Genomic DNA, 57671 nt, shown 5'->3' on the forward strand with positions numbered 1-57671 from the left:
TTTATACATAAAAATGCCCGCAACAAGGCAGGCTAATTTCACTTCTTAATCCAATCCGCAATAAAATCAGCAATCTGAAAGGGTGAATTGATATCCAGAACTGGAATCTGCACATCAGGAAGCTGCACGTCACTAGCAATGGCAATCACTTGGTTATCGACAACAAGCTCAGCTATGCTGTGCTTTAGCCCATCCCTGTAAAGCAGAATTTTTGGAATCGCTTCATGCTTAAATCCCTCAACTAATATCAAATCCAATGAAGTTGGATCCATTCGACTGGCTAGCCAGTGCAGATCCAGCTCTTCTTGCGCAGGAGTTTCGGTCATTAATGCCCATCTATTATTATTGGCGACGATTGTTTGTGCGGCACCGGCTTTTCGCAATTCATAACTGTCTTTTCCGGGTGTATCGATATCGACATCATGATGGGTATGTTTGATCAGACCTGGGCGAATCCCTCGTTCATTAAGCTGGGGAATCAATTGCTTAAGAAGTGTTGTTTTGCCTGTACCGCTCCAGGCGGCAAAAGCGAGTAGAGGCACCATTATTTGTTTTCCCATTGTGCGAGATCTTCTGGTGAATTAATGTTGACGAAATTTTGCTTCTGATTCGGAAATAATACGGCGTGTCCGCCCACCTCTCGCAGAAAAACCATGACTCGCCGTTCACCTGACGCCAGATAGATTTCCAGCGGAGCAGTGAGTTTCTTGTGCAGGAGGGCAATAGTGGGATGATCTCGCTCACCATCGTTTACCCAAAGGGCAGAAGCATCCCCTTTTTGCTCCCAAAGCCTGGAGGCTAAATCTTCGGGTATATTGGGTGTATCGCATGGGCAAAACAAAAACCACTCACTGTGTAACTGCTTAATTAGTGACAACATTCCAGCAAGCGGTCCAGGGTAATCGGGCAATGTATCGCTGAGAACGGTTAACCCAACAGACTGATATTTTGCTCTATTTCTGTTGGCGCTAATCACCACGTCGTTGACCTGCGGTGCCAGCTTTCTGATGACGTGTTCAAACAGCGGTAGTCCATTTAATTCGATGAGCCCTTTATCCTGGCCGCCCATTCGAGTTGATCGCCCACCGGCCAAAACCACACCAGTAACTTCCGTTAAACACCTCACCAATATCGCCTCTTTTAATGTGGGTTTGAGCCTGCTAACGTGTACCCCTCGCATGTGAAAGGAGCACAATAATGAAATGCAAACGTCTTAACGAACTGCTCGAGCTACTTCAGCCCGCATGGCAGAAAGAGCCTGATCTCAATTTGATTCAATTTTTACAGAAACTCAGTAAAGAGTCAGGTTATACCGGTGAATTAACCGATCTGACCGATGACGTGCTTATTTATCATCTGAAAATGCGTGACTCCGCGAAAGATGCTGTTATTCCTGGCATTCAGAAAGACTACGAAGAAGATTTTAAGACCGCATTATTGCGCGCTCGTGGCGTAATTAAAGAGTAAAAGCTTGTAAGCCAGTCCACTTTAACGGCTACGAAATGTTATCCTCAACTATTCGCATTTACAGTCGGTTGCGTGGATGACAGACAGCGCTTTCAATTTTCAGACACTACATCCGGATACCATCATGGATGCCCTTTTTGACCAGGGTATACGGGTGGATTCCGGCTTGACTGCATTAAATAGTTTTGAGAACCGCGTCTATCAGTTTCAGGACGAGGATCGAAAACGTTATGTGGTGAAATTTTATCGTCCTCATCGCTGGTCTCCTGAACAAATACAAGAAGAACATCAGTTTGCCCTTGAGTTGCTGGCTGATGAAGTTCCTGTCGCCGCACCATTGAAGTTTAACGGCAATACATTGCTGCGCCATCAAGGCTTTGTGTACGCGGTGTTTCCAAGTTTAGGCGGAAGACAGTACGAAACAGATAGCCTGGATCAAATGGAATGGGTGGGACGCTATCTTGGCCGCATCCATCAAACGGGGCGCCGCAAGCAATTTTCTGCTCGTCCTGATATGGGCTTGAGTGAATATTTATTTGAGCCGCGTGAACTGTTTGAGCACACGCATCTCATTCCATCTGCTCTGAAACAGCGCTTCTTAAAAGCAACAGATGCACTTATAGAAGAAGTGAAACTTCACTGGCATGCTGATTTTGAGTCACTACGACTGCATGGAGACTGCCACCCGGGGAATATTCTCTGGCGCGATGGTCCTTTGTTCGTCGATCTCGATGATGCCCGTAATGGCCCCGCAATTCAGGATATCTGGATGCTGCTCAATGGCGATAAAGCCGAGCAGAGAATGCAGTTGGAAATGATTGTTGAGGCATATGAAGAGTTTGCCCCATTTAATTCAGACGAAATTACGCTCATAGAACCTTTACGAGCCATGCGTATGGTCTATTATCTCGCGTGGATAATTCGACGCTGGGATGATCCCGCATTCCCCAGAAATTTTCCGTGGATTACCGACGAAGATTACTGGCGGAGACAAATTGCGACTTTTACAGAGCAGGTCCGGGTTCTGCGTGAACCACCATTAACATTAACGCCAATGTATTAATCAGTATTTATTCAGGAGAGATTTGATGATGAAAAAGATTTGGCTGGCGCTGGCGGGGATGATCCTGGCATTCAGCGTTTCTGCAGCGCAGTATAAAGATGGCAAAGAGTTCGTTACTTTGGAAAAACCCGTCGCTGGAGAGCCGCAGGTTCTGGAGTTCTTCTCTTTCTATTGCCCGCACTGCTATCAGTTTGAAGAAGTTCTTCATGTTTCTGATACCGTGAAGAAAAAACTGCCGGAAGGCACCAAAATGACTAAATACCATGTCGAGTTCCTTGGCCCATTGGGCAAAGACCTGACTCAGGCGTGGGCGGTAGCAATGGCGCTGGGTGTGGAAGATAAAATCACTGCTCCTATGTTTGAAGCTGTGCAAAAAACACAGACTGTTCAAAACGTTGCAGATATCCGCCAGGTATTCATTGATGCAGGCGTTAAAGCTGAAGAGTATGACGCAGCATGGAATAGCTTTGTGGTGAAATCATTGGTTGCCCAACAAGAGAAAGCTGCGGCAGATCTGCAATTGCAGGGTGTTCCAGCTATTTTCGTGAACGGTAAATATCAATTGAACCCGCAAGGAATGGACACCAGCAACATGGACGTATTCGTCCAGCAATATGCTGATGTGGCCAAATTCCTGGTCGAGAAAAAATAATAAAAAAGCCGGTCGATTGACCGGCTTTCTTTTATCGTTTAATGCTAATCAGCAGCGCGTCTTTGTCATGCCATAACGCATTCAGCCATTGCTGGAAACGCCGTTTAAAACCCTTATCATTTATGTAATCGCCATGCAGGTCCTCTGGAATCGGCACCAGCGACACTCTCACCACGATCCGAGTCATCTTGCCACTTAACATGTCATAGAACGGGCTTTGTACATTCTCCGGGTAACACGAGTTTGATGATGCCAGCGATAATAATGGGAACCGAACATGCGATTGTCACCACAATGGTGCATATAGGGCTTTTGATATCATTGCTCTATAACATAATTATTTTTTATATCCACATTTACGGATCACCCATGGAAGGCCGTGTAACTTGAGTGGTTAATTCATAAGGCAATGATAAACAATAGTATTTATGAGAGTGAGTGTTTCCTGTAAAAGAAATAATCAAATACTTAAAGAATTATGCACAAACTTATCCACAATATTGATCTTGAGGCCGATCTCGAAGATCAACAAAACTTTTCACCTAATCTGCCTCAAAAGTTCATGTTTTCAGCCAGGCTATGGCATCCTTTAGCTATAAACTAAAACCAGTCACGGAACGGAACATTATGGTTCAGATCGCGCAAAACCCACTTATCCTCGTTGATGGCTCATCCTACCTTTATCGTGCTTATCATGCCTTTCCACCGCTGACCAATAGCAAAGGTGAACCAACAGGGGCAATGTACGGTGTGCTGAACATGCTGCGCAGTCTGTTGTTGCAGTATCAACCGACCCACGCAGCAGTGGTTTTTGATGCTAAAGGCAAAACCTTCCGTGACGAATTGTTCGAGCATTACAAATCTCATCGCCCGCCAATGCCCGACGATCTGCGTGCGCAAATAGAACCTCTCCATGCGATGGTTAAAGCCATGGGCTTGCCTCTCCTGGCGGTTTCAGGCGTGGAAGCGGACGATGTGATTGGTACACTGGCGCTTGAAGCTGAGCGTGTTGGTCGCCCGGTGTTGATTAGTACCGGCGATAAAGATATGGCGCAGTTGGTTACACCGGGCGTTACGCTTATCAATACCATGACCAATACCATTCTTGGCCCGGATGAAGTCCGCACTAAATATGGCGTGCCGCCAGAACTCATCATCGACTTCCTGGCATTGATGGGCGACTCGTCAGATAACATCCCTGGAGTGCCTGGCGTTGGCGAGAAAACAGCACAGGCGCTGCTACAAGGCTTAGGTGGACTGGATACGCTGTATGCCAACCCAGAGAAAATCGCCGAATTAACCTTCCGTGGTGCAAAAACCATGGCGGCGAAGCTTGAACAGAGCAAAGATCTTGCTTACCTCTCCTATAAACTGGCGACCATTAAAACGGACGTTGAGCTTGAACTCGGTTGCGAGCAATTAGAAGTGCAGCAACCTGCAGACGAAGAGCTTCTTGAGCTGTTCAAACAATATGAATTCAAACGCTGGATTACCGACGTAGAAGCTGGCAAATGGTTGCAGGCCAAGGGCGCGAAGAGTGCTACTCAGCCTAAAAAAACCATTGAGATTGAAACCGAAGCTGAACCAGAAGAGCCAGCAATTGCCCTTTCTCACGAAAACTACGTCACTATTCTTGAAGAAAGCGTGCTTGAAGAATGGATTACTCGCCTGAAGAAAGCACCTGTCATCGCCTTTGACACGGAAACTGACAGTCTGGACAACATCAGCGCGAATCTGGTCGGTCTTTCATTTGCTACGGAGCCGGGCGTTGCGTGCTATATACCGGTTGCGCATGACTATTTAGATGCCCCTGTGCAAATTCCTCGCGAACGCGCACTCGAGATGTTGAAGCCGCTACTTGAAGATGAAAGCATTCTTAAGGTTGGGCAAAACCTCAAGTTTGACCGTGGCATCATGCAAAACTACGATATCGAACTTCGCGGAATTGCGTTCGATACCATGCTTGAGTCCTATATTCTTGATAGCGTCGCAGGCCGCCATGATATGGACAGCCTTTCCGCACGCTGGTTGAAGCACACAACCATCACTTTTGAAGAGATTGCTGGTAAAGGTAAAAAGCAGCTGACCTTCAACCAGATAGATCTCGAGCAGGCTGGGCGTTACGCCGCAGAAGATGCAGACGTGACCTTGCAGTTGCACCTGAAAATGTGGCCTCAGCTTGAAAAGCGTGAAGGGCCATTAAGTATCTTCAAAAATATTGAGATGCCGCTGGTGCCTGTGCTTTCACGCATTGAACGTAATGGCGTGAAGATCGATCCGGCTGTGTTGCATACGCATTCTGAGCAACTGACAAAACGCCTCGCTGAGCTGGAAATCACCGCTCACGAAATCGCGGGTGAGCCGTTTAACCTCTCTTCTCCAAAGCAGCTGCAAACCATTCTGTTTGAAAAGCAGGGAATTAAGCCGCTGAAGAAAACCCCAGGCGGCGCACCGTCCACATCTGAAGAAGTGCTGGAAGAGCTGGCTCTGGATTATCCATTGCCTAAAGTTATTCTTGAGCATCGTGGTCTGGCAAAACTGAAATCGACTTATACCGATAAGCTGCCGCTGATGATTAACCCGAAAACGGGGCGCGTACACACTTCTTATCATCAGGCTGTTGCGGCAACCGGGCGCTTATCTTCAACCGAACCAAACCTGCAAAATATTCCAGTGCGTAATGAAGAAGGTCGTCGTATTCGTCAGGCCTTTATTGCGCCGAAAGATTACCTGATTGTTTCTGCTGACTACTCGCAAATTGAGCTGCGCATCATGGCGCATTTATCTCGCGATAAAGGGCTGCTGACGGCGTTTGCTGAAGGCAAAGATATTCACCGCGCGACGGCTGCGGAAGTATTCGGTATTCCGTTGGATAATGTTTCTGGCGAGCAACGCCGCAGCGCGAAAGCGATCAACTTCGGTTTGATTTACGGCATGAGTGCGTTTGGTTTGTCACGCCAGCTCAATATTCCGCGAAAAGAGTCGCAGAAATACATGGACCTCTACTTCGAGCGCTACCCGGGTGTTCTGGAATATATGGAGCGTACTCGCAAGCAGGCAAAAGAGCAGGGATATGTCGAAACGCTGGATGGCCGCCGTCTTTATTTACCTGATATCAATTCCAGCAATGCGGCTCGTCGCGCAGGTGCTGAACGTGCGGCTATCAACGCCCCAATGCAGGGAACGGCAGCCGATATTATCAAGCGTGCCATGATTGCTGTCGATGCCTGGCTTGAATCAGAAAAACCGCGTGTGAAAATGATCATGCAAGTACACGATGAACTGGTGTTTGAAGTGCATCAAGATGATCTGGAAGCCGTATCGAAGAAAATTCACGAGCTGATGGAAGGCAGCATGAAACTTGATGTGCCGTTGCTGGTGGAAGTTGGAAGCGGTGTAAACTGGGATGAAGCTCACTAATTAAAGTGATTTATGTAACTAAGCAACATAACTCATAGCTTTTTGTGATGACGCTTCAATATCGGTGTGTAAAGGGTGAAAAAAAACTACAAAAAATACTTTTTCAACCGATTAAAAAGGAGTAGAGTTATTTGCGTAGGGTACAGAGGTAAGATGTTCTATCTTTCAGACCTTTTACTTCACGTAATCGGATTTGGCTGAATATTTTAGCCGCCCCAGTCAGTAATGACTGGGGCGTTTTTTATTGGGCGCGAGTCAGGAAATGCACGGGTTTCCCCCATACATTATTTATTCCCCAGTCGTTTCGTCGTCTTCTTCAACGCTGTCTTCTTCGATTGCTGGTGGGATATCGTTATACCAACCATCAAGCTTATGACGTAACACATCCACGCCGATTTTTTTCAGTGAGGAAAACGCCTCAACCTGAATATCACCGTTAAACTCTACAACCGCTTCGCGCACCATGTTCAGTTGTGCTTTACGCGCACCAGAAGCCAGTTTGTCGGCTTTAGTTAGCAGCAGCATCACGGGAATGCCGCTGGCAACAGCCCAGTGAATCATTTGCTGATCGAGGTCTTTCAGCGGATGACGAATATCCATCAGCACCACTAAACCTTTCAGGCTGTTACGCTTTTGCAGATACTCGCCAAGTGCGCGCTGCCATTTCAGTTTTACTTCTTCAGGTACTTCGGCGTAGCCATAGCCCGGTAAATCCACCACACGTAAGCCTTCAGCAACTTCAAACAAGTTGATGAGCTGCGTACGGCCAGGTGTTTTACTGGTACGAGCCAGTGCTTTCTGATTTGTCAGCGTATTTAACGCGCTGGATTTCCCTGCGTTTGAGCGGCCTGCGAAAGCAACCTCAATACCGGTATCAGAAGGTAAATGGCGAATATCCGGTGCGCTAAGCACGAAGTGGGTCAGTTGGTAGTTCCAGTTTTTCAAAACGGTTGTCTCCCTCAGGATGAGCATTGTGGGGGATTATACCTGAACATGAGCAAAACGCCGTGTTTCTCGGCGCGGCTGACAGGCTTACAGAAATCCGCCCGAGGCTTGTAAGACATTGACCATTCATACTGGCAGATAACGCAGTGTTGTGAGATGCAGACATAATTAAAAGTGTTTATATAACATATGGTTATTATGTAAGTGCTGAGTGATGGCAATGACTTAACTCAAATGCTCATCTTGTAGAATCAATAGGTAAGCGTAAAGTAAGCGGCACAGGCAAAGGAGAGCCGGAAAGGATAGCAACTCAGGATGAGGGTTCAGGAGCGTCATGATGACGAAGAACCAGGGAAATGCCAGGAGGCAACGTCAGGAGACGTTTTAAAAGGACAAGGAACTACACGGAAGTTGTTTGCAATGGAAAGACAGGGCGTCGAGTGCAAACAGGGATTGTGTGACCTATGAAGGGTCCAGAGACAAGAAAAAGGCGACAGGTTAACCTGCCGCCTTTTTTCTTTGCTTGCTTTCTGCTAGATTCCGCCGCAATTCTATACTGAATAAAAATGGCTCAAGATAACCTATTATGAAGCAACAAAACTCAGCAGTACCTGGTTCCAAACCTTCAAAAGCACGTCGTAAAACGCGTGAAGAGTTAGATCGTGAAGCGCGTGACCGTAAACGCGATAAAAAGCACAGTGGACACGCTGCGGGGAGTCGCGCAACTGGCGGCACTCAGGCTAAAAGTGGAACAGGTAGCTCTCAGGCTAAAGATCCGCGTATCGGCAGTAAAAAACCCGTTGCTCTGGGCGTAACTGAAGTCCAGGTCAAGAAACCAAAACAGCACAAACCTAAAGTTGAGAAACCTATGCTTACACCACAGGCTGAACTGGATTTGCTGGAAAATGATGAGCGCCTGGATGCGCTGTTAGAGCGTCTTGAGGAAGGTGAAACTCTCAATGCAGAAGAGCAGGCTTGGGTTAACGCTAAGCTTGATCGTATTGATGCACTGATGGAAGAACTCGGCATCTCTTATGAAGATGACGAAGATGAAGAAGAGAAGGGCGATGATTTGATGCGCCTGCTTAAAGGCACTGACTAACGGTTTACCTCAATGGGATTACCTGTTCTTTGCGTGGTTATTCCGCTGGTGTGTTATCTGCTGTGGTTATTCGTTAAACTACGGCGGCTGTCGCGATTACAAAAGTCGTTGCGCCGTCAACGAATGCGGCATCACCGGAGGGAGTGAGAATGTCTGAGCAGTTAATCGATTGGGATTTGGCCCTGATCCAGAAATATAATTATTCAGGGCCGCGTTATACTTCTTATCCCACAGCGCTGGAGTTTTCAGAAGACTTCGGCGAGGCGGCGTTTCTTGAAGCGGTTGCTCGTTACCCTGAGCGTCCGCTGTCGTTGTATGTCCATATCCCGTTCTGCCACAAGCTTTGCTATTTCTGCGGCTGCAATAAAATTGTTACCCGCCAGACTCACAAAGCCGATCAGTATTTAGATGCGCTGGAACAAGAGATTGCCCACCGTGCGCCGCTCTTTAAGGGCCGTCACGTCAGTCAATTGCATTGGGGCGGCGGTACACCGACTTACCTCAGTAAAGCGCAGATAAGCCGTCTGATGGGGCTTCTGCGTGGTCATTTCAATTTCAACGAAGACGCCGAATTATCTATTGAAATCGACCCGCGTGAAATCGAACTCGATGTCCTCGACCATCTGCGTCAGGAAGGCTTTACTCGCCTGAGCATGGGGGTGCAGGATTTCAACAAAGAAGTGCAGCGCCTGGTTAACCGCGAGCAAGACGAAGAGTTCATCTTTGCGTTGATTCAGCGTGCGCGAGAACTCGGTTTCACCTCGACGAATATCGACCTCATTTACGGTCTGCCAAAGCAGACACCAGAAAGCTTTGCTTTTACGCTTAAACGCGTCGCAGAACTCAGTCCCCACCGCCTGAGCGTTTTTAACTACGCCCATTTGCCGACTTTATTTGCCGCACAGCGCAAAATTAAAGATGCTGATTTGCCCAGCGCTCAGCAAAAACTCGACATTCTGCAAGAAACCATTAGCTCACTGACCAATGCCGGATACCAGTTTATTGGCATGGACCACTTTGCGCGGCCAGATGACGAACTGGCGATTGCGCAGCGCGAAGGCAAACTGCACCGTAATTTCCAGGGCTACACCACGCAGGGCGATACCGACTTGCTGGGGATGGGCGTTTCTGCAATCAGTATGATTGGCGACTGTTACGCTCAAAACCAGAAAGAGCTGAAGACTTATTATCAGCAGGTTGATAATCAAGGCGATGCGCTGTGGCGCGGCCTGGCACTCACCCGTGATGACTGCATTCGTCGTGACGTTATCAAAGCGCTTATCTGCAACTTCCAGCTTAAATTTGCCGAAATAGAGCAGCTTTGTGATCTGAGTTTTGCCGAGTATTTCGCAGAGGATTTAAAACTGTTGGCACCGTTGGCGAAAGATGGGCTGGTGGATATCGACAGCAAACAAATTCAGGTAACGGCAAAAGGTAGACTGCTAATCCGTAATATCTGCATGTGTTTTGATAGTTACTTGCGTCAGAAGGCGCGAATGCAACAATTCTCGCGTGTCATCTAAAACTAAAGGCGGCTTGAAAGCCGCCTTTTTGTTACTCCATCCCCAACTCTTTGAGCTTACGGGTCAGGGTATTTCGCCCCCAGCCGAGTAATCTCGCGGCTTCCTGCTTGTGGCCTTGCGTATGACGCAGCGCCGTTGTTAGCAAGGTGCGCTCCATTTCTGGCTGTGCCTCAGAAAGTAAATTCTGATGACCGGAACGTAATGCCCGGTCGGCCCATTGAGCCAGAAGTGTTGCCCAGTTGTCCGATTGCGAATGCGTCGGGCTATCGGGAATGGTGGTTTCGAACAATTCTGCCGGTAAATCCTGAATCAACACTTCCTGGCCTGCCGCCATCACTGTTAACCAGCGGCAGGTGTTTTCCAGTTGGCGCACGTTACCCGGCCAGGCCAGGCGCGTTAAAGCATTTTCAGTTTCAGGATGCAACAACTTGGCTTCTACGCCTAGTTCCTGAGCCGCTACTTGTAAGAAATGGCGGGCCAGGCGCGGAATATCCTCGCGGCGTTCACGCAACGGTGGCAGATGCACACGAATCACATTCAGACGGTGGAATAAATCCTCGCGGAATTTCCCTTCCTGCACGCGCAACTCAAGGTTCTGGTGAGTGGCGGCAATAATACGGACGTCGACTTTCACCGGCGCATACCCGCCAACGCGATAAAACTGCCCATCGGCTAATACACGCAGCAAGCGAGTTTGCACATCCATCGGCATATCACCGATTTCATCAAGGAAAAGCGTGCCACCATCAGACTGCTCAAAACGCCCCTGGCGAATTTGATTGGCACCGGTGAATGCGCCTTTCTCGTGGCCAAACAGCTCAGACTCAATCAAATCCTTTGGAATTGCGGCCATGTTCAGCGCAATAAAAGGAGATTTCACCCGTGGACTGTGGCGGTGTAAGGCGTGAGCCACCAACTCTTTACCGGTACCCGATTCACCGTTAATCAGCACGCTTATTGATGACCGGGACAAACGGCCAATAATGCGAAACACATCCTGCATAGCCGGTGCTTCACCGATAATATCGGTGGTCGGTCCATTCACCTGTACATTGCGCGGCTGCTGTTGTTCCAGATAATGGCTGATGGCGCGTTCAACCAGTGCGACCGCTTCGTCAATATCAAAAGGTTTTGGCAGGTAATCAAAAGCGCCTTGTTGGTAGGCACTCACGGCGGCTTCAAGATCTGAGTGAGCCGTCATTATGATGACCGGTAGCATCGGGTGTCGTTGTTTAATTTGCTTAAGCAGCGCCAGGCCGTCCATGCCGGGCATGCGAATGTCAGATAACAAAACGTCCGGGGTCTTGGTTGCAAGAGCATTAAGGACTTCACTGCCGCTCTCAAAGGTGGTGCAGCTTAAACCCGCTCCGGTCAGAGCACGTTCCAGCACCCAACGGATGGAGCTATCGTCATCAACGATCCAAACTATGCCTCGTTGCATAAAGACCTCTACTTACGAATAGGCAGATAAACCGAAAACTCGGTATGACCTGGCCAACTGTTAAATTCGATTTTTCCCGAATGCTGATCTATCAAGTTGCGTGCTATGGAAAGACCTAAACCTGTCCCTCCCTCACGTCCGCTCACCATTGGGTAGAATAGTGTGTCCTGCAGATGGGCCGGAATGCCCGGACCGTTGTCTTCAATATCAATACGCGCCGCCAGACGGTAGCGCGTGCCATGCAGCGTAAGCTGGAATGCAGTACGTGTGCGTAACACTATCTCACCGCCGTCGCTGCCAAGCGCCTGAAGGGCATTGCGAACAATATTTAATAAAATCTGTTCAATTTGGTCGGGATCGTGGGCCAGTTCCGGCAAACTTGGGTCGTAATCTCTGACCAGCGTTACGTTTGCTGGTAATTCCATCGACACCAGTTTCATCACACGCTCGGTCACTTTGTGGATGCTTTCAGTGACGTGCATTCCCGGCTGCTGTGGGCCTAATAGTCTATCTACCAGATTCCGTAAGCGATCAGCTTGCTCAATAATCACCTTGGTGTATTCAGTCAGTGATGGGTCTGGTAAGGCTCTGGCCAGCAGTTGGGCTGCTCCACGTAATCCACCAAGTGGATTTTTAATCTCATGTGCCAGCCCACGAACTAAATCTCGGGCGGCTATTTGTTGCGCCTGCTGCAACTGTTCCTGACTCAAGCGACGTTGGTTATCCATCGGCGCCATTTCCATCAGGATGTACCCTTCCGGTAAACGTTGTGCAGTCAGGGAAAGAATGTGGGAGCGGCTATCAATAACCAGCGTGACTTCGTTATCGGTGAACCCCTGGCCTGAGGTCAGGCTTTCCTGCATCAAGCCAACGTTGAGCGAAAAGTAACTCAACAGTTCTGGTAATGGAGTGCCGTACAGCTTGCGCGAACTTTGCGCCAAAAGTTGCTGTGCCGCTGGGTTGGCGTAATGCACAGCCAGCTCGTCATCCACCAGTAAAATACTGTTGATTAAAGAATTCAGGATCTGCCCAGCATCGGGCAGTGTGCCGGTTGCCATACAGCAGTCTCCGATAATGTGCACTGTAATGGTGCATTATAGTTTCCCGTCGGCAAAAGATATTGCGGCAACAGGTTATTTGTGGAGAAAAAAGCCCATCAACGATGGGCTAAAAGTTCTGGGTATTTACAACGTGATTAAACGCTGTAGTACAGTTCGAACTCGACTGGGTGTGGAGTCATGCGCACACGGTCGTTTTCTTCCATACGCAGAGCGATATAAGCGTCGATAGCTTCATCAGTGAACACGCCGCCCGCAGTCAGGAACTCGCGGTCTTCGTTCAGGCAGTTCAGTGCTTCTTCCAGAGAGCCAGCAACTTGTGGGATCTCTTTCGCTTCTTCTGGCGGCAGGTCGTACAGGTTTTTGTCCATTGCTTCGCCCGGATGGATTTTGTTCTTGATACCATCAAGACCAGCCATCAGCAGTGCCGCGAAGCACAGGTACGGGTTAGCTGCTGGGTCCGGGAAGCGCACTTCGATACGACGTGCTTTCGGAGACGCAACTACTGGGATACGGATTGAAGCAGAACGGTTAGCGGCAGAGTAAGCCAGCATGACTGGAGCTTCATAACCCGGGACCAAACGCTTGTAGGAGTTGGTGGTTGGGTTAGCCAGGGCGTTGATGGCTTTAGCGTGTTTGATAACACCACCGATGTAGTACAGCGCTTGCTCAGACAGGCCTGCATATTTGTCACCAGCGAACAGGTTTACACCGTTCTTAGCCAGGGACATGTGGCAGTGCATACCAGAACCGTTATCGCCAAACATTGGTTTTGGCATAAAGGTCGCAGTTTTACCGTATGCATGAGCAACGTTATGAACCACATATTTGTAAATCTGAATTTCATCTGCTTTTTTAGTCATGGTGTTGAAGCGGGTAGCCACTTCGTTCTGACCAGCAGTTGCCACTTCGTGGTGGTGAGCTTCAACAACCAGGCCCATTTGCTCCATAGTCAGACACATTGCAGAACGCAGGTCTTGAGCGGAGTCAACTGGTGGAACTGGGAAGTAACCGCCTTTAACTGCAGGACGGTGGCCTTTGTTGCCGCCTTCGTATTTGGTGCCGCTGTTCCATGCGCCTTCGATATCATCGATAGCAACGTGAGAACCGGAAATAGAGCTACCGAAACGAACGTCGTCGAACAGGAAGAACTCTGGTTCTGGCCCGAACAGTACGGTATCGGCGATGCCAGTAGAACGCAGGTAGTCTTCAGCACGCTTAGAAATGGAGCGTGGGTCGCGGTCATAACCCTGCATGGTGCCAGGCTCGAGAATGTCGCAACGAATGATCAGCGTAGAATCAGCGAAGAATGGGTCAATGACAGCGGTAGACGCATCTGGCATCAGAACCATGTCGGACTCGTTGATGCCTTTCCAGCCACCAATTGAAGAACCATCAAACATTTTGCCTTCTTCGAAGAAGTCAGCAGTAACCTGATGAGCAGGGATAGTGACGTGCTGTTCTTTACCTTTGGTGTCAGTGAAGCGCAAATCTACAAACTTCACTTCGTGTTCATTCAGCATCGTCAAAACGTGTTCAGCGGACATACTTAACTCTCCCGGATTTGGTCATTGAATTGGCTTGTTGCCCTGAAATGATTAAAGCGAAATCTGTGCCAACTTTTAAATTACCCCAAAAAGGCGCTATCATGCGCACTATAGTGCAAAAGGGCTGCACCACGATGGATAGTTTGCACCAATGTAGTGCTTCAGTCTGAGATTTGAGCACCATATTGGTGCAATTTTCGTTGTAGCTCCCTTTTTTGCTCCGTGAAAGCGATCACAAACCCTTACTTTTTACATTGTTTGTAAAAGTTCTTTGTGATCCTGTTATGTCCTTCGATTAATACGTGTACAATAACGCGCTATTTCTAATGCCTGAGGCAAAGTTGTGATCGAAAATCTGCGTAATATCGCCATCATCGCGCACGTTGACCATGGTAAAACTACCCTGGTTGATAAGCTGCTGCAGCAATCTGGTACTTTCAGTAACGAACGTGCTGAAGCCACCGAACGCGTGATGGACTCCAACGATTTGGAGAAAGAGCGTGGGATTACCATCCTCGCTAAAAACACCGCTATCAAATGGAATGACTACCGTATCAACATCGTTGATACCCCTGGGCACGCCGACTTCGGTGGTGAAGTTGAACGTGTAATGTCCATGGTAGACTCCGTTCTGCTGGTCGTTGACGCAATGGATGGCCCAATGCCGCAGACGCGCTTCGTAACCAAAAAGGCATTTGCCCACGGTTTGAAGCCAATTGTTGTAATTAACAAAGTTGACCGTCCTGGCGCGCGTCCTGACTGGGTTGTTGATCAGGTCTTCGACCTGTTCGTAAACCTCGACGCAACCGACGAGCAACTCGATTTCCCAATCATCTATGCATCAGCATTGATGGGTATCGCGGGTAACGATCACGGTGATATGGCGGAAGACATGACCCCGCTGTACCAGGCGATTGTTGACCACGTTAAAGCGCCATCCGTTGACTCTGATGGTCCGTTCCAGATGCAAATCTCCCAGCTCGACTACAACAACTATGTTGGTGTTATCGGCATCGGTCGTATCAAACGCGGTAAAGTGAAGCCTAACCAGCAAATCACTATCATCGACAGCGAAGGTAAAACTCGTAACGGTAAAGTCGGTAAAGTACTGACTCACCTCGGTCTGGAGCGTATTGAATCCACCGAAGCCGAAGCAGGCGACATCATCGCGATTACCGGTCTGGGCGAGCTGAACATCTCCGACACCCTTTGCGATACGCAAAATGTTGAAGCGCTGCCAGCACTGTCTGTTGATGAACCAACTGTTACCATGTTCTTCAACGTCAACACCTCTCCGTTCTGTGGCAAAGAAGGTAAATTCGTTACCTCTCGTCAGATCCTTGACCGCCTGAACAAAGAGCTGGTGCACAACGTTGCACTGCGTGTTGAAGAAACCGAAGATGCGGATGCATTCCGTGTATCCGGTCGTGGCGAACTGCACCTGTCTGTACTTATCGAAAACATGCGTCGTGAAGGCTTCGAACTGGCTGTGTCCCGTCCGAAAGTAATCAACCGTCTGATCGATGGTCGTATGCAAGAGCCGTTCGAAAACGTGACTCTGGATATCGAAGAACAGCACCAGGGTTCTGTAATGCAGGCGATGGGCGAGCGTAAGGGCGATGTCAAAGACATGATCCCTGACGGCAAAGGCCGTATCCGTCTGGATTACCTGATCCCAGCACGTGGCCTGATCGGCTTCCGTACTGAGTTCATGACCATGACTTCTGGTACTGGTCTGCTGTACTCCACATTCAGCCACTACGACGACGTGAAACCAGGCGAAATCGGCCAGCGCCAGAACGGCGTGCTGATCTCTAACGGCCAGGGTAAAGCAGTAGCGTTTGCGCTGTTCAGCCTGCAGGACCGCGGTAAGCTGTTCCTGGGTCACGGTGCAGAAGTTTATGAAGGCCAGATCATCGGTATTCACAGTCGTTCTAACGACCTGACTGTAAACTGCCTGACCGGTAAGAAACTGACCAACATGCGTGCGTCCGGTACTGACGAAGCAACTACTTTGGTTCCTGCACAGAAGATGTCCCTGGAGCAAGCTCTGGAATTCATCGATGATGACGAACTGGTAGAAGTTACTCCGACTTCCGTACGTATTCGTAAGCGTCACCTGACTGAAAACGACCGCAAACGTGCGGGTCGTGGTAGCAAAGAAGCGTAAGTTTCTTTCCTGCAAAGCATTGAAGCCCTGCCTGTCTAGGCGGGGCTTTTTTTTGCTCTGATTTATACCTTTCTAAAACGAATATCGTACTCCTGAACGAATACGATATTGGTATCCATTTTAAGCGCACCGGTTAATCGTTGTTTTTTATAAAGTTGCGGAAGCTTCTTTGGTATTTTCAACTGACAGTTGTGGAGTGGAAGCCTCCTGCTTGCGTTCGTTTAATTCGGCGATTATTTGCATAAACCGCTGTTCATTTAATTTATAAAACAGCCCCATGGTCATCGCTGCGGTAATCGCCAGGCTGCATGGCCAGATAAATATCAATTGGCGCAGGCCATTTAACGTGGTTTCACTCTGCGCGATGTTGGGAATATACCCGATTTGCGTCAGCATAATGCCGGGTAAAAAGCCCGCCAGTGCTGCCGAAATTTTGCGTGAAAACGTGTAGCCGGTATAAACCGAGCCTTCGGCGCGAATGCCGGTTTTCCACTCACCGTAATCCACAGTATCCGGCACCAATGCCCAGTTCAGGCTGTTGACAAACGCGGTGCCAAAGAACGCCATGCAGGAAAACAGCACGAACGATAACGAACTGTCTCCCCAGGCATAATTCAGCAAATCTCCCGCCGCCCATAACAACAATCCGCCCAGATAAACCTGCTTTTTCCCGAAACGTTTCACCGCCGCTGGCACCATCAGCACGCCAATCAGGATGCAGCCCATACTGAAAAAACCCATCCAGGAAAGCAGATGGATATCGTTCAGTACGTACTGAGTGTAATAAACCTGAATTGCCAGCTTGATGTTAAAAGCTGCCAGCGTGCAAAGATTGGCGATGCATAACACCAGCAACGGCGGGTTGCGAAAGATTGCGAGAAACGACTTAGCGATGGCCGGCTTATGGCTTTCCGGCACCACTTCCACATAACGCTCTTTGACGCCGCTGTGGCACCACCACATGCAAAATAACCCGCAGGTCGCGAAGAGTGTTGCCGCAACTAAATAACCCAGCGATGGGCGCTCAACAAACAGCGCCTGAATCGGTATAAATCCCACAGTACAAAGCAGCAACCCAAGTGTGGCACCACCTTGCCGCCACGCCGCCAGTTGTGCGCGCTCATGCGGATTTTTAGTTATCGCCGGAACCATCGCGCCGTAAGAGCAATTCATCAGGCTGTAAAACAGGCCGAACAACATAAACAGTACTGTCGAAAACGCCGTTTTCATCGTCAGGGTTAAACCGGTATCCACAAATTGCGCTGTTGCTACCAGCGCCACCGGCATTGCCGCATAAAAAATGAAAGGGCGAAACTTCCCTTTAGGGCCGATATTCCGGCGTGAATCAATCAACACGCCGGTTAGGATATCGGTAAAGGCGGTGAAGAATTTGGCGACCAGAAAGATAACGCCGCCGTAAAATGCCGGAAGACCAAGCACATCCGTATAAAACTTCAACAGATACAGCGTACCGATACACAGCATCAGGTTTGAGCCAAAATCCCCCATGCCGTACGCGAACTTTTCTCGCAAACTGAGTTTTAGCGTTAATACATTCATGGCCGACCCTTATTAATGTGCAGCAGCCCGTTTGCGGCTTTCAATCTCACCCACAATCCGCACGTACATTTTTTCATTCAGATTGTAGAAGCCGCCCATCGCGATAATCGTCACCACCGCCAGCGCGCTCGGCCAGATGAATATTAACTGCCGTAGCCCTTCAACGGTTCCGGCTGATTGCACTACGTTTGGCACATAGCCGATTTGCGTCAGCATCAAACCAGGGAAGAAGCCCGCCAATGCTTGCGAAACCTTACGGAAGAAGGTGAAACCGGTATAGACCGTGCCTTCAGAGCGCACGCCTGTTCGCCATTCACCGTATTCCACGGTGTCGGAAACCAGCGCCCAGTTCAGGCTGTTGACGAACGCAGAGCCGAAGAACGCCAGGCACGAGAACATCACGAAGCTGACCGAACTATCGCCCATCGTGTAGTTGAGCAAATCGCCCACTACCCAAATCAGCAGCCCGGCGATATAGACCTTTTTCTTGCCGAAGCGGCGCACGGCAGAAGGCATCAGAAACACGCCGAAGAAAATACAGCCCATGCTGAAAAAGCCCATGTATGAAAGCAGCAGTGGATCATTGAGCACGTATTGCGTGTAATAAACCTGAATCGCCAGTTTGACGTTAAATGCGCCGAGTGTGCATAAATTGGCGATGCAAAGAATAAACAGCGGGCGGTTGCCGGCGATAGCTTTGAATGATTGCAACAAACCCGGCTTGTGCCCAGGTGCAGGCTGCTGGGTTTCGACATATCGCTCTCTCACGCCGGAATAACACCACCACATAAAGAACAAGCCGAAGGCGCTAAACAACGCCGCTGCCACGATATAGCCCAGTTGCGGATTGTTATCGACCATGTTCATCACCGGCACAAAACCGACGGTGCACAGCAGCAGGCCGAGCGTGGCACCGCCTTGTCGCCACGCCGCCAGCGATGCACGTTCATTCGGGTTTTTAGTCATCGCCGGAACCATCGCGCCGTAAGAACAGTTCATCATGCTGAAGAACAAGCCATACAACATGAACAGCACCGTCGCCATTACGGTTTTGCCGGTGATGCTGAAATCCGTGCCGACAAAGTTAGCTATCGCCAGTAACGTGACGGGAAATGCCGCGTACAGCACGAACGGGCGGAATTTCCCTTTTGGCCCAATCTTGCGCCGTGAATCGAGCATGATGCCTGTGCCCATATCGGTAAACGCGGTAAAAAACTTGGCAATCAGGAAAATCACGCCGCCGTAAGTGCCGGGCAGACCTAAAACGTCGGTATAGAACTTCAGCAGGTAAAGTGTGCCGATATCCAGCAAGATATTTGAACCCAGGTCGCCCATTCCATAGGCGATTTTTTCCCGTAACGGAAGCAATAAAGTGGCCGGATCGCTGCCCCGGCTGTCGGTCTGATGACTCATTTTTATTCTCCTTGTGGCGGCGAGATTTGAACTCGCCGCCACGGCTATCAGATATGACGCAACGAGGTAAACAGCTCAGCCCATTCGCTGGTGGCCCGGTAAAACACTGGAGGTTGGCCGATTGGCGCAGCAACGGTAATTTCACCGCCACCGGTGTACGGTTCGCCCGTCCATAGGTTGACCCAGTTATCCTGTGGCAAATACAGCGTCCATTCGCTACTACCAGGCTGATGAACCGGTGCGACCAGCAAATCGCGGCCAAACAGATACTGATATTTCAGGATGTAGGTTTGCGGGTCGTCTTCGTAATGGAGGAATAACGGGCGCATCACGGGTAAGCCGCTTTGAGAATTAAGCGCTACGGCGTGTTTGATATACGGCTTAAGCGTCGTGAATACCGTCGTCATGCGGGCAAATTGCGCGATGATGTCGCTATCGTTGTCGAATTGCACATTATCGCCCGGACGGTTACCTTCATGTGTGCGCATCATCGGCGTGAAGGCGCTAAATTCGCACCAGCGCATCAGCAACTCTTTACTGCGCTTCATATCGAACAGCGTGGTGTAACCTCCGATATCGCTATGATGCAGACCGTGTCCGGTCATAGCCAACGACAACGCCGCCGGGATCACTGACGCCAGACCATCGTCCAGGCTCCAGTCCACGTTCTGATCACCAGCCCACATCATCGTCGAGTATTTCTGGCTGCCGGTATAACCCGCACGCATAAAGAACAGCACCTCGCCCAGCTTGCCGGTTTCTTCAAGCGCTTCGTAATTACACTTCGCCCACAGCGCAGGCCACGCGTTATGCATGACTTCAGCGCTAACGCCGTTATGCAGCACGGTATCGGTTGGTAAATATTCGCCAAAATCTGCCATCCAACCGCCAAAACCAAGCTCGATCAGGTTGCGTTTGATGAGTTCTTTGTACCAGTCGTAGGCTTCGGGATTGGTTAAGTCGATAACGCCCGCGTAAAACTCGCCGAACTCGACGTGGTAATCCTTTCCGTCATGAGTTTTGGTCAGATAGCCGAGCTTCGATGCTTCTTCGCACTGGTCGCGATCGCTTGCCACATAAGGGTTGATGTAGGTAAGAAAACGCACGCCTTCGGCCTGCCATTGTTTGATGCGCGTATTCAGCTCAGGGTACAAATCGCCGTTCCAGCGCCAGTTCCACATCACGCGTTTGCCAAACGACGTCATGCGAATACCCGACCAGTCCTGCGCCCAGATACCGTTAACTTTGACGCCGCCTTTGCGCATTACATCGAGTTTTTGCTGGCAAACCTCGTTGCCACCTTGCACGCCGAGCGTCACACCGTCATAAATCCAGTCCGGCATTTCTGGCTGGCGGCCTAATAAACCGGTGAGTTTTTCCAGCAACTGAATGTAGTTGTCGGCACATTCAAAGCGCAGCACCGCCTGGTCTTGCCAAATTGCCAGTTCATGGAAGTCTGGCGCGCTGAAATCGAAATTCATGTAGCAGCTGTTTTCAACGTGGCAGTAATACTTCTGTGTGCTGACGAACGTCGGCTGTGGGAAAAACGTCCAGTAATAATCGCCGCCTGCGTTTTCTTTGCAGTCGGCCTGCCAGGTCACATAAGTCTGTTTATTGCGCCCGACACCTTGCTCGCTGGTCCACAACGGGAACGGCTTGCCACGCAAATCGAAGTAAGAGAACTGCTCGCCACAACCATAAATATGGTCTTCTGGTTTTGCGGCAAGGCGCAGCCAAATGCGGTTATGGCTGGCGCTGTCGTTTTTGAGTTTCAGCTCAAGGCGGCCTTCGGCATCGATGCCGATATGCAGCGTGGCATTCACGGTATCGCCGCGTGTGAAGCGGACATTCCAGCCCGCATCTTGTGGGATGACGGCGGCTTCAATCAGGGCAATCTTTTCATCCAGCTTGTCCTTGATGCTGAAATTGCCACGGAACATATCAATATCGGCTTCACCCGCGCCCACCCATAAGCAAGGCGTTTGCGCGGTGTGCCGCAAAATCAGGCGATTCTGCCAGCTCAGGGCAAAGCCATCATTCAACGTGGTGAGTTCAAGGCTTTCTAAATTTTGTTGTGATAAGGCCATTATTAACTCCGTAAATGTAGGGTACGTGTTGTGGTTTATTTGGCGTTGCAATCCAACAAACCAGCGGCCACGGCGGGCGCTAAACCCGGTGCTAGCGGCAGTCTTGGGATCACCAGGCAATGCAATAGATGGTAAATATCCTGCTTGCCATCCCAGACCCTGGTGGTCACTTCATTGTTGGTGTCCAGCTCCTGCCACCACGAACCGTTCTCGTAATCCATCAGGTACTTAATGCAGTAATCCCACCATTTCTGATACCAGGTTTCGTACTGTGCATCTCCGGTTACGGTGAATAGCGCATATGCCGTTCCCATGGCTTCAACGATTGGCCAGCGCACACGTTCACGAACAATTGGCTCACCATCCCAACCCACGGAATAAACGAAACCTTCTGCACCGTCGGGTGCCCAGGCATCGCGGATGGTCGCGTTGAACAAGCCTTTGGCGTCTTCTAGCAACCAGGCTGGAGGTGTTTCAAAACGAGCTTCAAGTGCGGCGTGAAGATGCAGCATCAGGCGGCCCCACTCAATCCAGTGGCCTGGCGTGCCGCCGTAGGCACGGAAGCGGTGAGCAGGATTGTCTTTGTTGTAATCGCGGATTGGGTTCCAGTCGGCGTCGAAATGTTCATTGACGCGATATTCGCCGCTGCGAGCCACATCATGAATAATCACCGAGGCAATTCTTTGCGCACGGTCGAGCCATTTGCGGTCATGTGTGACGTCGTAAACAATTAAAAACGCTTCTACTGCGTGCATGTTGGCATTGCCGCCACGGTATTCTTCCGTCTTGCTGAACGATTCGTCCCACGACTCCAGGCACATTTGTTCCTGTTCGCTCCAGAAGTACTTTTCGATGACGTCGATGGCGTCATCCAGCAGTTTGCGTGCCTGAGGGTGGCCAGTGGTTACCGCACTTGCCGCGCCTAGCAACACAAAGAAATGCTGATAACCCTGCTTCGAGGCATCAATCACACCTTCGTCATTCACGCAGGCATACCAGCCGCCGTATTGCTTATCGCGCAGCGCACCATTGAGCGCGTTGATGCCATGCTCAACCAGTTGATAAGCGCCAGGACGGCCCATTGACGCAGCGATGGCGTAAACGTGCAACATACGAGCGGTGACCCACAAATGTGTACCCATGTCCGTTTTCACCAGACCGGTATTACCGAGCCAACCAAATCCCGTTGGCACCACAGATTTGCGGCCAAAATCGAAAATGCGGTCAGTTTCTTGCTCGAGCCAGCGGTTGTGGCTCAGTGTGTTAAACCATTTCATCGTCACATTCCCTCGGTTAACGGCGAGCCATCATTTCGTCGACGATTTCGCCCAGGCGCTGCAGTTTCGGTAATGAAATATCACGCAGCATCATTTCGGTATCCGGTAAACCTACAACCGATGACCAGACGGCGCGACCGGCTAAAAACCCTGATGCGCCAGCAGTCATGGCAACACTCACTGCTCGTGGGAAAAGCTTTTCATCGATGCCTGAAGAAAGGATCACCCACGGCATGTTGATTTGTTCATTGAGGCGTTGAGAAGCTTTGAGGAGTTCAGGGCGTGAGCCTTTTCCTGACAGTGGCATTTCCACTTTATAGAGATCGGAACCGCTGTCGCCTAGCTCCCTGGCGGCGTCGATAATCGCTTGTTCGCGGTCGAACTTATCGCCACGGCGCGGTGGGCGAACAACAGGCTCAATGATGCTCAGTAGGCCGTTGGCATGGCACAACTGGTTAAAGTCCTTCACCATTTCAAGGCGTTGCTGCGCATCTTCATCGCTACGCCACAACACCAGCAGTTTTAACGCTTTGCCGCCGTTACGTTTAACGGCTTGCGGATCGACTGATTTATCAATCACCACGCTATCGACGGGAATGCCGTTACCAGGGATAAACTCATCGGCTGCAACAATCATCGCGCAGCTTTGCGCCAGCGCGTTTTGCTCAACCACCTGGCGGTAGCAAAATTGCTGGTCGACGAGAATTGCTGAGGCATAAGGAGATAAAATTTTGGCGGCGTTAACTTTGAAATCCGTTAAAACCTGGTCGGCAACCGGTGATTGACTGCCAGCAGCGGCAAACATCAGACGCATCGCTTCGCGTTGATCGACTGCCAACATGGCGAAACCGCCGCTCGGCCGGGTAATATCTTTAAGTGTGTAGTGATTCATTCTCTATCCTTATGAAATAACTAATTTTTGTGATTAATCCCGGCACTGTTACGTACCTGCTCTAAAATTGCGCTCCAGTCCTGGCGGCCACGTCCGGCGGCGCGAGCCTGGTTGTAAACTTCGCGGGAGGCCGCGCCCAACGGCATCGGCACATGCAGCTGGTTGGCGACATCTAGCGCGATACCCAAATCTTTATGGGCGAGGTCAATCATGAAGGCGGGAGTCAGGTCGCCTTTCAGCACTTTGTTCGGCCAGGAAGTGGTGAAATGACCTTTACCCGCAGGTGTTCCGCTCATGACTTGCATCGCCACTTCGAAGGAAAGACCGAGGGCCTCGCAAAGTACGGCGGCTTCCGCGGAAAGTGCATTCAAGGCGATGCTCATGTAGTTGTTGATGAGCTTCACGCGGATACCCATGCCTGGCCCGCCAGCTTCGATAAGCTCGGAACCCATCGCCATCAGCAGCGGTCTGGCGCGTTCGACTTGTTGTGGTGTGCCGCCAGCCAGTAGCAAAAGCGTTCCGGCGATGGCGTGATCGGAAGTGCGACCCACGGGTACATCCATCATGCTGAAACCACGGCTGGCTAAATCGGCAATCAGGTGGTCGGTTTGCAGTGGGTGAATCGTAGACATATCAATGATTAATGCTGATTTACACAACGTCTGACTCACACCGTTCTCGCCTAATAGCGTTTCACGAACCAGGTCGCCGTTTGGCAGCATGGTTATTACGAATTCGGCATCTTGCGCGGCCTCGGCGGCATTTTTACTGGCGGTGGCACCAACCTGAACCAGTGCGTCCACGGCCTCGGCGTTTAAATCGAACACCGCTAACCGATGCCCCTGTTTGAGAAAATTGCGCGCCATTGGCGCACCCATCTGCCCTAAACCTATAAAAGCGACACTGCTCATGTATCCTCCTGGGTGAATGTCATTTTTTGTTGGCTGTTGTCATTATCTTTGTCTGTTTTTGATCGTATTTGTAATTTATGGTTAAAAAATTGACAGCGATCACTTTTTTAACAATTGATGGAATTACAATAAGACTCATGTGATCGGCGGTTGATTTATGCGCTGTCGAAGTCAAAAACAGCGAAAGGAAAGCGATGTGATTCGAATAGCGTGCGTGGGAATTGCGGTACAAGACCGGCTCTATTACCTGAACCAATTACCTGAATGCGGTGGGAAATATGTGGCGCAGCATTATCGTGAAATAGGCGGTGGTCCAGCAGCAACAGCGGCAGTGGCTGCGGCAAGGCTCGGGGCGCATGTCGATTTCATCGGGCGCGTGGGCGATGACGCAACGGGGAAAGCTCTGTTAGATGAACTGGAGAATTGGGGGGTAAACACGGCATTTTCGCGGAGCTGTAAAAATGCCAACTCATCGCAATCAGCGATTCTGGTAGATGAACAAGGCGAGCGGATTATCGTGAATTACCCAAGCCCTGAACTGCCGGAAGACGCAAGCGGGCTGCATGAGATTGATTTCACGGCTTACGACGTGGTGTTAGCAGATGTGCGCTGGCATCAGGGAGCGAAAACAGCATTCACTTTGGCGCGGTCTGCGGGAGTCACAACGGTTCTGGATGCTGATATTACCCCGCAAGATATCTCTGAGCTGGTAGCGTTGGCGGATCACGCGGCGTTTTCTGCGCCGGGCCTGCAACGCCTGAGTGGTGAAGGTGACCTACTATTGGCACTAAAACGCGCACAAGCGATCACAAATGGACATGTTTATGTCACCCAGGGGAAATCTGGCTGTTATTGGTTAGAAAATAATGAGTTGCGCCATCATGCTGGGTATCGGGTTGAAGTGGTGGACACGACCGGAGCCGGAGACGTATTCCACGGCGCGTTAGCAGTAAAATTAGCACAACGCATTGAGATATATGAATCGATACGCTTTGCCAACGCGGTTGCGGCACTGAAATGCACCCGTCCTGGCGGGCGGGCAGGAATTCCCGACTGTGATCAAACTGACTCTTTCATGTCACTTTTTGTATAAAATACAAATCGAGGCGGTCACTTTAGGAGAATGTGCATGAGCATCACCGAGTTAACCGGCAATCCGCGCCATGACCTGTTATTACAACTGATTGCCGAACGCGGCTATATGAATATCGACGAGCTGGCGCAATTGCTGGATGTATCCACTCAAACTGTGCGCCGTGACATTCGTAAGTTGAGCGAACAGGGGCTGATTACTCGTCATCACGGTGGCGCAGGGCGCGCATCAAGTGTTGTTAACGTGGCATTCGAACAACGTGAAGTGTCGCTGACGAGTGAGAAAATGGCCATCGCTGAAGCGATTGCTGACTACATCCCAGATGGTTCGACGGTGTTCATCACCATTGGTACTACGGTTGAACATATTGCGCGGGCATTAATGAACCATGATCGGCTGCGCATCATTACTAATAGTCTGCGCGTGGCACATGTCTTGTATAAAAATCCGCGTTTTGAAGTGATGGTGCCGGGCGGTACTTTGCGTCCGCATAATGGCGGTATTGTCGGGCCAGCGGCGACCACCTTTGTGGAAGGTTTTCGTGCGGACTACCTGATAACCAGCGTGGGCGCGATTGAGCCAGATGGTGCGTTGCTGGATTTTGATGTGAACGAAGTCAGCGTGGTGAAAGCGATGATGAAGCATTCACGACATGTTTTGGTGGCGGCAGACTCGACTAAATTCCATGCGTCAGCTGCGGTAGAAATTGGCAATGTGAAACAAGTCACTGCGTTATTTACCGACCAAATCCCAACGGCTTCATTTAAAACATTGCTGGAAAATGAGCATGTTGAGCTGGTGGTTTCTGAGTTGGGGGGGCAGGAATAGCCCAACTAACCGAGTAAGCGTCGCGAAGGTTAAAACCTGGCGACGTAACCGCAAAATATCAGGTACTGGCTTTATAGCGGGTTTATCTTGCGGTCACGTTTCACTGATTAACGATCTGGCTCGCATTCGTTGAGCTGTTGTTGTAACACGCACTATCCACCTTCTTCTATTACCGCTACAGTTATTTGTCCATGCGCAAAGGAGAGGCTTATGCTGTATATCTTTGATTTAGGTAACGTCATTGTTGATATTGACTTCAACCGCGTGATGGGGGTCTGGAGCGATTACAGCAGGGTGCCACTGGCTAATTTGCAAAAAAGTTTTGTGATGGGGGATGCTTTCAAGCGCCACGAACGTGGGCAGATTACCGACGAAGAATTCGCCGCAGCGGTATGTGACGAAATGGGTATGGCGCTAAGTTTTGATCAGTTCTCTGCTGGCTGGCAGGCAATTTTTGTTGGCTTGCGTCCGGAAGTTATCGCCGTCATGAACAAACTTCGTGAACAGGGGCATCGTGTCGTGGTGCTCTCTAACACCAACCGTTTACACACTTATTTCTGGCCTGGTGAATACCCGCAAATCGCCGAGGCGGCGGATAAAATCTATCTGTCTCAGGAAATGGGGATGCGCAAACCGGACGTCGAGATCTACCAAAAACTTCTCGAAACAGAAGGTTTTTCTGCGAATGAGGCGGTCTTTTTTGATGACAACGCCGATAATGTAAAGGGAGCTCAGCAGTTGGGTATCACCAGTATTTTGGTGACCGGAAAAGATACGGTGCCAGGATATTTTGCAAAAAACCTATGATAAAAGACGTTCATCGCAAAACGAGTAACCGCCTCAGGCCATGTATCGCCTGGGGTAAGTTGCTCTGGCATCGCATCGACCAGGACAATATGACCACGCTTGCGGGGAATCTTGCTTACGTGTCATTACTCTCACTGGTGCCTTTGGTTGCGGTGGTGTTTGCGCTGTTTGCGGCTTTTCCGATGTTCGCCGACGTCAGTGTTCAGCTCCGGCATTTTGTTTTCTCAAATTTTCTGCCTGCCACAGGCGATATCATCCAGCGCTATATCGAACAGTTTGTTGCTAACTCCAACAAGATGACCGCGGTGGGTGCCTGTGGGCTTATCGTCACTGCTTTGCTGTTGATGTATGCCGTTGATAGCGCGCTCAATACCATCTGGCGCAGTACGCGTACGCGGCCAAAAATCTATTCGTTTGCCGTCTACTGGATGATTTTAACGCTTGGGCCATTGCTGGCGGGCGCGAGCCTGGCGATTAGTTCGTATCTGCTCTCACTGCGATGGGTGACGGGGTTTAACAGCACGATTGATATCGTGTTACGTGTTTTCCCGTTGCTGCTATCCTGGCTGTCATTCTGGATGTTGTACAGCATCGTCCCTACTACCCGTGTTCCGGTGCGCGACGCATTGGTTGGCTCGCTGGTTGCGGCTCTTTTGTTTGAGCTTGGGAAGAAGGGCTTTGCCCTCTACATCACCATGTTTCCCTCTTACCAATTGATTTACGGCGTGTTAGCCGTGATCCCCATTTTATTCGTCTGGGTCTACTGGACCTGGTGTATCGTGTTGCTCGGCGCCGAAATTACTGTCACTCTCGGCGATTACCGAAGACTTCGCATAGAAGCTCAGCAGGAAGAATTGGAAGAACCATGATCGCATTAATTCAGCGCGTCACCCATGCCAGCGTCACCGTGGCGGGTGAAGTAACGGGTGAAATTGGCCCAGGACTTTTAGTGTTATTGGGTGTCGAAAAAGAAGATAACGAACAAAAAGCGAATCGTCTTTGCGAGCGGGTTTTGGGTTATCGTATTTTTGGCGATGAAAATGACAAGATGAATCTGAATGTTCAGCAAGCGGGTGGCAGTGTGCTGGTGGTGTCGCAGTTTACCCTCGCCGCGGATACCGAACGCGGTATGCGCCCGAGCTTTTCTGGCGGAGCAGCACCGCAACTAGCCGAAGAACTATATGAATACTTTGTTCAACGTTGCCGCCAGCAGGGCATTGTGGCCGAAACAGGGCGCTTCGCCGCCGACATGAAAGTCAGCCTGACTAACGATGGCCCGGTGACGTTTTGGTTACAGGTCTGAATTCGCAACTTACACGGTCCCGCGTAACAAGAGAGAGTACATGTATGTATCACCTTCGCGTACCGCAAACCGAAGAAGAGCTTGAGCTCTATTACCAGTTTCGCTGGGAGATGCTGCGTAAGCCGCTGCATCAACCTAAAGGCTCCGAACGCGATGCGTGGGATGCCATGGCCCATCACCAGATGGTGGTGGATGAAGAAGGCAATCCAGTCGCCATTGGTCGCTTGTATATCAACGCTGATAACGAAGCGGCTATCCGTTTTATGGCGGTTCACCCCTCGGTACAAGATAAGGGGCTGGGCACGCTGGTGGCGATGACACTAGAGTCTGTCGCGCGCCAGGAAGGTGTGAAACGTGTGGTGTGTAGCGCACGTGAAGATGCCGTCGAGTTCTTTGCCAAATTGGGATTTGAGAATCAGGGCGAAATCACCACGCCTTCGACCACGCCGATTCGCCACTATTTGATGATAAAACCCGTCGCTTCGCTGGACGACATTCTCCATCGTGCAGACTGGTGCGCTCAGTTACAGCAGGCCTGGTATGAACACATCCCATTAAGTGAAAAAATGGGCGTGCGCATCCTGCAATACACCGGGCAGAAATTTATTACCACCATGCCCGAAGCGGGTAATCAAAATCCCCATCAAACCTTATTCGCCGGTAGCCTGTTTTCGCTCGCTACACTGACCGGTTGGGGGCTGATCTGGCTGATGCTGCGCGAGCGTCATCTTGGCGGCACGATTATTCTTGCCGATGCGCATATCCGATATAGCAGCCCGATCACCGGAAGGCCTGGAGCTATTGCTGACTTAGGCTCGTTGAGTGGCGATCTCGACCGCCTGGCGCGTGGCCGTAAAGCTCGCGTCGCGTTGCAAGTTGAGCTTTTTGGCGATGATACGCAAGGTGCTGTTTTTGAAGGGGTGTATCTGGTGCTGCCAGCTAAACCTTTTGGCCCGCTTGAAGAGGGCGGTAACGAAGAAGAATAGTTGTAGGATAACTGCCCGGCGCTTACGCGCCGGGTACTTCCCCATTCTGCATTGTTTGCTGTACTTGTTTTCCGTCGGCGCTGGTGGCCTGTAATGTCCCGTTCACCGTGGGTTTCAGTGGTGTTTGAGCTGCAAGGTTACCGGTCACTGAAAGCTGCAAATTACCGTTGCCCTCAAGCGGCACCGCTGGCCATCCCCATTGCTGCAACACATTTACGGGTACCGCGCGCCCGCGAAGATTCATTGCCGCATTGCGTTGCGGAGCCTGCGAAATAGCACCCGTCGCTTCCAGCATGCCGTCTCCCGCAAAAGCACTTAATTCCGTAATCGTGATTTGGCTGTCAGTTGCATTCAATGAAATAGACGGCCTGCGAACATCCACACGGTTAAACGTGGCGGCTGCTGCATTAAGGGTTAAGTTTCCGCTCCACACACCCCACTGGTGGTTACGTACCAGTTCGATATTGTTCGCCGTGCCGTCCAGCGCCGTGAGCTGGAACGGGAAGGCAGGATCGATATCAATAACCAGGTTTCTGTTCGCCGTGAGTTTTTTAATTGATACTGAGTTTAGCCATTCCGGTAAAGGCTCCATCCAAAGCGCTTTCCAGTCGGCGGGCAGCGTATATTCCAGTCCTGCAAAAACCAGCTCGTCGAGCGCGAGTTTTTTCTCGTTGCGTTGCCACTCGCCTGAAGCGCGAACCATGCCTCTTTCCCAGCGGGAAGTGAACTGGCGTAGCGAAGCGGTTTGCTGATTAAAATCGACGTTGACGATGGGGTCGTTCAAATGTAATGCGCCAATAATGAAATCACTGGCGTTCATTGACAGCCGGCCGTCATCACTTTGCCATCCGCCGTTTGCCAGCGTCAGGTTGCGCAAACTCAGATCTAAATCGGTTACTGCCCAATCCTTCCCTTCCAGTCGCGCGTCGGTGACTTCCAGGTTATCAATTTTCAGCGAAGGAACCGTGGTAAGCGGGGCCAGGAAATCGGTAATTGATTTTTCAGTTTGCAGACGAATATCGTTCAAACGCAGGCTACTAATTTGCCATGAACCGTCAGCAAGGCGATTGGCGTTACCTGTAAGCGAGCCGCGAGCCATATCGGCCCCAATAGTGGAAAGCGTCACCTGCTCGTTATTAATCGCACCCTGCAATAACACGTTGGTCGCTGGGACACCGTTGAGCGTCATGGACCCGGCACTAAACTGAATATCTGCGGTACTTCCCAGCACTTTACCTTTCGTCGGTTGCCAGGGCTTTACACCCCCGTTGACGCGTTGGGCATGTAAATCCCATTCGGTTTTTGGGCTGTTGAGGGCCATATCACTTAATTGCAGCATGTCGGCCTGGAATGGCAGCGGGGCGGCGTCAGGGCTGATGTTTAACGTTCCGTTTTGCAACAGAATATTGTCGACGTGCATAGGCTCTGAGAACTGACGTGAGCTAAGCCCAATATCAATATTCTTTGCGACCAGCGTCGCCGGTTGGCCTTTGCGCCCGAAGGTGACATTCGTCAGAGTGACGTGCGTGGGTGATGCCCAGCGATGATCCATCTCTTCAAAAGAGAAATTGTAATCACTCTTCTCATTAACCCAACTGCTAACCTGGGCGGCGCCCCAACGGGTTTGCAGTAAAAGATAAGCAGCAAGAAGCAGTACAAGTACGATAACCAATATCGCAATGATTAGCTTTCCGAGAAATTTCATTGTCTTCCGTCCCATGAAGTTTCGGTAAAGGGTTTTATGCCCCATTTACCGTTATAGCTCAAGGATGGGATTGTCAGGAGGGGTAACACGCGCTGATGAGAACAAATCACCAGCGCGTGAGATACATCAATTTTTTTCAGGCGGGAAAATCAGGTTCAAAACGATAGCGGTGATACCACCGGCAGCAATACCTGAAGAGAGCAATGTCTTCAACCAGTCAGGCGCAAACTGCAAAATCAGCGGTTGCTGAGACACACCCATACCGACCGCCAGGGACAGCGCAATAATCATAATTGCGCGGCGGTTCAGGGGTTCACGAGAGACAATACGCACGCCGGATGCGGCGATGGTGCCGAACATCACGATAGTTGCGCCACCCAGAACTGGCTCGGGAATGTGTTGTACGAATCCGCTTACTGCCGGGAACAGGCCCAGCACAATCAGCATCAGCGCAACGACAAAACCGACATAGCGGCTGGCAACACCAGTAAGCTGAATCACGCCGTTGTTCTGGCCGAAGCAAGAGTTAGGGAAGGTGTTGAACACGGCGGAAACGCAGGAGTTCAGGCCGTTCGCCAGCACGCCACCTTTCAGGCGCTTCATATACAGCGGGCCAGAAACCGGCTGTTCGGAAACGTCAGACGTTGCCGTAATATCGCCGATGGTTTCCAGGGACGTCACCATAAACACCAGCATCAGCGGGATAAGCAGATTCCAGTCAATGCCCAGGCCGTAGTAGAGCGGGGTTGGCACCATGATCAGGTCTGTATTGGTTGATGGCGCGACGTTAGGCAGCATGCCCATCGCCCAGGCCAACGCATAACCTACAGCCATCGCGATAACCAGTGACGCCACGCGTAAGTAAGGGTTTCGCTGACGGTTAAGCAAAATAATGACCAGCAGCACGGCGCCCGCCAGCAGCAGATTTTTCGGCGCGCCAAAGGTGTGGTCGCTCATCGCGCCGTAGCCACCGCCAATGGATGTCAAGCCAACCTGAATCAGCGACAGGCCGATAATCATCACCACTACACCAGAAACCAGTGGCGTAATAATGCGACGAGCCAGATGCAGAAAGCGCGACAACAGCATCTCTGTGCAGCTTGCCAGCATCAACGTGCCGAAGAGTGCGGCCATCATGGTCGGGACATCGGCACCGCCATTTTTCAATGCCATGCCGCCCATAATCAACGGTGAAACAAAGTTAAAACTGGTGCCTTGAATAGACAGAAGCCCAGAACCAACCGGGCCCCAGGCTTTAATCTGGATAATCGATGCTACGCCTGAGGCGAACAAAGACATGCTGATAATGTGTTGGGTATCTTCAGCCGGAAGTCCCAGCGCCTGGCAAATCAACATCGCAGGCGTGATAACCGCTACAAACATCGCTAATAAGTGCTGGCCAGCAGCAAAAAGTGTTTGTGGAAGAGGAGGGCGATCCTCGAGGCGGTAGATCAATTCACTGGAATGAGTCTTGGCAATCGGTTGCGCATCGTCTGACTCAACAGCATTAACAGACATCGGAAATTATCCCCAGGAGAAAAAACGGTGATTTTAGCGGACTGAATGGTAAAAGCAAACGTTTGCTACCGAAGTTTCATAAGATAAAAAGTGTATATAACGACCTTTTTATATAACTTTCAGCTGTTTTTTGGTTAAAATCCAGCTGCTGACTTTTCTAAACCCTGAAATTCCAGTGAAGGATAATTAAAAGCGTCTGTGAGAAATATGCGCAAACAGGAGCACTTCTATGTTTTATCTCGACACACTTTCTACGCTTGTTGCCGCAACTCTCGTGTTGTTACTGGGCCGTAAAATGGTCCATACCATACCGCTGTTAAAAAAATACACTATCCCTGAACCGGTAGCGGGTGGACTCTTAATCGCTCTGGCCTTGTTGGTGCTCAAAAAGAGCGTCGGCTGGGAATTTGAATTTGATATGAGCCTCAAAGACCCTTTGATGCTCGCCTTCTTCGCCACCATCGGCCTTAACGCCAACCTTTCCAGCCTACGTGCGGGCGGCAAAGTTGTCGGTATTTTCCTGGTTGTGGTTGTTGGTTTGCTGGTGATGCAAAACGCCATCGGTATCGGTATGGCGAGCCTGTTGGGTCTTGATCCATTAATGGGATTACTGGCAGGTTCTATTACGTTATCAGGCGGGCATGGTACGGGAGCGGCCTGGAGTAAGCTGTTTACCGAGCGCTATGGCTTCCAGAACGCCACTGAAGTTGCGATGGCTTGCGCAACGTTTGGTTTAGTGTTGGGCGGTTTGATTGGCGGGCCGGTGGCGCGTTATCTGGTCAAACACTCATCCACGCCAAATGGCACACCTGAAGATAGCATTGATCCCACCGCTTTTGAAAAACCGGCTGTCGGACGCATGATCACCTCAATGGTGATGATTGAAACCATTGCGATGATTGCTATCTGCCTTACCGTGGGTAAGTTTGCGGGCCAACTCATTCAAGGCACGAGCTTTGAATTACCGACGTTTGTTTGCGTGTTATTTGTTGGGGTTATCCTCAGCAACACACTCTCACTGCTCGGCTTCTATCGGGTATTTGAACGTGCAGTTTCCGTGCTCGGGAATGTCAGTTTGTCGCTGTTCCTTGCTATGGCGCTGATGAGTCTTAAGTTGTGGGAGTTGGCTTCTCTGGCGTTGCCTATGCTGGCGATTCTGACGGTGCAGACCATCTTTATGGCACTGTATGCCATCTTCGTGACGTATCGTTTGATGGGCAAAAACTACGATGCGGCGGTTCTCGCTGCGGGGCATTGTGGTTTTGGCCTGGGCGCAACGCCTACAGCAATCGCTAACATGCAGGCGATTACTGAGCGCTTTGGCCCGTCACACATGGCGTTCCTGGTGGTGCCAATGGTTGGCGCGTTCTTTATTGATATCGTCAATGCGTTGGTGATTAAGATGTATCTGATGCTGCCAATCTTTGGCTAAGCATCAGGCATTTGAATAGCGTTCCGTTTCAGGCATCCAGCGTTCAATGAGCGCGGTTGCCTGCTCGGGATAGCGTTCATGGATATGGCGCGCAAGGCGCTGTACTTCTGGAATCATCGCCTGATCGCGCAGCAAATCAGCTACTTTAAACTCGGCATTCCCCGTCTGACGCGTGCCGAGTAATTCTCCTGGCCCACGAATTTCTAAATCCTTTTGTGCAATCACAAAGCCATCGTTGCTATCGCGCAACACCTGCAATCGCAGCTGCGCCGTTTTTGATAGCGGCGATTTATAAAGCAACACGCAGTGGGATGCGACGGCACCACGGCCAACACGGCCACGAAGCTGGTGGAGTTGCGCAAGACCGAGACGTTCCGGGTTTTCAATAATCATCAGGCTGGCATTCGGCACATCCACACCCACTTCAATGACGGTTGTGGCGATCAACAGATGAATCGAGCCCTCTTTGAAAGCCTGCATCACGGCCTGCTTTTCTTGAGGCTTCATGCGGCCATGAACCAGGCCAACGTTCAGATTCGGCAGAGCAGCTTTTAACTCATCCCATGTGACTTCTGCGGCCTGGGCTTCCAGCAATTCAGACTCTTCTATCAGTGTACAGACCCAGTACGCCTGGCGACCTTCATTGCTACACGCTTCTCGTACCCGTTCGATAATATCGTTGCGGCGTGTATCAAGAATCGCCACAGTGGTAACTGGCGTACGGCCTGGTGGCAGCTCGTCGATAGTGGACGTATCCAGATCGGCATAGGCCGTCATTGCCAGCGTGCGCGGAATTGGGGTGGCAGTCATGATAAGTTGATGCGGATGGAATCCCTGAATCTGGCCCTTTTCCCACAGCGCCAGACGTTGATGGACGCCAAAGCGATGTTGTTCATCAATGATGACTAACGCGAGCTGCGAGAACTGCACCTGTTCCTGGAAGATCGCGTGCGTTCCCACCACCATCGACACCTGGCCGCTGGCGATTGCGTCTTGCTGAGCGATACGGGCTTTGCCTTTCTGCTTTCCTGCAAGCCAGCCCACTTCAATTCCCAGCGGCGCAAACCACTGGCGGAAGTTATTGGCGTGCTGCTCGGCGAGCAATTCTGTTGGTGCCATCAGACCGACTTGTTTGCCATGCGCAATCGCACGCAGTGCGGCGAGTGCAGCAACCAGCGTTTTGCCCGATCCCACATCACCTTGCACCAGGCGCATCATTGGTACATCGAGCGCTAAGTCGTGTTCGATTTCTGCCACGACCCGTTCTTGCGCCTGGGTTGGTTTAAACGGCAGTGCTGCTAACAGGCGGTTTTTTAACTCGTCATGGTTATGCAACGGCAACGCATGATAACGCTGGGCACCCGCACGTAACGCGAGCATGCTCAGGTTATGAGCCAGTAATTCTTCGAGGATTAAGCGCTGTTGAGCCGGGTGCTTCCCGGTTTCCAGATCGGCTAACTGCATGGTTGGTGGCGGGCGATGCAGAGTGCGCAACGCTTCTGGCAGGCTCATCATTCCCTTGCTCAAATCAGCCGGGAGCAATTCTGCAATGGCGCAGGTATCCAGCAATTCCAGAGCCTGGTCGGTGAGTTTGCGCAGTGTCGCCTGGCGGATACCTTCCGTCGTGGGGTAAACCGGCGTCAGCGTTTCCTGCAATTCTGGTGTGCTGAGGTCGCCCTGAATACGGTATTCCGGGTGAATCATTTCCGCGCCGTGCGTGCCGCGTTTCGCTTCACCATAGGCAAGCACGCGTTTACCGTTCGCGAGGCTGTTTTTCATTGCGGCGTTGAAGTTGAAAAACCGCATCGTCAGGATGCCGGTACCGTCAGAAATCTGGCAGGTCATCATACGGCGGCGGCCAAAACTGATATTACAGTTCAGCACTTCGCCTTCTACCGTGGCGTAAACACTCGGTATAAGGTCGTTAATAGGGTAGAGATGGGTGCGGTCTTCGTAGCGAAGCGGAAGGTGGAGAAGAAGATCCTGAATGGTATACAAGCCAATTTTGGCTAGTTTACCGCTCTGGCTGGCGCCCACTCCGGCAAGCGTACTTAACGGTATGGCATCCAGCAAACGGCCTTTCATCCGACTACTCCGCAGATTGCATTGTGGCCCACCATGCGGCATCAGCTTCTATCTCACCTTGCTGATTCACATGCGGGTAGGGCAAACCTTTACGGCGAGAAACGCGCGCCAGCACCGGGTAACCGCCTTCAAACAGCAGTCGCTGTTGCTCGGACTCCGGCAGGGTACTGTTTTCGCGTTGATACATTCCGGCATTCTGACGTTGGCGCTGCGCTTCATAAAGAATGAGGGCGGAAGCCACGGAAACGTTTAGAGATTGCACCATGCCAACCATCGGAATAATGATGTCCTGGTCAGCCAGCGCTAGTGCTTCTTGTGTGATACCGGTTTTTTCCTGACCCATCAGAATGCAGGTCGGGCGCGTGTAATCAATTTCGCGAAAATCGACGGCTTTATCCGAAAGGTTGGTGGCGAGGATTTGCATCCCGTTGTTTTTCAAATGGCTAACGGCATCGCCAATATTGCGGTGTGTTTTCACTTCAACCCAGGAGTTACTTCCGGCAGCAGAAGAGGCCATGGTACGCATTCTGTTACCAGGCCAAACCGCGTGAACTTCATGCACGCCCACTGCATCAGCGGTGCGAATAATCGCTGAGACGTTATGAGGTTTATGGACTTGTTCCATGCAGACGGTCAGATCAGGCTGACGCCTGGCAAGCATCTCGCAAATACGCGCATAACGTTGAGGATTCATAACACTAGTTTCGGTTGCGGGTAACTTTAATGACATCCGGCATTACGCGAATCTTGCGCATAACATTGGCCAGATGAACACGGTCGCGGGCAGATAAACGAATGAACGCGCTGTAAACGCGGCCATCTTTCTCTTCAGTATTCAGACTGTGGATATTCGAACCTGCGGTATTGATTGCCGCGGTCAGGTTTGCCAATGCACCCTGATGGTTGAACATATCCACTTTAATTTCAGTGAGGAATTCTTGCTCGGTCTCTTTATCCCACTCGACCGCCATAAACTTCTCGGCTTCTTTTTGGTAGCCACGGATATTACGGCAGGACTCATGGTGAATAACTAACCCTTTGCCAGGGCTGACGTGAGCCACAATCGGGTCACCAGGAATTGGGCGGCAACACTTCGCGAAGGTAATCAGCACACCGTCAGCGCCTTTGATAGGCAAGTGGCTGTGCGCGGGTGTATTTCCTTGCGCAATTACCGATGATTCACCTTGCAGATTCTTAGCCACCACTACGCTCATGGCGTTGCCTAAACCAATTTCAGCCAGCAAATCGTCAAGCGTGGCGAGCTTCATACGCTCAAGCTCACGTTGAATATTTTCCGGCGGAACTTCAGCAAGCTTGCGGCTACCACCTAATGCATGGTTCAGCAGACGGCGCCCCAGGCTGACGGAATCGTCTCGCTTGAGGTTTTTCAGCATCTGGCGGATTTTGGCTCGCGCTTTCGAACTTACAACGAAGTTCAGCCAGGCAGCGTTAGGGCGAGCGCCCGGTGCGGTAATGATTTCGATTGTCTGGCCGCTGCTAAGCGACTGTGACAGCGGATAGGGTTGCCTGTCGACACGAGCACCAACGCAGGCGTGACCGATGTCAGTATGCACGGCATAGGCGAAATCGACAGGTGTCGCGCCCGCTGGCAATTCGACAATGCGCCCTTCCGGGGTGAAAACGTAAATCTCATCCGGGAACAGATCGGATTTTACGCTCTCGATAAATTCAAATGAGCTACCTGCGCTTTGCTGCAACTCAAGCAGGCTTTGCATCCAGCGCTGGGCGCGAATTTGCGCGGTAGTGCCACTTTCGCCTTGCTCTTTATAAGCCCAGTGAGCGGCAACACCCATTTCTGCCATCTGGTCCATATCTTCGGTACGGATTTGCACTTCAACTGGCACACCGTGTGGGCCAATCATTGAAGTATGCAGGGACTGATATCCGTTCGCTTTTGGAATGGCGATATAGTCTTTAACCCGGCCCGGACGTGGCTTGTAGAGGCTATGCATCTGCCCAAGAACGCGATAACAGGTATCCATATCGTGAACAATTACGCGGAAAGCGTAGATATCCATAATCGAGTGGAAACGCTGCTCTTTAAGCGTCATTTTGCAGTAGATGGAGTAAAGATGTTTCTCGCGGCCACTGACGCGGCAGGGAATGCCTGCTTCTTGCAAACGACCGTCGATTTCCGAGAGGATTTTTTGAATCATCTCTTTGCGGTTACCACGTGCGGCTTTCACGACTTCTTTAATGACGCGATAGCGGTTCGGGTAAAGCGCTTCAAAGCCCAGTTCTTCCAGCTCGGTTTTCAGGTGATGAATACCAAGACGGTGTGCCAGGGGGCTATAAATTTCGAGGGTTTCGCGAGCAATGCGGCGACGCTTATCAGGGCGCAACGCCCCAAGAGTGCGCATGTTGTGCGTACGGTCAGCGAGTTTGATCAGAATGACGCGGATATCTTGCACCATCGCCATGATCATTTTGCGGAAGTTTTCAGCCTGAGCTTCTTTCTTATCGCGGAATTTCAGTTTATCGAGCTTAGATACCCCTTCCACCAGTTCGGCAACGCTTTTGCCAAACAGTTGTTCCATATCCTGGTAGGTGGCAGGGGTGTCTTCAATCACATCATGCAGTAGAGCGGCCATCAGCGTTTCATAGTCGAGTTTCATCTCGGCCAGAATGCAGGCAACAGCTACAGGATGGGTGATATAGGGTTCACCGCTTGAACGTGCTTGTCCCTCGTGAGCATCACGCGCAACAAGGTATGCTTGCCGAAGTCGCTTAATCTGCTCCTCGGGCAAGTATGTTTGAATCAGTTGATTCAGGCTTTCAAACAGATACAAGGGCTACCCGCAGGCTAATTAACGACGACCTTCAGCAATAGCGGTAACGGCCTGCAATTCTGCGGCTTCCTGCTCTTGCTGTTCCTGGCGATCACGAACATCGAGAATCTGGTTGGTAATCAACCCTTCTTCGATTTCGCGCAGTGCGATTACAGTCGTTTTGTCGTTTTCTTCAGCAACGAGTGGATCTTTACCACCAGTTTGCATCTGACGAGCGCGACGTGCGGCGACCAGAACCAGGTCAAAACGGTTACCAATTTTCTCAACAGCGTCCTGAACAGTTACGCGTGCCATAATTAAAATGCTCCACAGATGAAGAAATGACTGGGCATGATACTGAAACTGGGCTCAGTCTGCCAATAGTTTGCTGATTAAAGCGTCATGTCGCGCTTTTTGGCGACCCATTCGTAGACGCTCGGCACGAATGATAATTTTTAAATCTGACAGTGCGGTGTCAAAATCGTCGTTGACGATTAAATAGTCATATTCAGCGTAATGGCTCATTTCTGCAACAGCCTGTTCCATACGCTTCGTGATGACTTCTTCACTATCTTGCCCGCGACCACGCAGGCGTCTGTCCAGCTCGTCTTTTGACGGTGGCAGAATAAAGATACTGCGGGCTTGCGGCATTTTCTCACGGATTTGCTGCGCACCTTGCCAGTCAATGTCCAGGAAAACGTCAACGCCGGTTGCCAAAACTTGCTCAATGGCATGGCGAGATGTGCCGTAGTAATTACCGAACACTTCCGCATGTTCAAGGAATGCGTCTTCAGCAATCATCTGCTTAAACTCTTCCTTTTCCACAAAGAAATAGTGCTCGCCATGTTTCTCTCCCGGACGAATACCACGAGTGGTATGGGAAATAGAAACTTGCGTGTCGTACAGCGGTTGTGTCTTTAACAAAGCCTGGATGAGGCTGGATTTTCCTGCTCCACTTGGAGCGGAAACAATATAAAGCGTGCCTTGAGCCATGAGTTCTAACTTATTCTGTAAGCATAAAAAGAAGTGCGTATACCGGCCTATTATACACGGCGTCTTCCCGTCACGGTGAATTTGTCACGTTCAATGGCAATATTTCTGCCATTTTGCGTAATACTTTCCAAAGATCACATCGTGTTACTGCAACAAATTAACTTCCTGTGAAAGCCTCTCGCATTCTGCTGAATCATCATTCGTCATGCTTACTTCCTGGCGTTATACCTTCCTGAGTTTTAAATGGAGGGATTTATGTTGTGGATAACAAAACTTATCGGTTTGCTGGTTTTGCTCAGCTCAGTGGCATCAGCAACCTGCCCTGACTGGTCGCCTGTGCACGCCCAGAAGGAGATGGGAAAACTGAACGAAAAGCTAACAGAATGGGATTGGGCCTATTACCAACAAGGTACCAGTATTGTCAGCGACGCGACCTACGATGGGCTACGCAGTCAGTTTAATGAATGGCAGCATTGCTTTAACCCTGCGGAGCAACCGCAAGAACCTCAGCTTTTCACGGAGGGGAAAGTGCTGCACCCGATTGCTCATACCGGTGTTAAAAAACTTCCGGATGCTGCGGCTGTTGCACAGTGGATAAATGGCAAGTCAGATCTTTGGGTACAGCCCAAAGTGGATGGCGTTGCGGTAACACTGGTTTATCAACAGGGTCGTTTGCTCAAACTCCTTAGCCGTGGCGATGGCGAGAAAGGACAGGACTGGACGGCAAAAGCCAAAATGATTGATGCCATTCCTAAAGTGCTTTCCGGTCTGCTGGCTAACAGTGTTTTACAGGGAGAGGTTTTCTTGAAAAGGGAAAATCATGTACAGAAAACAATGGGGAGTATCAGTGCCAGGGGAAAAGCCGCCGGTGCCATGATGCGCAAGGGGGATGCGGGATTACTCAAGGAATTGGGGATATTTATTTGGGCGTGGCCTGATGGCCCCGCTGATATGAACCAAAAGCTAAACTCGCTTGAGAAAGCAGGTTTCTCATTGACTAAAACATGGTCAAAACCTATTAAATCCATGAGCGATATCACCACACTACGGGAGTCCTGGTTTGCGGGCTCCCTACCGTTTGTGACGGATGGGATTGTCATTCGCCAATCCCAGGAACCAGCTGGAAAGCATTGGCTTCCTGGTAAAGCGACATGGGTGATAGCCTGGAAGTTTCCACCAGCACAGCAACTTGCAGAAGTTAAAGATGTTCAATTCTCGATTGGACGCACTGGAAAAATTGCCGTTGTCCTAAACCTGAACCCTTTACAGATTGATGATAAACAAGTTAAGCGCGTCAACATTGGTTCAGTTAAACGTTGGCAGACTATGGATATCGCGCCTGGTGATCAGGTGATGGTGAGTCTTGCTGGGCAAGGGATTCCACGAGTTGATGAAGTGGTTTGGCGCGTCAGTCAGCGTAATAAGCCGCAACCTCCATCAAAAGAGATGATTACGCCTTTAAGTTGCTTGTATTTCGAAACCCGGTGCCGTGAGCAGTTTATTGCTCGACTGGCATGGATAAGCTCTCCCGCTGTTTTGAATATCAACGGTGTGAGCGTAAGTTCATGGCAGCAACTTCAACAAAAATTGAGTCTGGAACATATCTTTTCCTGGTTGGCGCTCACGCAGGAAGAGTTATCAAAAATTAGCGGTTTCTCTTCAGCCAAAACCGTGCAACTTTGGCAGCAATTCACGAAAACACGGCAGCAGCCGTTTAAAAAATGGTTGATGGCATTTGGTCTGCCGCTACCAAGAGCAGTACTCACGACAATGCCGGATTCACAATGGCTGCATTTAGTCGCCCGGGATGAACTAAGCTGGCAAAAGCTTCCCGGTATTGGTCCCGGGAGAGCTAAAAAGTTGGTGGAGTTTGTGAATCACCCCCAAATCGCGGCCCTTGCGGCTTTTCTGGCGCAGCAGGGAATTCAGGGGTTTAGCAATTAGTGATCCGCGTGCTTGTAATGAAACACGGGCAAGCCAAGGCGCAGGCGCAATGCCAGCAAACGCGTGGTGAATCCAAATATCAATGTGGAAATGATAACGACGTCCTGGTTGGAAACGTAGTGCTGCAAAACGATGTAAAGCACCGCAGAGGCGAACGCAATGCCTGCATACAATTCCTTCTGAAATACCAGTGGGATGCGTTTACAGAACATGTCGCGTAGTACACCGCCAAACACACCCGTTACCACGGCTGCAATTATTGCGATGATTGGCCCTTCCCCCATATCCAACGCAATTTGCGCACCGATGATCGAGAACACCACCAGGCCCAGGGCGTCTAGCACCAGAAAAAGACGGCGCAGGTGAGGCATTACAGGAGCAAACACAGTTGTGAGTACCGCCGCGACGGCAACAATGATGACATATTCAGGATGCTTCACCCAACCCAGAGGGTAATGCCCCAGGAGGATATCGCGTACTGAACCACCCCCAAGAGCCGTGGCGGTTGCGATGATAATTACACCGAAAGTATCCATACGACGGCGGCCAGCCGCTAACGCGCCGGTCATTGCCTCGGCAGTAATGCCGACCAAATAAAGAATATGTAACAGCATTGATACCCCCAATTTAAACGCTGGGAGGGTAACGTTTTGCGAATGACATCACGATTGAGTTTTTTTAAAGCGAAGCGGTCTCGATAACATTTACTAATGCAAAAATGTTTTTATCGGCAGTTATATATGGGTTTTTATTGCTGGATGGATTTAAAATGGATTAGTTAAATTATTGCTTAAAGAGAGCTCAACTAACAAAAGCCCGCATGGCGCGGGCTTAAAGTTCAATATGAACATTACTCAATGTTCTGGATTTGCTCGCGCATCTGCTCAATCAGTACTTTCAATTCAATAGCTGAATTGGTGACATCTGAATTGATAGATTTTGACGCCAGGGTGTTCGACTCGCGGTTGAACTCTTGCATCATAAAATCGAGGCGGCGGCCAACAGCTTCTTTTTTCTTCAGAATGTTGTACGTCTCTTTAACGTGCGCTTCGAGGCGGTCAAGCTCTTCAGCGACATCTACACGCTGCGCCATTAACACCAGTTCTTGTTCAAGACGGTTATTTTCAAGCTGAACTTGAGCGTCTTCAAGTTTGGCAACTAAACGCTCGCGCTGCCATTTCAGAACTTCTGGCATTTGCGCACGAACTTTAACGACTTCACCGCTCACACCTTCAAGGCGTTGCTCGATAAGTTCTTTCAGTGCCTGACCCTCTGTTTCACGCGCAATAATGAAGTCGTCCAGCGCGCCGTCCAATGCGGCAAGGATTTCAGCGGTAATGGCATCGAGATCCTGCTCTTGAGCAGACATCACACCAGGCCAGCGTAGAATATCAACTGGGTTGATTTCGCCTTCGTCGCTTTGCATTTTTACCCAGTTCGCAGCTTCAACCAGCTGTTTAGCCAGTTTTTCATTGAGCAGCAAAGAGCTTTGAGAACGAGCATCGGGTTCGAAACGCAGGTTACATTCGACTTTCCCACGGGTTAAGCGAGTACGAATACGCTCGCGAGCCACAGGTTCGAGGCTACGGAATTGCTCCGGCATGCGGATGTAAGTTTCGAGATAACGCTGGTTTACCGAACGTAACTCCCAGGAGGCGCTGCCCCATTCGCCTTTAACTTCACGTCGGGCATAGGCGGTCATACTGCGGATCATATTTCGTAACCGTATTCTGTAATAGATGTGGGGATTATAGCCATGCCCGGCCTGACAGGATAGGAATAAGCGAGCGAAGTCCGTATAATGCGCAGCCACATTCGTTTTAGCCGGAGATAACCCCATGCGTCCATCAGGTCGTAGCGTCGATCAAGTGCGCCCAGTCACCCTGACCCGTAATTACACCAAACACGCAGAAGGCTCCGTGCTGGTCGAGTTTGGCGATACTAAAGTACTGTGTACCGCCACCGTTGAAGAGGGTGTTCCGCGCTTTCTGAAAGGCCAGGGACAAGGTTGGATCACTGCTGAATATGGTATGTTGCCGCGCGCAACTCATAGCCGTAATGCTCGTGAAGCAGCAAAAGGTAAGCAGGGCGGCCGTACTCTTGAGATTCAGCGCCTGATTGCTCGTTCACTGCGTGCAGCAGTGGATTTGAAAGTCCTGGGCGAATACACCATTACTCTGGACTGCGATGTTTTGCAGGCAGACGGCGGCACTCGCACAGCATCTATTACGGGTGCATGTGTTGCGCTGGCTGATGCTCTGAACAAACTGGTTGCTGCTGGGAAATTAAAAACCAACCCAATGAAAGGGATGGTTGCAGCAGTATCAGTCGGTATCGTTAAAGGCGAAGCTCTGTGCGACCTGGAATATGTTGAAGATTCCGCAGCAGAAACCGACATGAACGTCGTGATGATGGAAGATGGGCGCATGATTGAGGTTCAGGGCACCGCAGAAGGCGAGCCGTTCACCCATGAAGAGTTGTTGGCGCTACTGGCGCTGGCGCGAGGGGGAATTGAAACAATCGTAACGGCGCAGAAGGCGGCGTTAGAGAATTAATTTTAGGCGACTCTGAGAGTCGCCTTTTTTATACCTGTGATACTTCAAGCTGCATTGTCGTTGGCAGTATTCGCTCGCCATGATGTAACTCGAATTATTTCGGGTAAATGTATAAATGAAATTTATAGGAGCAAATCCATGAAACCGTATCAGCGCCAGTTTATTGAGTTTGCGCTTAACAAGCAGGTCCTTAAGTTCGGCGAATTCACGCTGAAATCTGGCCGCACCAGCCCTTATTTCTTCAATGCAGGGCTGTTCAATACCGGGCGTGACCTGGCACTGTTGGGGCGTTTTTATGCCGCCGCGTTAGTTGATTCGGGGATTGAGTTTGATTTGCTGTTTGGGCCGGCTTACAAAGGGATTCCAATTGCGACGACTACGGCCGTTGCGTTGGCCGAACATCACGAGCTTGATCTGCCATATTGCTTTAACCGCAAAGAAGCAAAAGATCATGGTGAAGGCGGTAATCTGGTCGGTAGTGCACTGCAAGGGCGCGTGATGCTGGTGGATGATGTGATCACCGCAGGGACGGCAATCCGTGAGTCAATGGAAATCATTGCTGCAAACAATGCATCCCTGGCGGGTGTGCTAATTTCTCTGGACCGCCAGGAACGTGGCCGTGGAGAAATTTCAGCCATTCAGGAAGTTGAGCGTGACTACCAATGCAAAGTGATCTCAATCATCACTCTTAAAGACCTGGTTGAATACCTGGAAGAAAAACCTGAGATGGCCGCGCATTTAGCGGCTGTACAGGATTACCGTACTCAGTACGGTGTATAAGAAAAAGGGCCTTTTAAAGGCCCTTTTCAATTACTGAAGCTGGGAGGCAACCAGCGGCCAGCGGGTATCAAAATCATCGGTCGGTAAATAGCGGAACTCGCTACGCACAAAACGCGACAGCGTCCCTTCACAAAATGCCAGAAGAAGACTTGCCAGCAGTGATTCATCGGTGATGAAACCTTCTCCTTCACGCATCTTTTTTTCGCGCATGACCTGGCGCAACTGGACTTCGATGCGCTCAAAAAGCTGATTGATCCGGCCTTGCAGTCGGTCTTGTTCAAACATCAATGCATGACCGGTAAGAATGCGAGTCAGGCCAGGGTTACGTTCGCCAAATCCCAGAATCAAGAGAACGATTAAACGTAAACGTGCGTGGGTATCTTTCTCATCTTTCAGAATAAGATTGATACGGGTAATCAGAGTGTCTTCAATAAACTCGATAAGGCTATCGAACATCTTCGTTTTGCTAGGAAAATGTCGATAAAGTGCTGCTTCGGAAACACCAACAGTCGCCGCAAGCTTGGCGGTTGTAATTCGTTGGCTGCCATCACTGGATTCAAGCATTTGGGCCAGAGACTGAAGTATTTCTTCGCGACGATTCCGTTTCGCAATTTGTTTTTCTGCCATGTTCTAAAATACCCCTGAAATAACGCACTTGTCAGGCAAGTAGCCACACAGCGCTCGCAAACTTAAAGTTTGCGGTTTTTTCACATTTTTTACGCTGTGGGGTTACGTGTATAAACGAAGTTACTGACGGCCTGAATGGCCGAAACCACCTTCGCCGCGGTCGCTGGAGTCAAAATCTTCAACCAGGTTGAATTCAGCCTGTACGACAGGCACAAATACCATTTGAGCAATACGCTCACCGGGTTCAATAGTGAAGTGGTCTTGTCCACGGTTCCAGACTGAAACCATCAACTGACCCTGGTAATCGGAGTCTATCAGCCCAACAAGGTTGCCTAAAACTACGCCATGCTTATGACCAAGACCTGAACGAGGCAGAATGACTGCCGCCAGAGACGGATCGGCGATATGGATAGCCAGCCCCGTTGGAATCAGCTTGGTGACACCAGGAGCTAGCTCTACGGCGTCATCCAGGCAGGCACGTAGATCAAGACCCGCAGAGCCGGAAGTTGCATAAGTCGGCAGTGGGAACTGTTGGCCAACGCGTGGGTCCAGAATCTTAACGTCGATTTTTTTCATCATAACGGGTAACTATCTCGTTCAGTAAAAGATGGCCAAGGAGTTCCTTACGCTCAAGAGGTAAGACTTTATCTCCATCCTGCCAGAAAAGGTGTAATGCATTGTTTTCGCTGTTAAATCCCTGTCCTGCTTGTGAAACATCATTTGCACAAATCAGGTCGAGGTTTTTACTCAGGCGTTTTTGCTGGGCGTATTCTTCCACATTATTTGTTTCGGCGGCAAACCCAACAACATAAGGACGATGAGTTAAAAGTGCTGCGACACCGGCAACAATATCCGGGTTTTTTATCATTTTTATTGTAATTTCATCGCCTTGCTTTTTGATTTTTTCGTCTGCAACGGTTGCGGCACGATAATCTGCAACAGCCGCACAGCCAACGAAAATTTGTTGCGTCTGAACATGTTGTTGCACTGCGGCTTCCATTTCCAGAGCGGTGGTGACATCAACACGTTTTACCCAGGCTGGAGTAGGCAAAGAAACTGGGCCAGAGATTAATGTCACATTTGCACCACGTGCAGCCGCTGCCGCTGCGATCGCATAGCCCATTTTGCCTGAGCTATCATTGGTGATGTAGCGCACCGGGTCCAGACGTTCACGGGTCGGACCTGCAGTAATCATGACATTAAGATGTTGCAGATCTTTGATGACAGAAAAATGTTGAGCTGCCATTTCAACAATCGTTAAAGGGTCAAGCATTCTACCCGGGCCGACATCGCCACAGGCCTGGCTGCCGCTATCTGGACCCCATATCAGTAAACCGCGCGAAGCGAGAGTTTCAAGATTGTGCTGAGTTGCAGTTGCCCGGTACATTTGCTGATTCATGGCAGGCACGACCGCAACGGGAGAGGGGGTTGCGAGACATATTGTACTCACAAGGTCATTTGCCATGCCTGCGGTAATGCGAGCAATTAAATCCGCTGTGGCAGGTGCCAGGATGACTAAATCTGCCCATTTTCCTAATTCTATATGACCCATTGCCGCTTCTGCTGCGGGATCCAGCAAGCTATCTGACACAGGATATCCCGACACGGCTTGTAAACTCAGAGGCGTAATAAAGGCTTTGGCTGCCTCTGTCATAACCACTCGAACCTCCGCGCCGCGTTCACGCAGACGGCGTACCAGCTCTGGTGTCTTATAGGCAGCGATTCCGCCGCTCACACCCAGAACAATTTTTTTGCCAGAAAGCCCCATCATGATTTTTCCACCAGAAGTCACAGTCATCTGGCTATTTTACCACACTCATTCGGTATCGACTTTTTGCTGTTTGCGAGACATCCCGCATGGAGGAAATCTGCATGTCGAATGTGTTTGATGAGTTGTGCACAATGACGGCCAGAGAAGGGCAAGGAGGTTCTGGTGGAAGAAATAATGGAATTGGATAAGGCGAATATGCCGCGTGAAAAGCTGTTGAAATTTGGTGCCAGCGCATTATCCGATGTGGAGCTTTTGGCACTCTTTTTACGCACTGGCTGCAATAATATGAATGTACTCGCGTTCGCACACAATTTGCTGGACCAGTTCGGTTCACTTAGCAGGCTGTTGTCGGCAGATTACTCACAATTCAAGGAAGTGAAGGGCATTGGTGCAGCGAAATATACGCAACTCAACGCCATTGCGGAGTTGGCGAGGCGTTATTACTATTCGCGTGGAGTTGAAGAACTAACCCTTAAAGGACCAGAATCAGTCAGGGAGTTTATCCAGAGCCAATTGACGAATGCAGAACGCGAGATCTTTATGGTGATTTTTCTGGATAACCAGCATCGGGTGATTAAACATTGTCCAATGTTTTCTGGAACGCTGAACCATGTAGAGGTCCATCCAAGAGAAATTGTGCGCGAAGCGATGAAATCCAATGCAGCGGCGTTAATACTCGCGCATAATCACCCGTCTGGTCGAGCAGAACCGAGCAAAGCTGATCGTGTTATTACCGAACGCATCATAAAAGTTTGCCTGTTTATGGAAATACAAGTGCTCGATCACCTTGTTATTGGCCGTGGAGAGTACGTTTCTTTTGCCGAACGTGGGTGGATTTAGAACGAATTAGGCGATCCTTGGGGATCTTTGTCTGTTCGGGACTTGAGCACATGCGTTATGCAGCGTATACTACGCCACCTTTGAGAATCTCGGGTTTTGGCATTATGCGCCTGGCACTGTGGTTCACATTGAACCGCCAGGGACCAGGCTTGCGGCCTGACGAGGCGCCATAACCCTATACGAAGCTCGAGCTAATTTGATTTTTGGAGAATAGACATGTCCCGAGTCTGCCAAGTTACTGGCAAGCGTCCGGTGACCGGTAATAACCGTTCCCACGCAATGAACGCGACCAAACGCCGTTTCCTGCCGAACCTGCACTCTCACCGTTTTTGGGTTGAGAGCGAGAAGCGTTTTGTCACACTGCGTGTATCTGCTAAAGGTATGCGTGTAATTGATAAGAAGGGTATCGAAACGGTCTTGGCCGATATGCGTACCCGTGGCGAGAAGTACTAAGAGGAACTAAGTCATGGCTAAAGGTGTTCGCGAGAAGATCAAGCTGGTTTCTTCTGCTGGTACTGGTCACTTCTATACCACCACGAAGAACAAGCGTACTAAGCCGGAAAAACTGGAACTGAAAAAGTTCGATCCAGTTGTCCGTCAACACGTACTGTACAAAGAAGCTAAAATTAAATAATTTTAGTATCTTTGATGAAAACCTCGCTTCGGCGGGGTTTTTTTGTTTTAGGGTTTTGAGCCTGGAGGAGAGATGCCTGAATTACCTGAAGTAGAAACCAGTCGCCGAGGTATTGAACCGCATTTGGTTGGCGAAACCATTCTGCATGCGATTGTGCGAAATGGCCGTCTGCGTTGGCCTGTCTCTGATGAAATTCATGCGCTTAGCGATAAACCTGTTCTGAGCGTACAGCGCCGCGCTAAATACCTTCTGCTGGAGCTTCCGGACGGTTGGATTATTATCCATCTCGGAATGTCTGGCAGCTTACGCATCCTCCCTGAAGATTATCCCGCTGAAAAGCATGACCACGTGGATTTGGTCATGAGCAATGGCAAAGTACTACGTTATACCGATCCGCGCCGTTTTGGTGCCTGGCTGTGGGCGAAAGAGCTAGAGGGCAGTAATGTTCTGGCGCATCTTGGGCCGGAACCTTTAAGCGACGAATTTTCGGCTGAGTATCTGCGTGAAAAATCCGCGAAAAAGAAAATGGCGATTAAGCCCTGGCTGATGGATAACAAGCTGGTCGTCGGTGTCGGTAATATTTATGCCAGCGAATCGTTATTTGCTGCGGGAATTCACCCTGACCGTGCTGCTCAGTCGTTGTCAAAAAACGAATGCGAATTACTGGTCAAAACGATTAAAGCCGTACTGCTACGTTCGATTGAACAAGGTGGGACGACATTGAAGGATTTTTTACAGTCGGACGGTAAACCTGGATATTTCGCTCAGGAACTACAGGTCTATGGCCGCACAGGGGAACCGTGTCGGGTGTGCGGTGCGCCAATTGTCATCAGCAAGCACGGGCAACGCAGCACTTTTTATTGCCGCCATTGCCAGAAATAATCACTTTAGTTTTTCAAGCAACGCCTGGTGTACTTGTTCTGGTAAGAAGTGTGCGACGTCACCTGCGTGGCGCGCGACTTCTTTCACCAATGATGAAGAGACAAAAGACCACTCTTTTGATGGCATCAGGAAGACGCTTTCCAGCTCTGGCATTAAGTGACGGTTCATATGAGCCAGTTGCATCTCATACTCGAAATCAGCCGCTGTACGTAACCCTCTTACCAGAATATTTGCTTGTTGAGTTTTGGCGAAATTCGCCATCAGATCGCCAAATCCGACCACTTCTACATTAGGCAAATGGGCTATAACGCCTTGCGCAAGATGCACTCTTTCTTCAAGGGTGAACATGGTTTTTTTGTGGGGGCTGTTAGCAATTGCCAGAATTAGGGTATCGAACATCTTCGATGCGCGAGTCACGATGTCCAGATGGCCGTTGGTGATTGGATCGAAAGTTCCTGGATAGATAGCCCGCTTTTGCATGTCAGACCTTAATGTGCTTTGAGTGGCAAATAGGGTTCCAGCAGTTGCAACAAACGTTGTAGGGCGCCCTGATTTTGATAGAGCACTTCCACTGCATGGCGACCATAGAAGTTTCGATAATCTTCGTCAGTAAGTAAAGAGCTAATCTCTTTAGTCAAAGAAGCGGTATCCGTCACGGTGATCAGGCCGCTTGCCTGTGACAGTCGGGCGCAAATATCTTTAAAGTTAAAGGTATGTGGGCCCATCAACACAGGAATCGCGTGAGCTGCTGGTTCAAGAGGATTATGTCCACCGCGTTCAACCAGCGAGCCGCCGACAAACGCAAGGTCAGCAATTCCATATAACAGCATAAGCTCGCCCATGGTATCGCCAATGACAACCTGAGTGCTGGCAGAAGGAACATCACCAGAAGAACGAGTAATAAAGCTTAACGCTTTCTGGCGAGCCAGATTAATCGCATCAGGGAAACGTTCAGGATGGCGAGGAACCAGTATCAGCAGCAAATCTGGGAACTGTTTTAGAAGCATCTGATGTGCATCTAGCACCACGTTTTCTTCACCTTCATGCGTGCTGGTTGCAATCCACACAGGGCGATGAGGTGCCCATTGGCGGCGCAGTGTGACGGCGCGAGCAGCGAGTTGCGGCGTTACTGAAATATCAAATTTGAGGCTGCCAGTAACGGTTAACTGGCTGCGTTTTGCGCCTAAAGCTATGAAACGCTCGCCATCTTCTTCATTCTGAGCCGCAATGAGTGTGATGCGGCGTAACAATGAACGAATGAATTTGCCCAGCCGGGCATAGCCCGCAGCTGAACGAGCAGACAATCGTGCATTGGCAATGACTAGCGGAATATGGCGTTTATGCAATGCTGATATAAGGTTCGGCCATAACTCGGTTTCCATAATCAGAACCAGTTTAGGGTCTACCTTATCAAGAAAACGATTAAGCGAGCCGGGGAGATCATAAGGCAGGTAAAGATGTTGGACGTCACCGCCAAATGCTGACATGACTCGTTCAGAGCCGGTCGGTGTCATTGTTGTTACGGTTATCGGTAATTCTGGGTAGCGATGACGGAGTGCACGAACCAGCGGTATAGCCGCCAGCGTTTCGCCGACGGAAACGGAGTGCAACATAATGCCGCCAGGCTTTAGCGGCTTACGATAAAAACCGTAGCGCTCACCCCAACGTTTACGATACGCAGGAGCCTTACGACCACGCACCCACAAGCGCACCCAAATGAGTGGCTGAATGAGATAGAAAAGTGTGGTGTAAAACAACTGGAGCATTGGACGTAACTGACTTATGAATGTGCTGGGGATTCTATGTATTTAACTGCGGCTTTACCAACACTTTTGCCCCATTTGCTTTAAATCGCGCAAACTGGCGTTAAAAAGCTTCAATATTATTAAATATTTGGATTTTTACAGAAATAGTTGAAGGGTTTTATCACTTGCTTTCCAGATAATTAACGAGATGCGTATCTATTGATGCGTTCGTTTATCTTATTGTAATAGATGTGATTTTTATCTTTATAGGTGAAAAAACATTCGTATCGGATCACACATTAAGAAATGGTACACTATTGCGAAAAATTGAGTGCGTTTTCAGTCTTCGGGTAGCTGTTGAGCCTGGGGCGGTAGCGTGCAAATTTGATATCTTTAGCATTATCAACAATTAAGAGCTGCGCGTGGAAAAACCATCATTTAGAAGAATTTTAGTCATTAAGATGCGTTTTCATGGGGATATGCTGCTGACGACTCCGGTCATTAGCACGCTAAAAAGAAACTACCCGGAAGCGAAGATTGATGTGCTTCTATATCAGGATACGATCCCCATACTGTCTGAAAATTCAGAAATAAACATGCTGTATGGGCTGAGTAATAAAGGCGCTGGTTCTATAACCAAAATTCAGAATTTCCTGTTTCTTTTAAAAACACTACGCGCCAATAAATATGATTTGGTTGTCAACCTTACTGATCAAAGGGTTGTTCCGTTTTTTGTGCGTCTCCTGAACGCAAAAATGAGCATTTCCCAGGACTATAGCTACCGACAATCGGCTTTCTGGAAAAATAGTTTTACTCATCTGGCGCCCATTTCAGGCGAGCACATCGTAGAACGTAATTTATCTGTTGTGACCCCATTGGGAATAACAGATATCTGCAAAGAAACGACAATGCCTTATGACCCTAAAAATTGGGTCAAAATGCAAAGTTTGTTGAAAGATGTAGGTGTCGATAACCACTATGTTGTCATTCAGCCCACTGCACGCCAGCAATTCAAATGTTGGGACAACGATAAATTCTCAAAAGTCATTGATGCATTACAGGCCAGAGGTTACAGCGTAGTTTTAACATCTGGCCCTTCTGCTGAAGATTTAGAATGTGTGGAAGATATTGCTCGGGGATGTCAATTGAGACCAGTGACAGCTCTTGCGGGGAAAACACGATTCCCTGAATTAGCCGCCCTCATTGACCATGCAGATCTATTTATCGGTGTCGATTCCGCTCCGGGTCATATTGCCGCGGCGGTAAAAACCCCCATCATTTGTCTTTTTGGGGCTACCGACCATGTTTTCTGGCGCCCATGGTCAAATAATGTGATTCAGTTTTGGGCGGGTGACTATGAGCCAATGCCTGTCCGCGACGAGCTTGACCGAAATAAGAAATACATGTCAGTCATTCCAGCTGAAGATGTCATTGCTGCCACTGAAAGGATGTTACCCGATGCGGCGAATGACATTAAAACGAGCGGGTCAGTATGATTATTGCCTTTTGTTTGTATAAATATTTTCCGTTTGGCGGCTTGCAGCGTGATTTTATGCGCATCGCCCAAACGGTTGCTGCTCGCGGTCATCACGTGCGTGTTTACACGCAATCCTGGCAAGGTGAGCACCCAACAGAATTTGAATTAATTACGGTGCCGGTTACTTCCCGTACAAACCACGGACGTAATGCTGAATATTATCGCTGGGTGCAGGCTCATCTTCAGCAACATACTGTAGATAAGGTTGTCGGTTTTAATAAAATGCCTGGTCTGGATGTCTATTACGCTGCTGATGTTTGTTATGCCGAAAAGGTGGCTCAGGAAAAAGGATTCTTTTATCGCCTGACATCCCGCTATCGGCATTATGCTGAGTTTGAACGCGAAGTTTTTGAGCACGGCAAACCCACTCAGTTATTAATGTTAACAGACAAGCAGATAGCCGATTTTCAAAAACACTATCACACTGAATCTGAGCGTTTTCATATTCTGCCGCCAGGTATTTACCCCGATCGCAAATATAACCAACAGGCACCCGGTAGCCGCTCGCGGTATCGTGAAAAAAATGGAATTAGCGAGCAACAAAATCTGATGTTACAGGTCGGTTCAGATTTTCGTCGCAAAGGTGTTGATAGAACGATTAATGCACTGGCGTCGCTACCTGAAAAGGTCCGGGATAACACCGTATTAATGGTCGTTGGTCAGGATAAACCAGGACGCTATGAAGCTCTGGCAGAAAAACTTGGTGTCCATAAAAACGTCCATTTCTTTGCCGGGCGTAACGATGTGGCTGAATTGATGGCTGCGGCCGATGTGCTTATACATCCGGCGTATCAAGAAGCTGCAGGGATTGTGCTGTTGGAAGCGATTGCTGCAGGTTTACCAGTCATTACGACTTCAGTGTGCGGCTACGGGCATCATATTGCGGCTGCGGAATGCGGTGTTGTCATAAACGAGCTGTTTGATCAGGTAAAATTGAACAGTGCGTTGTATACAGCATTAACAGAACGCGAGCGCCTGAATGAGTGGGCGGCAAATGCACGCCACTATGCAGATACGCAAGATATCTACAGCTTGCCTGAAAAGGCCGCTGATATTATTACGGGTAAAGTTAATGGTTGAGTTGAAAGAACCACTTGTAACCTTATGGCGTGGAAAAGATCCCTTTGCTGAAGTTGCAAAATTGCAGGGTGAAGTTTTCCGGGAGCTTGAAACTCGCCGCACATTACGGTTTGAGTTAGCTGGGAAAAGTTACTTTCTGAAATGGCATCGAGGCACTGCATTTAAAGAAGTAGTGAAAAACCTTATCACCTTGCGCATGCCGGTATTAGGTGCCGATCGGGAATGGAAGGCAATACACCGACTCTATGAATTAGATGTTGATACCATGCAAGGGGTTGGCTTCGGGGAGAAGGGATTAAACCCAATCAATAAAGAATCTTTCATTATTACTGAAGATCTTACACCGACAATAAGTCTGGAAGATTATTGTGCCGACTGGGCAACTAACCCGCCCTCGCCACGTACAAAGCGAATGCTGATTGATAGGGTTGCAACAATGGTTCGCAAAATGCATCAGGGTGGAGTTAATCACCGTGACTGCTATATCTGCCATTTTCTACTACATCTCCCTTTTGCAGGAGATGAAGACAACCTGAAAATCTCAGTTATTGATCTCCATCGTGCACAAATTAGAAGCTCGGTACCAAAGCGCTGGCGGGATAAAGATTTAATTGGTTTGTATTTTTCATCATTGAATATCGGGCTAACTCAACGCGATCGTTACCGTTTCCTTTCCACCTATTTCATGCAGCCATTGCGCGATATCTTTTCCAAAGAAAGCGATTTACTTCAGCAAACTGAAATAAAAGCTCAACGTATTCGTGAAAGAACAATACGTAAATCGCTTTAATCAAAATAAGTGATGAATCAATGAAAATTGCATTTGTTGGAGAGGCTGTCTCTGGTTTTGGTGGAATGGAAACCGTAATTAGAGATGTTATACTTTCATTAAAAAATAAAGATATGCCCGATAGCTGCGAAATGTTCTTTTTTTGTCGTAATGACAATATGGATAAGAAGTGGTTACAGGGAATTGATTACACTTGTTCATTTTCAAAGATTAAGCTCAGTTTTTTTCGTCGACTAAAACATATTAACAATTTCGACCGCTGGTTAAAAAATAACAAACCAGATGTTGTTATTTGCATTGATGTTCTGTCATGCATGTTAGCAAGCAAAGCGAGACTCAAGAGTCAGCAATCATTTGTTCTATTTTCGTGGCCGCATTTTTCACTTGACCATAAAAAGCATGCGGAATGTATAGTATATGCAGATCATCATTTAGCAATTAGTACGGGTATAAAAAAACAAATACTTGCCAGAGGCGTACCGGAAAAAAGGATCAGCCTTATTTATAACCCCGTCACCAGACAGAATATTACGATCCCGGCACCGGCAGAAAATGAAGTCGCAACTTTTCTATATATGGGCCGAATGAAGTTTGAGGGTCAAAAAAGAATTAAAGACTTACTTGATGGGCTGGCAAGTGTCGATGGGCCATGGAAATTACATGTCATTGGTGATGGCTCAGATTTCCAAAAATGCCAGTCCTATGGCCGCGAACTGCAAGTTGATGACAAGATAATTTGGCATGGTTGGCAGGAAAAGCCTTGGGAGCTTGTGCAGAACGAAATTCAAAAAGTGAGTGCTCTCTTATTAACTTCATCGTTTGAAGGTTTCGGAATGGTACTACTCGAAGCTATGTCCTACGGCATTCCATGCATCAGCGCAAATTGTACTGCGGGTCCTGAAGATATTATTAAGGAAGGGGTCAATGGCTTCCTTTATCCACCATCTGAATTAAATAAGTTTATATTTCATTTAAACCAACAGGTTAACCATCTGATTGTATTTGACAGCCAGGCTGTTAAGCATTCTATCTCAATGTTTTATTCTGAGGTTTATCATAAAAATATGAATGAAATAATATCATCTATTAAGAATAAGAGTTCGATATGAGCCAAGATTACTTTGCGGAAGAAGATGTCATTCTCACTAAGTTAGAGTTCGATCATTGCACTGATAAAAATGATGCTAATTCATTTCATATCTCCTACGGGATTGATAAAAATTTCCTATTCGGTTGCGGTATTTCTATAGCATCGGTCTTATTATCAAACCCTGAGAGTAAATTTGTTTTTCACATTTTCACTGATTACTTTTCTGATAATGACCGTGAAAAATTTGATGCATTAGCGGCTCAATATAATTCTCGAATTGTGGTTTATTTAATTAACTGTGAGAAATTAAAGGTATTGCCAAGTACAAAGAATTGGACCTATGCAACTTATTTTAGATTTATAATTGCAGATTATTTTTCCGGGAAAATTGATAAAATATTGTACCTTGATGCTGATATAGTATGTAAAGGTTCTGTCCAGGAATTAATCGACCTTAGCTTTGATGAGAGTGAAATTGCCGCTGTTGTTGCAGAAGGTGATATCGAGTGGTGGAAAAAAAGATCAATTACATTAGATACTCCAAAGCTCATTAATGGTTATTTTAATGCTGGATTTTTATTAATCAATTTACCAGCGTGGTCGAAATATAATATTTCAACGCGCGCCATTGATATGTTGAAGGATCCGGAAGCAGTTAAGAAGATAACGCATTTGGATCAGGATGTTCTTAATATTCTATTGGCTGGAAATGACCGCTTTGTCGATGGGAAGTTTAATACACAATACAGTATTAACTATGAGTTGAAGAAAGATAAAGTCTTTGACCCCATTCCTAATTCTTGTGTGTTTATCCATTATATTGGTCCAACCAAACCATGGCACATATGGGCGAACTATCCTGTATCTGAGTATTTCAATAGAGCAAAAGAGAACTCTCCCTGGCAGTCAGTTAGTTTACTATCACCATCAACTAGTCATCAATTTAGATATAGTGCAAAACATTACTTTAAGCAGGGCTTAATTTTAAAATGTATCTATAGCTATATTAATTATTATGCTAAAAAATTATTCTAACCTTATCTATATTTTAATATTTTTGCCTCTAAATATAATAAGTTAGTTGGTACCTTTATGAATAAGTCTATAACGATTGTAACCGCTTTTTTTGATATTGGTCGAGGTGACTGGACCGTTGATAATGGACATCCAAATTATCTTCACAGGACCGCTGAGACATATCTAAGCAACTTTAGTAATTTAGCATCGCTGGATAATGAAATGATTGTTTTTACATCCAGTGATCTTGTTGAACGTATCCAGGAAATCAGAGCGGGAAAACCAACAAAAGTTATTGCTGTTGATTTGCGA

General features: G+C 49.2%; 54 protein-coding genes and 1 pseudogene (1 of these 55 running past the window's edge). 28 read left to right on the forward strand and 27 right to left on the reverse strand.

Annotated features, from left to right (window positions below; all coding sequences use genetic code 11):
* Positions 1-38: 38 nt before the first annotated feature.
* Together mobB and mobA are read right to left on the reverse strand one after the other, a co-directional pair.
* The gene (gene mobB, locus GBAG_RS20630) at positions 39-560 is read right to left on the reverse strand and encodes a molybdopterin-guanine dinucleotide biosynthesis protein MobB (protein WP_034499929.1); all 522 of its coding nucleotides are present in this window, start codon (positions 558-560) and stop codon (positions 39-41) included.
* Positions 545-1126 (reverse strand): molybdenum cofactor guanylyltransferase MobA, encoded by a 582-nt coding sequence (mobA, locus tag GBAG_RS20635; RefSeq protein WP_034500099.1) that lies wholly within the window; start codon positions 1124-1126, stop codon positions 545-547. Before mobA ends, mobB begins: the two co-directional genes overlap by 16 nt.
* Positions 1127-1197: 71 nt before the next feature.
* Here mobA and GBAG_RS20640 point away from each other — a divergent pair, with 71 nt between their 5' ends.
* From GBAG_RS20640 to dsbA, 3 genes are all read left to right on the forward strand, one after another.
* The gene (locus GBAG_RS20640; RefSeq protein WP_034499931.1) at positions 1198-1467 is read left to right on the forward strand and encodes a YihD family protein; all 270 of its coding nucleotides are present in this window, start codon (positions 1198-1200) and stop codon (positions 1465-1467) included.
* A gap of 76 nt (positions 1468-1543) precedes the next feature.
* The gene (locus GBAG_RS20645; RefSeq protein WP_034499933.1) at positions 1544-2530 is read left to right on the forward strand and encodes a serine/threonine protein kinase; all 987 of its coding nucleotides are present in this window, start codon (positions 1544-1546) and stop codon (positions 2528-2530) included.
* A gap of 28 nt (positions 2531-2558) precedes the next feature.
* Positions 2559-3182 carry a thiol:disulfide interchange protein DsbA gene (dsbA, locus tag GBAG_RS20650; RefSeq protein ID WP_034500101.1) on the forward strand — a complete coding sequence of 208 codons (624 nt, stop codon included), beginning with the start codon at positions 2559-2561 and terminating at the stop codon, positions 3180-3182.
* Between the two features lie 31 nt (positions 3183-3213).
* Here the strand turns inward: dsbA and GBAG_RS22425 are convergent.
* Positions 3214-3420: pseudogene (locus GBAG_RS22425) on the reverse strand (acyltransferase); the annotation flags it as partial.
* 389 nt (positions 3421-3809) lie between these two features.
* Here GBAG_RS22425 and polA point away from each other — a divergent pair.
* Together polA and spfP are read left to right on the forward strand one after the other, a co-directional pair.
* The gene (gene polA / locus GBAG_RS20655) at positions 3810-6602 is read left to right on the forward strand and encodes a DNA polymerase I (RefSeq protein ID WP_034499935.1); all 2793 of its coding nucleotides are present in this window, start codon (positions 3810-3812) and stop codon (positions 6600-6602) included.
* A gap of 153 nt (positions 6603-6755) precedes the next feature.
* Positions 6756-6803, forward strand: a complete 48-nt coding sequence (spfP, locus tag GBAG_RS23320; RefSeq protein ID WP_071892919.1) for a small protein SpfP — start codon at positions 6756-6758, stop codon at positions 6801-6803.
* Between the two features lie 87 nt (positions 6804-6890).
* Here the strand turns inward: spfP and yihA are convergent, their stop codons facing one another.
* Complete coding sequence (gene yihA, locus GBAG_RS20660) at positions 6891-7547, reverse strand: ribosome biogenesis GTP-binding protein YihA/YsxC (protein ID WP_034500102.1); 657 nt, start codon at positions 7545-7547, stop codon at positions 6891-6893.
* Positions 7548-8133: 586 nt separating this feature from the next.
* On the opposite strand from yihA, the gene yihI reads away from it, so the two are divergent.
* Both yihI and hemN read left to right on the forward strand, forming a co-directional pair.
* On the forward strand, positions 8134-8649 hold the full coding sequence (yihI, locus tag GBAG_RS20665) for a Der GTPase-activating protein YihI (RefSeq protein ID WP_034499937.1): 516 nt from the start codon (positions 8134-8136) through the stop codon (positions 8647-8649).
* Positions 8650-8798: 149 nt separating this feature from the next.
* Positions 8799-10172, forward strand: coding sequence for an oxygen-independent coproporphyrinogen III oxidase (hemN, locus tag GBAG_RS20670; protein ID WP_034499938.1), 1374 nt, complete (start codon positions 8799-8801; stop codon positions 10170-10172).
* 31 nt (positions 10173-10203) lie between these two features.
* On the opposite strand, the gene glnG is transcribed toward hemN, so the two are convergent.
* The 3 genes from glnG to glnA form a co-directional block, all read right to left on the reverse strand.
* Complete coding sequence (gene glnG, locus GBAG_RS20675) at positions 10204-11613, reverse strand: nitrogen regulation protein NR(I) (protein ID WP_034499940.1); 1410 nt, start codon at positions 11611-11613, stop codon at positions 10204-10206.
* 8 nt (positions 11614-11621) lie between these two features.
* Entirely contained in the window at positions 11622-12671 is a 1050-nt protein-coding gene (gene glnL, locus GBAG_RS20680) for a nitrogen regulation protein NR(II) (RefSeq protein ID WP_034499941.1), read from the reverse strand.
* A 137-nt stretch (positions 12672-12808) separates the two neighbouring features.
* On the reverse strand, positions 12809-14218 hold the full coding sequence (gene glnA, locus GBAG_RS20685; RefSeq protein WP_034499942.1) for a glutamate--ammonia ligase: 1410 nt from the start codon (positions 14216-14218) through the stop codon (positions 12809-12811).
* A 343-nt stretch (positions 14219-14561) separates the two neighbouring features.
* Here glnA and typA point away from each other — a divergent pair, with 343 nt between their 5' ends.
* A complete protein-coding gene (typA, locus tag GBAG_RS20690; protein WP_034499943.1) occupies positions 14562-16388 on the forward strand; it encodes a ribosome-dependent GTPase TypA in 1827 nt (608 codons plus the stop codon).
* A gap of 147 nt (positions 16389-16535) precedes the next feature.
* On the opposite strand, the gene GBAG_RS20695 is transcribed toward typA, so the two are convergent.
* Genes GBAG_RS20695 through yihU form a run of 6 tightly spaced genes read right to left on the reverse strand, consistent with a single transcriptional unit; the run spans position 16536 to position 24528 of the window.
* A complete protein-coding gene (locus tag GBAG_RS20695; protein WP_034499944.1) occupies positions 16536-17948 on the reverse strand; it encodes an MFS transporter in 1413 nt (470 codons plus the stop codon).
* Between the two features lie 12 nt (positions 17949-17960).
* Positions 17961-19361, reverse strand: a complete 1401-nt coding sequence (locus tag GBAG_RS20700; protein WP_034499947.1) for an MFS transporter — start codon at positions 19359-19361, stop codon at positions 17961-17963.
* Positions 19362-19408: 47 nt separating this feature from the next.
* The gene (locus GBAG_RS20705) at positions 19409-21448 is read right to left on the reverse strand and encodes an alpha-glucosidase (RefSeq protein ID WP_034499949.1); all 2040 of its coding nucleotides are present in this window, start codon (positions 21446-21448) and stop codon (positions 19409-19411) included.
* A 35-nt stretch (positions 21449-21483) separates the two neighbouring features.
* The gene (gene yihS, locus GBAG_RS20710) at positions 21484-22725 is read right to left on the reverse strand and encodes a sulfoquinovose isomerase (protein WP_034499951.1); all 1242 of its coding nucleotides are present in this window, start codon (positions 22723-22725) and stop codon (positions 21484-21486) included.
* A 16-nt stretch (positions 22726-22741) separates the two neighbouring features.
* Entirely contained in the window at positions 22742-23617 is an 876-nt protein-coding gene (gene yihT, locus GBAG_RS20715) for a sulfofructosephosphate aldolase (protein ID WP_034499953.1), read from the reverse strand.
* Between the two features lie 20 nt (positions 23618-23637).
* Positions 23638-24528 carry a sulfolactaldehyde 3-reductase gene (gene yihU / locus GBAG_RS20720; RefSeq protein ID WP_034499955.1) on the reverse strand — a complete coding sequence of 297 codons (891 nt, stop codon included), beginning with the start codon at positions 24526-24528 and terminating at the stop codon, positions 23638-23640.
* Positions 24529-24724: 196 nt separating this feature from the next.
* Between yihU and GBAG_RS20725 the strand changes: the two genes are divergently transcribed.
* The 6 genes from GBAG_RS20725 to fabY all read left to right on the forward strand — a co-directional run bounded on the left by GBAG_RS20725 (position 24725) and on the right by fabY (position 29545).
* On the forward strand, positions 24725-25621 hold the full coding sequence (locus GBAG_RS20725; protein WP_034499957.1) for a sugar kinase: 897 nt from the start codon (positions 24725-24727) through the stop codon (positions 25619-25621).
* A 36-nt stretch (positions 25622-25657) separates the two neighbouring features.
* A complete protein-coding gene (locus GBAG_RS20730) occupies positions 25658-26449 on the forward strand; it encodes a DeoR/GlpR family DNA-binding transcription regulator (RefSeq protein WP_034499961.1) in 792 nt (263 codons plus the stop codon).
* A gap of 210 nt (positions 26450-26659) precedes the next feature.
* Positions 26660-27256: a glucose-1-phosphatase gene (gene yihX / locus GBAG_RS20735; RefSeq protein WP_034499963.1), complete on the forward strand. Its 597-nt coding sequence runs from the start codon at positions 26660-26662 to the stop codon at positions 27254-27256.
* Positions 27253-28125 (forward strand): virulence factor BrkB family protein, encoded by an 873-nt coding sequence (locus GBAG_RS20740; protein WP_034499965.1) that lies wholly within the window; start codon positions 27253-27255, stop codon positions 28123-28125. Before yihX ends, GBAG_RS20740 begins: the two co-directional genes overlap by 4 nt.
* Entirely contained in the window at positions 28122-28559 is a 438-nt protein-coding gene (dtd, locus tag GBAG_RS20745; protein ID WP_034499967.1) for a D-aminoacyl-tRNA deacylase, read from the forward strand. Before GBAG_RS20740 ends, dtd begins: the two co-directional genes overlap by 4 nt.
* A 44-nt stretch (positions 28560-28603) precedes the next feature.
* The gene (fabY, locus tag GBAG_RS20750; RefSeq protein WP_034499970.1) at positions 28604-29545 is read left to right on the forward strand and encodes a fatty acid biosynthesis protein FabY; all 942 of its coding nucleotides are present in this window, start codon (positions 28604-28606) and stop codon (positions 29543-29545) included.
* A 22-nt stretch (positions 29546-29567) separates the two neighbouring features.
* Here the strand turns inward: fabY and GBAG_RS20755 are convergent, their stop codons facing one another.
* Together GBAG_RS20755 and GBAG_RS20760 are read right to left on the reverse strand one after the other, a co-directional pair.
* Positions 29568-31250: an AsmA family protein gene (locus tag GBAG_RS20755; RefSeq protein WP_034499971.1), complete on the reverse strand. Its 1683-nt coding sequence runs from the start codon at positions 31248-31250 to the stop codon at positions 29568-29570.
* A 126-nt stretch (positions 31251-31376) separates the two neighbouring features.
* A complete protein-coding gene (locus GBAG_RS20760) occupies positions 31377-32768 on the reverse strand; it encodes a nucleobase:cation symporter-2 family protein (RefSeq protein ID WP_034499973.1) in 1392 nt (463 codons plus the stop codon).
* A gap of 229 nt (positions 32769-32997) precedes the next feature.
* On the opposite strand from GBAG_RS20760, the gene gltS reads away from it, so the two are divergent.
* Positions 32998-34200, forward strand: coding sequence for a sodium/glutamate symporter (gene gltS, locus GBAG_RS20765; protein WP_034499974.1), 1203 nt, complete (start codon positions 32998-33000; stop codon positions 34198-34200).
* Positions 34201-34203: 3 nt separating this feature from the next.
* On the opposite strand, the gene recG is transcribed toward gltS, so the two are convergent.
* The 5 genes from recG to gmk are packed head-to-tail and all read right to left on the reverse strand — an operon-like array spanning position 34204 to position 40067.
* Complete coding sequence (recG, locus tag GBAG_RS20770; RefSeq protein ID WP_034499976.1) at positions 34204-36285, reverse strand: ATP-dependent DNA helicase RecG; 2082 nt, start codon at positions 36283-36285, stop codon at positions 34204-34206.
* A 4-nt stretch (positions 36286-36289) separates the two neighbouring features.
* Entirely contained in the window at positions 36290-36979 is a 690-nt protein-coding gene (gene trmH, locus GBAG_RS20775) for a tRNA (guanosine(18)-2'-O)-methyltransferase TrmH (RefSeq protein ID WP_034499977.1), read from the reverse strand.
* Positions 36980-36983: 4 nt separating this feature from the next.
* Positions 36984-39095 (reverse strand): bifunctional GTP diphosphokinase/guanosine-3',5'-bis pyrophosphate 3'-pyrophosphohydrolase, encoded by a 2112-nt coding sequence (gene spoT, locus GBAG_RS20780; RefSeq protein ID WP_034499979.1) that lies wholly within the window; start codon positions 39093-39095, stop codon positions 36984-36986.
* A gap of 18 nt (positions 39096-39113) precedes the next feature.
* Positions 39114-39389 (reverse strand): DNA-directed RNA polymerase subunit omega, encoded by a 276-nt coding sequence (gene rpoZ, locus GBAG_RS20785; RefSeq protein WP_034499980.1) that lies wholly within the window; start codon positions 39387-39389, stop codon positions 39114-39116.
* Between the two features lie 54 nt (positions 39390-39443).
* Complete coding sequence (gene gmk, locus GBAG_RS20790) at positions 39444-40067, reverse strand: guanylate kinase (RefSeq protein WP_034499981.1); 624 nt, start codon at positions 40065-40067, stop codon at positions 39444-39446.
* A gap of 255 nt (positions 40068-40322) precedes the next feature.
* Here gmk and ligB point away from each other — a divergent pair, with 255 nt between their 5' ends.
* The gene (gene ligB, locus GBAG_RS20795; protein WP_051873766.1) at positions 40323-42011 is read left to right on the forward strand and encodes an NAD-dependent DNA ligase LigB; all 1689 of its coding nucleotides are present in this window, start codon (positions 40323-40325) and stop codon (positions 42009-42011) included.
* On the opposite strand, the gene GBAG_RS20800 is transcribed toward ligB, so the two are convergent.
* Both GBAG_RS20800 and GBAG_RS20805 read right to left on the reverse strand, forming a co-directional pair.
* Complete coding sequence (locus GBAG_RS20800; RefSeq protein ID WP_034499983.1) at positions 42008-42625, reverse strand: trimeric intracellular cation channel family protein; 618 nt, start codon at positions 42623-42625, stop codon at positions 42008-42010. The genes ligB and GBAG_RS20800 overlap by 4 nt on opposite strands.
* Before the next feature lie 236 nt (positions 42626-42861).
* Positions 42862-43725, reverse strand: a complete 864-nt coding sequence (locus GBAG_RS20805; protein WP_034499984.1) for a YicC/YloC family endoribonuclease — start codon at positions 43723-43725, stop codon at positions 42862-42864.
* A 124-nt stretch (positions 43726-43849) separates the two neighbouring features.
* On the opposite strand from GBAG_RS20805, the gene rph reads away from it, so the two are divergent.
* Together rph and pyrE are read left to right on the forward strand one after the other, a co-directional pair.
* Entirely contained in the window at positions 43850-44566 is a 717-nt protein-coding gene (gene rph / locus GBAG_RS20810; protein ID WP_034499985.1) for a ribonuclease PH, read from the forward strand.
* Positions 44567-44704: 138 nt separating this feature from the next.
* Complete coding sequence (gene pyrE, locus GBAG_RS20815; RefSeq protein ID WP_034499986.1) at positions 44705-45346, forward strand: orotate phosphoribosyltransferase; 642 nt, start codon at positions 44705-44707, stop codon at positions 45344-45346.
* 30 nt (positions 45347-45376) lie between these two features.
* Here pyrE and slmA read toward each other — a convergent pair whose 3' ends face one another.
* The 3 genes from slmA to coaBC form a co-directional block, all read right to left on the reverse strand.
* A complete protein-coding gene (gene slmA, locus GBAG_RS20820) occupies positions 45377-45973 on the reverse strand; it encodes a nucleoid occlusion factor SlmA (protein WP_034499987.1) in 597 nt (198 codons plus the stop codon).
* Between the two features lie 120 nt (positions 45974-46093).
* Entirely contained in the window at positions 46094-46552 is a 459-nt protein-coding gene (gene dut, locus GBAG_RS20825; RefSeq protein ID WP_034499988.1) for a dUTP diphosphatase, read from the reverse strand.
* Positions 46530-47741 (reverse strand): bifunctional phosphopantothenoylcysteine decarboxylase/phosphopantothenate--cysteine ligase CoaBC, encoded by a 1212-nt coding sequence (gene coaBC, locus GBAG_RS20830; protein ID WP_156104918.1) that lies wholly within the window; start codon positions 47739-47741, stop codon positions 46530-46532. The genes dut and coaBC overlap by 23 nt, the downstream gene beginning before the upstream one ends.
* A 177-nt stretch (positions 47742-47918) precedes the next feature.
* Here coaBC and radC point away from each other — a divergent pair, with 177 nt between their 5' ends.
* From radC to mutM, 4 genes are all read left to right on the forward strand, one after another.
* Positions 47919-48584 carry a RadC family protein gene (radC, locus tag GBAG_RS20835; protein WP_034500106.1) on the forward strand — a complete coding sequence of 222 codons (666 nt, stop codon included), beginning with the start codon at positions 47919-47921 and terminating at the stop codon, positions 48582-48584.
* A gap of 216 nt (positions 48585-48800) precedes the next feature.
* On the forward strand, positions 48801-49037 hold the full coding sequence (rpmB, locus tag GBAG_RS20840) for a 50S ribosomal protein L28 (RefSeq protein ID WP_034461465.1): 237 nt from the start codon (positions 48801-48803) through the stop codon (positions 49035-49037).
* Between the two features lie 13 nt (positions 49038-49050).
* Entirely contained in the window at positions 49051-49218 is a 168-nt protein-coding gene (gene rpmG / locus GBAG_RS20845; RefSeq protein ID WP_002208990.1) for a 50S ribosomal protein L33, read from the forward strand.
* 72 nt (positions 49219-49290) lie between these two features.
* Positions 49291-50100, forward strand: coding sequence for a bifunctional DNA-formamidopyrimidine glycosylase/DNA-(apurinic or apyrimidinic site) lyase (gene mutM, locus GBAG_RS20850; protein WP_034499991.1), 810 nt, complete (start codon positions 49291-49293; stop codon positions 50098-50100).
* On the opposite strand, the gene coaD is transcribed toward mutM, so the two are convergent.
* Positions 50101-50580 carry a pantetheine-phosphate adenylyltransferase gene (coaD, locus tag GBAG_RS20855; protein ID WP_034499993.1) on the reverse strand — a complete coding sequence of 160 codons (480 nt, stop codon included), beginning with the start codon at positions 50578-50580 and terminating at the stop codon, positions 50101-50103.
* Positions 50581-50588: 8 nt separating this feature from the next.
* The gene (gene waaA / locus GBAG_RS20860; protein ID WP_034499995.1) at positions 50589-51866 is read right to left on the reverse strand and encodes a lipid IV(A) 3-deoxy-D-manno-octulosonic acid transferase; all 1278 of its coding nucleotides are present in this window, start codon (positions 51864-51866) and stop codon (positions 50589-50591) included.
* Between the two features lie 401 nt (positions 51867-52267).
* Here waaA and rfaQ point away from each other — a divergent pair, with 401 nt between their 5' ends.
* The 6 genes in view from rfaQ to yibB are tightly spaced (at most 57 nt apart) and all read left to right on the forward strand, a layout consistent with a single transcriptional unit that may run on beyond the window.
* Positions 52268-53341: a lipopolysaccharide core heptosyltransferase RfaQ gene (rfaQ, locus tag GBAG_RS20865; RefSeq protein ID WP_072011229.1), complete on the forward strand. Its 1074-nt coding sequence runs from the start codon at positions 52268-52270 to the stop codon at positions 53339-53341.
* A complete protein-coding gene (locus tag GBAG_RS20870; RefSeq protein WP_034499999.1) occupies positions 53338-54462 on the forward strand; it encodes a glycosyltransferase family 4 protein in 1125 nt (374 codons plus the stop codon). Before rfaQ ends, GBAG_RS20870 begins: the two co-directional genes overlap by 4 nt.
* Positions 54455-55252: a lipopolysaccharide core heptose(I) kinase RfaP gene (gene rfaP, locus GBAG_RS20875; RefSeq protein WP_034500001.1), complete on the forward strand. Its 798-nt coding sequence runs from the start codon at positions 54455-54457 to the stop codon at positions 55250-55252. The genes GBAG_RS20870 and rfaP overlap by 8 nt, the downstream gene beginning before the upstream one ends.
* A gap of 20 nt (positions 55253-55272) precedes the next feature.
* Positions 55273-56361: a lipopolysaccharide 1,6-galactosyltransferase gene (waaB, locus tag GBAG_RS20880; protein ID WP_034500002.1), complete on the forward strand. Its 1089-nt coding sequence runs from the start codon at positions 55273-55275 to the stop codon at positions 56359-56361.
* Positions 56358-57377 (forward strand): lipopolysaccharide 3-alpha-galactosyltransferase, encoded by a 1020-nt coding sequence (gene waaO, locus GBAG_RS20885; protein ID WP_034500003.1) that lies wholly within the window; start codon positions 56358-56360, stop codon positions 57375-57377. The genes waaB and waaO overlap by 4 nt, the downstream gene beginning before the upstream one ends.
* Positions 57378-57434: 57 nt before the next feature.
* On the forward strand, positions 57435-57671 hold the 5' end (the start) of the coding sequence (gene yibB / locus GBAG_RS20890; protein ID WP_034500005.1) for a protein YibB. Its footprint extends 624 nt past the window's final position; the window shows 237 of its 861 coding nt (coding positions 1-237); its start codon is at positions 57435-57437; its stop codon lies off the right edge, out of view.

Origin of the sequence: Buttiauxella agrestis ATCC 33320 (genome assembly GCF_000735355.1) — a bacterium.
Lineage (GTDB): Bacteria > Pseudomonadota > Gammaproteobacteria > Enterobacterales > Enterobacteriaceae > Buttiauxella > Buttiauxella agrestis.

Coding starts and splice junctions, on each gene's coding strand:
- GBAG_RS20760 (WP_034499973.1), bottom strand. CDS start 32,768: ATGTCTGTTAATGCTGTTGAGTCAGACGATGCGCAACCGATTGCCAAG.
- GBAG_RS20640 (WP_034499931.1), top strand. CDS start 1,198: ATGAAATGCAAACGTCTTAACGAACTGCTCGAGCTACTTCAGCCCGCA.
- GBAG_RS20700 (WP_034499947.1), bottom strand. CDS start 19,361: ATGAGTCATCAGACCGACAGCCGGGGCAGCGATCCGGCCACTTTATTG.
- pyrE (WP_034499986.1), top strand. CDS start 44,705: ATGAAACCGTATCAGCGCCAGTTTATTGAGTTTGCGCTTAACAAGCAG.
- fabY (WP_034499970.1), top strand. CDS start 28,604: ATGTATCACCTTCGCGTACCGCAAACCGAAGAAGAGCTTGAGCTCTAT.
- coaBC (WP_156104918.1), bottom strand. CDS start 47,741: ATGGGGCTTTCTGGCAAAAAAATTGTTCTGGGTGTGAGCGGCGGAATC.
- dut (WP_034499988.1), bottom strand. CDS start 46,552: ATGATGAAAAAAATCGACGTTAAGATTCTGGACCCACGCGTTGGCCAA.
- GBAG_RS20695 (WP_034499944.1), bottom strand. CDS start 17,948: ATGAATGTATTAACGCTAAAACTCAGTTTGCGAGAAAAGTTCGCGTAC.
- mutM (WP_034499991.1), top strand. CDS start 49,291: ATGCCTGAATTACCTGAAGTAGAAACCAGTCGCCGAGGTATTGAACCG.
- rph (WP_034499985.1), top strand. CDS start 43,850: ATGCGTCCATCAGGTCGTAGCGTCGATCAAGTGCGCCCAGTCACCCTG.
- coaD (WP_034499993.1), bottom strand. CDS start 50,580: ATGCAAAAGCGGGCTATCTATCCAGGAACTTTCGATCCAATCACCAAC.
- waaB (WP_034500002.1), top strand. CDS start 55,273: ATGAAAATTGCATTTGTTGGAGAGGCTGTCTCTGGTTTTGGTGGAATG.
- yihX (WP_034499963.1), top strand. CDS start 26,660: ATGCTGTATATCTTTGATTTAGGTAACGTCATTGTTGATATTGACTTC.
- dtd (WP_034499967.1), top strand. CDS start 28,122: ATGATCGCATTAATTCAGCGCGTCACCCATGCCAGCGTCACCGTGGCG.
- trmH (WP_034499977.1), bottom strand. CDS start 36,979: ATGAATCCTCAACGTTATGCGCGTATTTGCGAGATGCTTGCCAGGCGT.
- yihI (WP_034499937.1), top strand. CDS start 8,134: ATGAAGCAACAAAACTCAGCAGTACCTGGTTCCAAACCTTCAAAAGCA.
- glnA (WP_034499942.1), bottom strand. CDS start 14,218: ATGTCCGCTGAACACGTTTTGACGATGCTGAATGAACACGAAGTGAAG.
- gmk (WP_034499981.1), bottom strand. CDS start 40,067: ATGGCTCAAGGCACGCTTTATATTGTTTCCGCTCCAAGTGGAGCAGGA.
- waaO (WP_034500003.1), top strand. CDS start 56,358: ATGAGCCAAGATTACTTTGCGGAAGAAGATGTCATTCTCACTAAGTTA.
- GBAG_RS20805 (WP_034499984.1), bottom strand. CDS start 43,725: ATGATCCGCAGTATGACCGCCTATGCCCGACGTGAAGTTAAAGGCGAA.
- recG (WP_034499976.1), bottom strand. CDS start 36,285: ATGAAAGGCCGTTTGCTGGATGCCATACCGTTAAGTACGCTTGCCGGA.
- rfaP (WP_034500001.1), top strand. CDS start 54,455: ATGGTTGAGTTGAAAGAACCACTTGTAACCTTATGGCGTGGAAAAGAT.
- yihS (WP_034499951.1), bottom strand. CDS start 22,725: ATGAAATGGTTTAACACACTGAGCCACAACCGCTGGCTCGAGCAAGAA.
- ligB (WP_051873766.1), top strand. CDS start 40,323: ATGTTGTGGATAACAAAACTTATCGGTTTGCTGGTTTTGCTCAGCTCA.
- rpmB (WP_034461465.1), top strand. CDS start 48,801: ATGTCCCGAGTCTGCCAAGTTACTGGCAAGCGTCCGGTGACCGGTAAT.
- GBAG_RS20730 (WP_034499961.1), top strand. CDS start 25,658: ATGAGCATCACCGAGTTAACCGGCAATCCGCGCCATGACCTGTTATTA.
- GBAG_RS20870 (WP_034499999.1), top strand. CDS start 53,338: ATGATTATTGCCTTTTGTTTGTATAAATATTTTCCGTTTGGCGGCTTG.
- GBAG_RS20740 (WP_034499965.1), top strand. CDS start 27,253: ATGATAAAAGACGTTCATCGCAAAACGAGTAACCGCCTCAGGCCATGT.
- yihT (WP_034499953.1), bottom strand. CDS start 23,617: ATGAATCACTACACACTTAAAGATATTACCCGGCCGAGCGGCGGTTTC.
- GBAG_RS20705 (WP_034499949.1), bottom strand. CDS start 21,448: ATGGCCTTATCACAACAAAATTTAGAAAGCCTTGAACTCACCACGTTG.
- GBAG_RS20755 (WP_034499971.1), bottom strand. CDS start 31,250: ATGAAATTTCTCGGAAAGCTAATCATTGCGATATTGGTTATCGTACTT.
- dsbA (WP_034500101.1), top strand. CDS start 2,559: ATGAAAAAGATTTGGCTGGCGCTGGCGGGGATGATCCTGGCATTCAGC.
- GBAG_RS20645 (WP_034499933.1), top strand. CDS start 1,544: ATGACAGACAGCGCTTTCAATTTTCAGACACTACATCCGGATACCATC.
- yihU (WP_034499955.1), bottom strand. CDS start 24,528: ATGAGCAGTGTCGCTTTTATAGGTTTAGGGCAGATGGGTGCGCCAATG.
- glnL (WP_034499941.1), bottom strand. CDS start 12,671: ATGGCAACCGGCACACTGCCCGATGCTGGGCAGATCCTGAATTCTTTA.
- rpoZ (WP_034499980.1), bottom strand. CDS start 39,389: ATGGCACGCGTAACTGTTCAGGACGCTGTTGAGAAAATTGGTAACCGT.
- slmA (WP_034499987.1), bottom strand. CDS start 45,973: ATGGCAGAAAAACAAATTGCGAAACGGAATCGTCGCGAAGAAATACTT.
- rpmG (WP_002208990.1), top strand. CDS start 49,051: ATGGCTAAAGGTGTTCGCGAGAAGATCAAGCTGGTTTCTTCTGCTGGT.
- glnG (WP_034499940.1), bottom strand. CDS start 11,613: ATGCAACGAGGCATAGTTTGGATCGTTGATGACGATAGCTCCATCCGT.
- waaA (WP_034499995.1), bottom strand. CDS start 51,866: ATGCTCCAGTTGTTTTACACCACACTTTTCTATCTCATTCAGCCACTC.
- hemN (WP_034499938.1), top strand. CDS start 8,799: ATGTCTGAGCAGTTAATCGATTGGGATTTGGCCCTGATCCAGAAATAT.
- polA (WP_034499935.1), top strand. CDS start 3,810: ATGGTTCAGATCGCGCAAAACCCACTTATCCTCGTTGATGGCTCATCC.
- radC (WP_034500106.1), top strand. CDS start 47,919: ATGGAATTGGATAAGGCGAATATGCCGCGTGAAAAGCTGTTGAAATTT.
- mobB (WP_034499929.1), bottom strand. CDS start 560: ATGGGAAAACAAATAATGGTGCCTCTACTCGCTTTTGCCGCCTGGAGC.
- gltS (WP_034499974.1), top strand. CDS start 32,998: ATGTTTTATCTCGACACACTTTCTACGCTTGTTGCCGCAACTCTCGTG.
- GBAG_RS20800 (WP_034499983.1), bottom strand. CDS start 42,625: ATGCTGTTACATATTCTTTATTTGGTCGGCATTACTGCCGAGGCAATG.